Annotated in this window: 50 protein-coding genes and 1 other RNA gene (1 of these 51 running past the window's edge); 13 read left to right on the top strand and 38 right to left on the bottom strand. The window is 59.8% G+C overall.

All coding sequences use genetic code 11. From position 1 onward, the window contains the following. Both KF841_07850 and KF841_07845 read left to right on the top strand, forming a co-directional pair. Window positions 1–597, top strand: partial view of a nucleotidyltransferase family protein gene (locus KF841_07850; GenBank protein ID MBX3395267.1) — the 3' portion only. 15 nt of this gene lie to the left of the window's left edge; only the last 597 of its 612 coding nucleotides appear in the window; its start codon lies off the left edge, out of view; the stop codon is at window positions 595–597. A gap of 427 nt (window positions 598–1024) precedes the next feature. Then, a complete protein-coding gene (locus tag KF841_07845) occupies window positions 1025–1705 on the top strand; it encodes a hypothetical protein (GenBank protein MBX3395266.1) in 681 nt (226 codons plus the stop codon). A gap of 47 nt (window positions 1706–1752) precedes the next feature. Here KF841_07845 and KF841_07840 read toward each other — a convergent pair whose 3' ends face one another. The 6 genes from KF841_07840 to wecB form a co-directional block, all read right to left on the bottom strand. After that, window positions 1753–2025, bottom strand: a complete 273-nt coding sequence (locus KF841_07840; protein ID MBX3395265.1) for a hypothetical protein — start codon at window positions 2023–2025, stop codon at window positions 1753–1755. Window positions 2026–2071: 46 nt separating this feature from the next. Continuing rightward, window positions 2072–2293, bottom strand: coding sequence for a hypothetical protein (locus KF841_07835; protein MBX3395264.1), 222 nt, complete (start codon window positions 2291–2293; stop codon window positions 2072–2074). Window positions 2294–2319: 26 nt separating this feature from the next. After that, window positions 2320–2460, bottom strand: a complete 141-nt coding sequence (locus KF841_07830) for a hypothetical protein (GenBank protein MBX3395263.1) — start codon at window positions 2458–2460, stop codon at window positions 2320–2322. A 111-nt stretch (window positions 2461–2571) separates the two neighbouring features. Continuing rightward, window positions 2572–3435, bottom strand: coding sequence for a DNA methylase (locus KF841_07825; GenBank protein ID MBX3395262.1), 864 nt, complete (start codon window positions 3433–3435; stop codon window positions 2572–2574). A 9-nt stretch (window positions 3436–3444) separates the two neighbouring features. Beyond that, window positions 3445–4650: a site-specific DNA-methyltransferase gene (locus KF841_07820; GenBank protein ID MBX3395261.1), complete on the bottom strand. Its 1206-nt coding sequence runs from the start codon at window positions 4648–4650 to the stop codon at window positions 3445–3447. A gap of 294 nt (window positions 4651–4944) precedes the next feature. Beyond that, window positions 4945–6039: a UDP-N-acetylglucosamine 2-epimerase (non-hydrolyzing) gene (gene wecB / locus KF841_07815; GenBank protein MBX3395260.1), complete on the bottom strand. Its 1095-nt coding sequence runs from the start codon at window positions 6037–6039 to the stop codon at window positions 4945–4947. 195 nt (window positions 6040–6234) lie between these two features. Here wecB and KF841_07810 point away from each other — a divergent pair, with 195 nt between their 5' ends. After that, window positions 6235–6507 (top strand): hypothetical protein, encoded by a 273-nt coding sequence (locus KF841_07810; protein ID MBX3395259.1) that lies wholly within the window; start codon window positions 6235–6237, stop codon window positions 6505–6507. Between the two features lie 451 nt (window positions 6508–6958). Next, the gene (locus KF841_07805; protein MBX3395258.1) at window positions 6959–7420 is read left to right on the top strand and encodes a polymer-forming cytoskeletal protein; all 462 of its coding nucleotides are present in this window, start codon (window positions 6959–6961) and stop codon (window positions 7418–7420) included. A 104-nt stretch (window positions 7421–7524) separates the two neighbouring features. Here the strand turns inward: KF841_07805 and KF841_07800 are convergent, their stop codons facing one another. The 15 genes from KF841_07800 to KF841_07730 form a co-directional block, all read right to left on the bottom strand. Beyond that, window positions 7525–8496, bottom strand: a complete 972-nt coding sequence (locus KF841_07800; protein MBX3395257.1) for an HDOD domain-containing protein — start codon at window positions 8494–8496, stop codon at window positions 7525–7527. A 68-nt stretch (window positions 8497–8564) separates the two neighbouring features. Further along, the gene (locus KF841_07795; GenBank protein MBX3395256.1) at window positions 8565–9116 is read right to left on the bottom strand and encodes a tetratricopeptide repeat protein; all 552 of its coding nucleotides are present in this window, start codon (window positions 9114–9116) and stop codon (window positions 8565–8567) included. A 47-nt stretch (window positions 9117–9163) separates the two neighbouring features. Then, window positions 9164–11236, bottom strand: coding sequence for a hypothetical protein (locus tag KF841_07790; GenBank protein ID MBX3395255.1), 2073 nt, complete (start codon window positions 11234–11236; stop codon window positions 9164–9166). After that, window positions 11233–11775, bottom strand: coding sequence for a hypothetical protein (locus KF841_07785; protein MBX3395254.1), 543 nt, complete (start codon window positions 11773–11775; stop codon window positions 11233–11235). The genes KF841_07790 and KF841_07785 overlap by 4 nt, the downstream gene beginning before the upstream one ends. Continuing rightward, a complete protein-coding gene (locus KF841_07780; protein ID MBX3395253.1) occupies window positions 11772–12359 on the bottom strand; it encodes a hypothetical protein in 588 nt (195 codons plus the stop codon). The genes KF841_07785 and KF841_07780 overlap by 4 nt, the downstream gene beginning before the upstream one ends. After that, window positions 12359–14035: a pilus assembly protein PilM gene (gene pilM, locus KF841_07775; GenBank protein ID MBX3395252.1), complete on the bottom strand. Its 1677-nt coding sequence runs from the start codon at window positions 14033–14035 to the stop codon at window positions 12359–12361. The genes KF841_07780 and pilM overlap by 1 nt, the downstream gene beginning before the upstream one ends. A 549-nt stretch (window positions 14036–14584) precedes the next feature. Then, window positions 14585–15229, bottom strand: coding sequence for a hypothetical protein (locus KF841_07770; GenBank protein MBX3395251.1), 645 nt, complete (start codon window positions 15227–15229; stop codon window positions 14585–14587). Then, window positions 15229–15648, bottom strand: coding sequence for a hypothetical protein (locus KF841_07765; GenBank protein MBX3395250.1), 420 nt, complete (start codon window positions 15646–15648; stop codon window positions 15229–15231). Before KF841_07765 ends, KF841_07770 begins: the two co-directional genes overlap by 1 nt. Then, entirely contained in the window at window positions 15639–16154 is a 516-nt protein-coding gene (locus KF841_07760; protein MBX3395249.1) for a type II secretion system protein, read from the bottom strand. Before KF841_07760 ends, KF841_07765 begins: the two co-directional genes overlap by 10 nt. Window positions 16155–16344: 190 nt before the next feature. Next, on the bottom strand, window positions 16345–16785 hold the full coding sequence (locus tag KF841_07755; protein ID MBX3395248.1) for a prepilin-type N-terminal cleavage/methylation domain-containing protein: 441 nt from the start codon (window positions 16783–16785) through the stop codon (window positions 16345–16347). A gap of 84 nt (window positions 16786–16869) precedes the next feature. Further along, entirely contained in the window at window positions 16870–18105 is a 1236-nt protein-coding gene (locus KF841_07750) for a type II secretion system F family protein (protein MBX3395247.1), read from the bottom strand. Window positions 18106–18157: 52 nt separating this feature from the next. Beyond that, window positions 18158–19825 (bottom strand): type II/IV secretion system protein, encoded by a 1668-nt coding sequence (locus tag KF841_07745; protein ID MBX3395246.1) that lies wholly within the window; start codon window positions 19823–19825, stop codon window positions 18158–18160. Further along, entirely contained in the window at window positions 19815–20276 is a 462-nt protein-coding gene (locus tag KF841_07740; protein MBX3395245.1) for a PilZ domain-containing protein, read from the bottom strand. The genes KF841_07745 and KF841_07740 overlap by 11 nt, the downstream gene beginning before the upstream one ends. Before the next feature lie 145 nt (window positions 20277–20421). Then, window positions 20422–21264: a fumarylacetoacetate hydrolase family protein gene (locus tag KF841_07735; GenBank protein MBX3395244.1), complete on the bottom strand. Its 843-nt coding sequence runs from the start codon at window positions 21262–21264 to the stop codon at window positions 20422–20424. A gap of 133 nt (window positions 21265–21397) precedes the next feature. Next, window positions 21398–21985, bottom strand: a complete 588-nt coding sequence (locus KF841_07730) for a glutathione peroxidase (GenBank protein MBX3395243.1) — start codon at window positions 21983–21985, stop codon at window positions 21398–21400. A 427-nt stretch (window positions 21986–22412) separates the two neighbouring features. Here KF841_07730 and kdsB point away from each other — a divergent pair, with 427 nt between their 5' ends. Next, the gene (gene kdsB, locus KF841_07725) at window positions 22413–23165 is read left to right on the top strand and encodes a 3-deoxy-manno-octulosonate cytidylyltransferase (protein MBX3395242.1); all 753 of its coding nucleotides are present in this window, start codon (window positions 22413–22415) and stop codon (window positions 23163–23165) included. Window positions 23166–23167: 2 nt separating this feature from the next. Here the strand turns inward: kdsB and KF841_07720 are convergent, their stop codons facing one another. From KF841_07720 to KF841_07670, 11 genes are all read right to left on the bottom strand, one after another. Beyond that, on the bottom strand, window positions 23168–24670 hold the full coding sequence (locus tag KF841_07720) for an O-antigen ligase family protein (protein MBX3395241.1): 1503 nt from the start codon (window positions 24668–24670) through the stop codon (window positions 23168–23170). 27 nt (window positions 24671–24697) lie between these two features. Beyond that, window positions 24698–26029, bottom strand: coding sequence for a glycosyltransferase family 4 protein (locus tag KF841_07715; GenBank protein ID MBX3395240.1), 1332 nt, complete (start codon window positions 26027–26029; stop codon window positions 24698–24700). Further along, a complete protein-coding gene (locus KF841_07710; protein ID MBX3395239.1) occupies window positions 26026–27444 on the bottom strand; it encodes a glycosyltransferase in 1419 nt (472 codons plus the stop codon). Before KF841_07710 ends, KF841_07715 begins: the two co-directional genes overlap by 4 nt. Before the next feature lie 40 nt (window positions 27445–27484). Further along, window positions 27485–28465 (bottom strand): hypothetical protein, encoded by a 981-nt coding sequence (locus KF841_07705; protein ID MBX3395238.1) that lies wholly within the window; start codon window positions 28463–28465, stop codon window positions 27485–27487. Beyond that, window positions 28452–29474: a polysaccharide deacetylase family protein gene (locus KF841_07700; protein MBX3395237.1), complete on the bottom strand. Its 1023-nt coding sequence runs from the start codon at window positions 29472–29474 to the stop codon at window positions 28452–28454. Before KF841_07700 ends, KF841_07705 begins: the two co-directional genes overlap by 14 nt. After that, on the bottom strand, window positions 29471–31099 hold the full coding sequence (locus KF841_07695) for a glycosyltransferase (GenBank protein MBX3395236.1): 1629 nt from the start codon (window positions 31097–31099) through the stop codon (window positions 29471–29473). The genes KF841_07700 and KF841_07695 overlap by 4 nt, the downstream gene beginning before the upstream one ends. Window positions 31100–31275: 176 nt before the next feature. Then, window positions 31276–32541: a TIGR03087 family PEP-CTERM/XrtA system glycosyltransferase gene (locus KF841_07690; GenBank protein MBX3395235.1), complete on the bottom strand. Its 1266-nt coding sequence runs from the start codon at window positions 32539–32541 to the stop codon at window positions 31276–31278. A 79-nt stretch (window positions 32542–32620) separates the two neighbouring features. Continuing rightward, window positions 32621–33727: a FemAB family PEP-CTERM system-associated protein gene (locus KF841_07685; GenBank protein ID MBX3395234.1), complete on the bottom strand. Its 1107-nt coding sequence runs from the start codon at window positions 33725–33727 to the stop codon at window positions 32621–32623. After that, entirely contained in the window at window positions 33708–34622 is a 915-nt protein-coding gene (locus KF841_07680) for a CpsD/CapB family tyrosine-protein kinase (protein MBX3395233.1), read from the bottom strand. Before KF841_07680 ends, KF841_07685 begins: the two co-directional genes overlap by 20 nt. 78 nt (window positions 34623–34700) lie before the next feature. Further along, the gene (locus tag KF841_07675) at window positions 34701–36395 is read right to left on the bottom strand and encodes a hypothetical protein (protein ID MBX3395232.1); all 1695 of its coding nucleotides are present in this window, start codon (window positions 36393–36395) and stop codon (window positions 34701–34703) included. A 64-nt stretch (window positions 36396–36459) separates the two neighbouring features. After that, the gene (locus tag KF841_07670; GenBank protein MBX3395231.1) at window positions 36460–37248 is read right to left on the bottom strand and encodes a polysaccharide export protein; all 789 of its coding nucleotides are present in this window, start codon (window positions 37246–37248) and stop codon (window positions 36460–36462) included. Window positions 37249–37703: 455 nt separating this feature from the next. Here KF841_07670 and KF841_07665 point away from each other — a divergent pair, with 455 nt between their 5' ends. Further along, window positions 37704–42056, top strand: coding sequence for an AAA family ATPase (locus KF841_07665; protein MBX3395230.1), 4353 nt, complete (start codon window positions 37704–37706; stop codon window positions 42054–42056). Between the two features lie 83 nt (window positions 42057–42139). Here KF841_07665 and KF841_07660 read toward each other — a convergent pair whose 3' ends face one another. Next, window positions 42140–43975: a hypothetical protein gene (locus tag KF841_07660; protein ID MBX3395229.1), complete on the bottom strand. Its 1836-nt coding sequence runs from the start codon at window positions 43973–43975 to the stop codon at window positions 42140–42142. Between the two features lie 247 nt (window positions 43976–44222). On the opposite strand from KF841_07660, the gene KF841_07655 reads away from it, so the two are divergent. The 4 genes from KF841_07655 (at window position 44223) to KF841_07640 (ending at window position 48148) form a co-directional block, all read left to right on the top strand. Further along, entirely contained in the window at window positions 44223–45272 is a 1050-nt protein-coding gene (locus KF841_07655) for a segregation/condensation protein A (GenBank protein ID MBX3395228.1), read from the top strand. Between the two features lie 64 nt (window positions 45273–45336). Next, window positions 45337–45795: a RidA family protein gene (locus tag KF841_07650; protein ID MBX3395227.1), complete on the top strand. Its 459-nt coding sequence runs from the start codon at window positions 45337–45339 to the stop codon at window positions 45793–45795. A gap of 122 nt (window positions 45796–45917) precedes the next feature. Then, on the top strand, window positions 45918–46982 hold the full coding sequence (gene mtnA / locus KF841_07645) for an S-methyl-5-thioribose-1-phosphate isomerase (GenBank protein MBX3395226.1): 1065 nt from the start codon (window positions 45918–45920) through the stop codon (window positions 46980–46982). Window positions 46983–47428: 446 nt separating this feature from the next. Then, window positions 47429–48148, top strand: coding sequence for a PEP-CTERM sorting domain-containing protein (locus tag KF841_07640; protein ID MBX3395225.1), 720 nt, complete (start codon window positions 47429–47431; stop codon window positions 48146–48148). A 122-nt stretch (window positions 48149–48270) separates the two neighbouring features. On the opposite strand, the gene KF841_07635 is transcribed toward KF841_07640, so the two are convergent. The 4 genes from KF841_07635 to KF841_07620 all read right to left on the bottom strand — a co-directional run bounded on the left by KF841_07635 (window position 48271) and on the right by KF841_07620 (window position 52875). Further along, on the bottom strand, window positions 48271–49179 hold the full coding sequence (locus tag KF841_07635; protein MBX3395224.1) for a hydroxymethylglutaryl-CoA lyase: 909 nt from the start codon (window positions 49177–49179) through the stop codon (window positions 48271–48273). After that, window positions 49172–49705, bottom strand: a complete 534-nt coding sequence (locus KF841_07630; protein MBX3395223.1) for a hypothetical protein — start codon at window positions 49703–49705, stop codon at window positions 49172–49174. The genes KF841_07635 and KF841_07630 overlap by 8 nt, the downstream gene beginning before the upstream one ends. 174 nt (window positions 49706–49879) lie before the next feature. Further along, window positions 49880–50824, bottom strand: coding sequence for a cysteine synthase A (cysK, locus tag KF841_07625; protein ID MBX3395222.1), 945 nt, complete (start codon window positions 50822–50824; stop codon window positions 49880–49882). A 131-nt stretch (window positions 50825–50955) separates the two neighbouring features. Then, window positions 50956–52875: a DUF885 domain-containing protein gene (locus tag KF841_07620; GenBank protein ID MBX3395221.1), complete on the bottom strand. Its 1920-nt coding sequence runs from the start codon at window positions 52873–52875 to the stop codon at window positions 50956–50958. Window positions 52876–52938: 63 nt separating this feature from the next. Between KF841_07620 and ssrA the strand changes: the two genes are divergently transcribed. The 3 genes from ssrA (at window position 52939) to KF841_07605 (ending at window position 55597) form a co-directional block, all read left to right on the top strand. Beyond that, window positions 52939–53290: a transfer-messenger RNA gene (gene ssrA / locus KF841_07615) on the top strand. A gap of 534 nt (window positions 53291–53824) precedes the next feature. Next, window positions 53825–54415, top strand: coding sequence for a TetR/AcrR family transcriptional regulator (locus KF841_07610; GenBank protein MBX3395220.1), 591 nt, complete (start codon window positions 53825–53827; stop codon window positions 54413–54415). A 69-nt stretch (window positions 54416–54484) separates the two neighbouring features. Next, window positions 54485–55597, top strand: a complete 1113-nt coding sequence (locus KF841_07605) for a hypothetical protein (protein MBX3395219.1) — start codon at window positions 54485–54487, stop codon at window positions 55595–55597. A 233-nt stretch (window positions 55598–55830) separates the two neighbouring features. On the opposite strand, the gene KF841_07600 is transcribed toward KF841_07605, so the two are convergent. After that, a complete protein-coding gene (locus KF841_07600; protein MBX3395218.1) occupies window positions 55831–57405 on the bottom strand; it encodes a hypothetical protein in 1575 nt (524 codons plus the stop codon). Window positions 57406–57671: the final 266 nt, after the last annotated feature.

The raw sequence follows: 57671 nt of genomic DNA, 5'->3' as shown, positions 1-57671 counted from the left end.
TTCGCCATCATTGCCGCAGCGGGTCGAGGCCGTCGAATGGGACGGCTCAAGCAGCTGATGCCCTATCGCGATGGGACCATGATGGACGCCGTCATTGATGCCGTCATGGAGACACCTGTGGAAGGCCTTGTGCTCGTCACCAACGAGTTGATCGTCGGCCGATTCGTGGAAAACCCCGACGAAGACCTCCTCATCGCAGTCAATTCCGATCCAAGAAGCGAGATGATCGACTCCGTACGAATCGGCCTTCGCCGACTGCGCGAGGCGTTCAATCCGCGGGCGACTGACGGCGTCATGATCCTGCCCGGTGATCAACCTGAAATTCGGTCCGGCGTTCTGACCACCTGTGCGGAGGATTTTCGTCGTCCCCGAAACGCACCCGGCATCCTGATCGCGACCTATCGAGGTCGACGGGCGCATCCGGCTATCTTTCGGATGAACGTGATCGAGGAGATCGAATCGTGGGAAAGTGGGCACGGACTGAATGAATTGGCGAAGCTTCACCCGGAGTTGGTCCGCCAGTCACCGATCCACTCCGGCCCGATGCCGATCGATGTCAACACGCCCGAAGATTATGAGCGGCTCAGGGGCCGATGACCGGCCCGTCCCAGATGGTCCCGGCGTCAAGCCCGGGCGGCTCTCCATTTCCGCGCCGCCGGACGGCCCAACTTCCGACCCCGCCCGCGCAGGACCCGCGATTCCCCACGCGACGCGGGAAAGGCCCCGCACCCTTCGAGGATGACCGCACACCTTGCGCGGAGGGACCCGCATCGTTCGCGACCACCCGCATGAATTTCGCGGCCCGCCCCGTGCCAGCCGCGGAAAGCCCCGCGCCGCTTGCGGATCACCCCAGCGAAACCGGGGACACCCTGTTTTCGCTCGCGGGCGCGCCGGAATCACCTCGGACGCGCGCTGCGCCGCCCGCTTCCCATAATGGCCTCTCCGCCAGTGCTACGGCGGCGCCGCCGTGTGCGCCGTCGGGCGGGACCGAAAGTCCCCCGCGCGGCTGGCCGATGACCAGCCCATGAGCGCACCGCACGACTTCATCCCCCGCCGCGATGGCGACTTCGATGCCTGGCAGAAGAATTACGTCGCCTACGCCATCGCGAATTCCCCGGCGCTGGGCCTTTCCCACGCCGACGTGGACGCCCTCGAAGACTTGCAGACCGGCTGGCGCAAGAAGCTCGACCAGAACACCGAGGCCCTGGCGCTGGCCGAGGCCTCGACCGCCGCCAAGCGGGATGCCCGCGCCGCCTTCGAGCAGTTCATCCGCTCGCTCTCGGCCCGCATCCGGGCGACGCCCACGATCGACGATGCCGAGCGCGCGGCACTGGGCCTGTCGCTGGTCTCCGGCCCGCCCTCCGCTGCGACGGCGCCCTGCACCTTTCCGGTTCTTTCGCTGGCCGGGGCCGACCGGCTGATCCACCGCGTCCGTTTCGCCGACAGCGAGATGCCGCTGAGGAAGGCCCGCCCGCGCGGGACGGTCGGCGCGGAGCTTCGGCTGATACTGCTGCCACCCGGCGCCACGCCCCCCGCCGACCCGGCCGACTTCGACTTTTTGCAGCTCGCCACCCGCACGCCGGCGCTGGTCGAGTTCGCCGCCGCCCAAGGCGGCCTGACGGCCCACTACGTCGCCCGGTGGCTCAATGCGAAGGGCCAGCAGGGACCGTGGAGCGCGACGCTGAGCGCGACGGTCATGGGGTGAACCGGGGGAATGAAAAATGCAAAATGAAAAATGCAGAAAGGAGAGGGCTAACCGCGCGGCAGTTTCGCTTCGTTCACACTGATTCGAATGACGTGCGGATAAACGCAGAGATTCACCGCCGAACGCTTCCCATCTTTCGTCGCGCGGTTGTACGAATTCAGCTTCGCCAGCGTCTGACCGATGGCCAGGTGGAGCTTCAGCGCTTCCTCAAAGGTGATGACAATGTTCATCGCCCTCGGTACGTCCTCGCGGAACTGCGGGCTGACATGAGCGACATCGGCGCTGCCAAAGGTCTGTTTGGTTTTGATTTCAGTGGGCATGAGTACTCGAATCCCCTTGTTTCAAATGCCGACCGCGATACACGACTCAGAAACCAACGTGAACGGGATCGCCTTTCTCTTTCGCAAATTCGTCAATCTGTGTCCAACTAACGCGGTGGCCTTTCGACTTTCCAGTCGGGACCCACACAACCGCGCCTTTGCTGACCCGCAACCTGCCGAACTGCTTGCCGTTTCGCTGAACGGAAAAGACGATGTCGGCAACGCCGACCGGACACTTGGGAATCTCGAAGCTCACTTGATGGGCCATGACCAATCCTCTTTTATTAGGTCCAGTTACTCCGGCAAGCCTTTGACACCGTAGAGTGCGAATACCGCTTCGTCGATGCGTTTTTCGTGGTGTTCGACTTCGGATTCGAGTTGGTTGCGTTCGCGGTCGGAGAGTTTGAGGCTGCGGAGCTTTTTCTTGTCGGCCATGATGCGCACGACCGATTCGGTAGCAGCGACACCACTGGCAATTCAACCCAACCTATCGACCATCACACGATGTCCGGGCCTTGCCGGAAACGGAGCCGATTCCCCGAGCAATCACTTCATCGTCCGAAGAAACGCAATCGCGGCCTGCTTGTCATTGAACTGCCCCCGAATTTCGTCGCCGTTGCCATATCGCACGCCGACCTCGTATCGCGTGAAGGATTCGCACGGCTTGGATTCGTCAAACGACTCAATGAATGCAATCGCTTCGGCGACACCCCCAAGCACCCGCGCCGCACCGTGAAGCGGGAGGACATAAACCGTGTCGACCTTCCGCGTCAGAACGACGCGAAGCGATGAAGTAAACGTATTCACCTCGGCCTTGTGCCGTTCGCGCAACAGGGTTGCGATTCGCTCTCGCTGCGCCGGCTTCAGCCTTCCATAGGTCCTTACTTTGCGGAGAAGCGCCGAATCGGACGTGTCTTCGTCGAAGGCGGCGTCAATGCCGACCGATGCGAACGCCGCAATGACACTCTGATATGGAAAATAGAGCACCGCGAAGCCGTGCGAACGCAATTGGTTGAGGGAGCCCTCGGTGAACACGCCGCCGAGAACCACGCCGAGGAATGGATGGTGTTGGCTGTACCGCTCGGCCAGGGGCAGAATCGCCCCCTGGATTTCCTGTGCCTTGTTGCGGGAGTGCTTCGTGTAACGACGCCATGCGATTTCAATGAATGCACGAGGCGCGCCGATGACATCATCGCTGCCGTCCGCCTCAAAGACATAATCGAGGTCGTGTGCGTTGCCCTTGCCGTCCACCCAGGCGACTTTGCGCTTGGTGCCGCGCGCCTTGCGCTCGCCCTTGCCGTCGAGGTAAAAGTGGAGTTCATTGGCGACCGTTTCGAGGATAGGCCGGATGGCACGTTCGAGCGTGTCGCCGATGATCTGCCCGAAGCGATGCGCCGGTGATTGAGCCATATCGAACTGTCAGCCTTCCACCCAGAGTCGGCCTTCGCACAATGGTACGCGGTGCTTGCGGTTTTTCCACTTCACATTCCGGTCGCGCGTGCGCTCGAACCGATAGGACTTGAACCCGGCGGCGATGGCGAGCCGCCCGAGCCAATCGATCACCGGGACATACACGCCATACGGTGCGGAATCACCAATCACGAAGCAAGCCTGACTCGGAGAATCGCACACGCGCCGCAGGGCGATCCAGACGCGAGCCAGATCGTGGAAATAGCAGGCCACCATGAGGTGATAGGTCTTCTTGCCCCCCTTGGTCATTCGGACCTCGGCGAGTTGTTCGCAGATAGGCGTCATCTCGTCTCGTATCGGATCCAAAATCGGATCGGCTAGAACACTATGGAGATTGACGGCGCGTTCAGGAACATGTTGGGTGCATGAGCGGACCAAGTGCTGACGAACGGCCGAGTGGAGATCGCCCCAGCCGTTGATTTCCTGGAAGAAGGACATCTCGAGACGCGTTGCATCTGCATAGTCGTAGTTATTCGGGTAGGGAGGCGAAGTCAACACGAGTGTGGCGAACCGGTCGGGCACGCCCGCACAATCGCGTGCGTCGGCCTGAAGCAATGTCGCCGATGGTGCATCGATGCCGTTGGTTACAGCCATGTCCGACAAGATCGTCCGGCTCAGTTCATCAAAAGCAAACATCGGACGTGCCGGTGCTTTCTTAGATTTCTTGGGGAGCACGTATTGCCATTGAGCCGTTCCGGCATGGGAACAGCGGCGAAGGATGCCGACGAGCGCAAGCCAGGCGAGTCGAGCAGCGTCGGTGCCGTCGTCGGCCGATTCGACAGCAGCACGAATGCAGTCGAGTTCGCCCAGCGCTTCGTCGGTGTAACAGGACCGAATCAGTTTGGGATACTTGTCGATCGCGGGAGTTCGCCGCGTTGCATCGTCGCGGATTGACTCGCCGGCCTTACGGAATGCGCTTCTGTCCGAGTGCCTTGCGAGTTTCGCCCGCGCCATCCGGTAAACGAAGGGGTGTGCCTCCACACCGTAGGCCGTGACGCCGGCGTTTTCCGCCGCGATGAGCGTCGTGCCCGAACCTGCAAACGGATCAAGAACACGTATTTCGCCAGTCCCCTTGACGCTACGAATCAGATGCTGGGCCCAGGAGCCTGAGAAGCCGGCGCTGAATCGCACCCAGCGATGAACCGGCAGGCGCATGTTATCCACAAATGTTGAGGATGCCTTATCGCTAACCGGCTCCTCAAATTCAAGCAGTGGGAAGAGCGTCGCTTGTGCCGCTCCCGACATCCGTGCCTCCATTCATGCGAACCGACTCGCACGATATCGGGAAACCAAGCCGGGGTCAACACGCGTTTGGAAGTTGTTTGGGATCGATCGATAAAGATCAAAATGGCAACTTTCCGCGATTGAAATCGAAACTGTGATTTCCGCGGCCTTGGCAGAAGTGGAATCGGTGCCCAAGGTCGCCTCGCAGGAAGGTCGGTGAACCATTCAAGCCAGCCCAACAAACACTTCCGCAATCCTCTCCGCGGCCTTCCCATCCCAGAACCTGGGTGAGCGATTCATGTCCATTGGCCGATTCCTGATATCGGCGTAGGCGGCGAGGATCGAGTCTTTCGTCGGCTTCACGAGCCGGTTGGTGCCGTCCGTGATTGTGGCGGGCCGTTCCGTGTTTTCTCGCAGCGTCAGGCAGGGAACCTTGAGGATGGTGGTCTCCTCCTGAACGCCACCACTGTCGGTCAAAACGAGCGCCGCCTCGGAGGTCAGCCGCAGGAAATCGAGATACCCGAGCGGTTCGGGTGTCCTGAGGGCCGTCAGCTTCGACACGCGTTCGCCGAGCCCGAGATTTGAGATATTCTTGCGCGTGCGCGGGTGCATCGGAAAGACGAGCTGCATGTCACGGGCAATGACTTCAAAGGCATCGAGAATCTGCGAGAGCGTCTCGCGCTGGTCCACATTGCTCGGCCGGTGGAGCGTGATGACGGCGTACTTCCCCGCTGTCAGAGCCAACTCGTCGAGAATTCGCGATTGCGCCGCCCGTTCGCGGTGCTTGATCAGGGTGTCGATCATCACGTTGCCGACATAGTGAACGTGAGCGTCGTCGATGCCTTCGCGCTTCAGCGCGTCCAGTCCGCTTGGATCGCTCACGAGGAGCAGGTCGGAAATGGCATCAGTCAGAATTCGATTGATCTCCTCCGGCATCGCGCGGTCGTAGCTGCGCAGGCCCGCCTCAACGTGCGCCACCTTCACACCCAGCTTCACCGCGACCAGCGCACAGGCGATAGTGCTGTTCACATCGCCCACGACGACAACCCAGTCGGGACGATGCTCAATCACGACGGGCTCGAACGCCTTCATGATTTCTGCAGTCTGAACGGCATGGCTCCCGGAGCCGACCTCCAGATTGACATCCGGCGTCGGAATCCCGAGGTCATGGAAGAACAGCTTGCTCATTCGCTCGTCGTAGTGCTGCCCAGTGTGTACGAGGATTGCCTGAATCCTGCCGGTTCGGGCGAATGCCTCCATCAGCGGAGCGATCTTCATGAAGTTGGGGCGAGCCCCGCAAACGCAGATCAGTTTCAGCATGTCGATTTCCCAGGCTGTTCCCGGTCCGTTTTCCGCGTCCCAGCCATTTCCCGTCGATGCCGGCGGCCGGATTGACTCAGACCACGGCCACCCCGCAACTTACGATTCGTACACCGTTTCCCGACCTGTTTCAAGCCGAAGGGGCGATGGCGGCGATTCTTGACCGCTTTGCCTGAAACGTGTAGAAAATTGCGAATGGCAACCAACCCCGATATTCATGTTTCCGTGATCACGCCAGAGGCCCAGGTGATTGACGTCCGGGCTTTGGGCGTTGTGATTCCGGCGCACGACGGTCTCATCGGAATTCTACATAACCGCGCTCCGCTGCTCTGCGAACTAGGCAAAGGCACGCTTCGAATCGACGCGGTGGACGGCATGCAGCGATTCGTCAACATCGAGGGCGGCTTCGCCCAGGTGCTGAATAACGAAGTTGTTGTGCTAACCGACAAGGCGGCGGAAGCGGCCTAATTCTCGCTCAGCGGCCGGCAATTCCCTCAAACTCCATTATTCTTTCAGCAGCAACGGTTCTTCAGAAGCGCGAAAGTGGTGCGCCCCCCTGTGCTTCCCGGAGCTTCTCGCGACTCCGATACGGCCAAGGTGATTGATGTTCAAATTTGCGCTGTGAATTCCGGTTGAACCCGAACCCGCTGCGAGTCGTAAGAGAATACACGGCAGCAGCTAGCAAATGAATTCACAGTTTGCGTTGGTTTGACCCGGGCTTTTGAATGGAAATCCAAAGCAGCCGCCCATGTTGCGCTGAATTGAAAAACGAGATTCTGAAATTCAATCTCACCTGTCGTCGATTGTAATCAAGACTGATTTCGCTATACTTTCCCCTCTCCACGGAGGGGCTCAACGGACGGATCCACGAGATAAGTCATACGCACGGTCGAATCGACCGGCGGGAGGTTGTTCAGCGATGGCCGAGCACGGCGAATATCCGACGGTGATTGGGGCGGATGCAAAGTTCAAGGGTGAAATGTCGTTCGACAAGAGCGTCCGCATTGAAGGCAGCTTCGATGGACAAATCAAGTCGAAGGGTTCACTGCACATCGCCGAGGGCGCCATGGTCACCGCGAACATCGAAGCGGCCAATCTGACCATCGAAGGCGAGTGCAAAGGTAACCTGAATATCTCCGAGAAACTGCACCTGATGTCGACTGCCCGCATGGAAGGCGACATGAAGACAAACCGCCTCGAAATTGCCGACGGCGCCATTTTCGCGGGCAATGTCATCGTTGGAAATTCGAGCGGGGCCGCCCGATCGGCGACGGTCGGACAACCGGCTGTACGATCAATTCCGACACCCGATCCCTCGAAAGCCGGCATTCCCGGCGGCGCGCGGCCGATCCCGCAGGGCGCACAAGTCGCCGCAAGCTGAATTCTCTCGTACGGCTGGACAGTCGCACAGAAAGTCGAACCTGCGCCGTCGTGTTTCGGCGGGCGCCGATCTTCTTGCATTGAATCCGTGCGAAACCGGCCGGGTCAACGCTCGAACCGCGAACGATCCATCGGCGTTGAGGAGATGCTGACGCCGATTTCCAGAGCGCTTCTGGCCACATTCTCGAAGTTTGACTGCATGTCGGCGACGGATCCCAACTCGACTGCAAAGGCGTCGGCTGTCGCCTGAATGCGCGCAACGAGTCCGTCCAGAAGCTTTCCGACGAGGGCGTCAGCATCGGATGAGAGCGCGTCGATCTGCGCAAAAAGCGCAGCCACCTGGTCCATTTCCGATCCGTTGAGCGCGATCTCCGACAGAGTCACCGCGGCGGCGACCACGCGTGCGAACTTCTCGGGTTTTGCAGGCGCCAGCTCCCACATATCGTAGTGGTGATGCTTCACGGCATCGAGAATGTGCGCATCGAGGCGCCAGTCCGCCAATACCGCAGACGCGACTTCGGCATGGTTGATCTGAAGCATCCGCCGCTCGATGCGATGCAACGGCACAGTTGGCGGCGAGTACGCGGCGAGCACAGGCGCGTATTCAGCCGGAATGCCGAACGCCATCATGCCGATGCCGATGTCGCAAAGCAAACCGGCGGTCGTCGCATCCTCCGCCATGTTCGGGAGAACTCTGCGGCACAAGTCCTGGGCCGCGACGCTCGTCGCGAGCGTGGCCTGCCAATATCTGTTCGCATCGAAACCCTGCGGCTTCGCCTTTCCCAGTCCGTTGACGATGTGCTGGTTGATGACGGCGGAGCGAACCCGTGTCATCCCCAGCCGCATACACGCTTCCTGAGCCGAGGATGTCGGAGTTGAAAAGCCATATAGCGCGCTGTTGGCCTGCCGAAGCAGTTCGGCCGTGAGCCCGCCATCGCTCGCAATGAGATCGCCAACCTTTCTGGCCGGACATTCGGGGTCCTTCGTGTATTCAAGAATCTTGAAAACAACGTGGGACGGCGCGGGAATCCGGGGAGAACTGCAAATTCTCTCAATAATAGACGGCGTCGCGGACATCTGCATTGTTCCAAGGGACCGTCGTCAGCGCTGTGGGCATTTCGTGTGAAAGTCTCACTTATTTCATATCAGTCCGCTGTATCAGCCATCGCGAGAAACTTTCGCACACGAGGCTGCTCAGGATCGAGGGCCAGCGACCGCTCCCAAGCATCAATCGCCATTTTCCGCCAGATCGGACTGCGTTCGAGGTGGTACATTTTGATGTAGCTCGTGCCGAGATTGGCGTAGCACGCCGGATCGTTCGGTAGTCTCCGCAAAATCTGCCGGTAAATCTGGATGGCCTTTACGGGATCGCCAACCTGCTCATGGCATGCGCCAAGGTTGAACTGAGCCTCGATCGAGTCCGGGTTCATTCTGACCGCTTCCTCGAACGCGCCGATCGCAATGCCGTACTCCCCTCGTTCAACCCACTCCATTCCCTTGCCGAACGCGTATTCAAATCTCTCACTTCGCTCGGACGCAGACATCCGCGGAGATTCATCGACGACACGATCCCGCGTGACGATGGAACGCGATGCGTCGGGCGTCGATTGCGAACAACCCGCCGCCAGGAGCAGCAAGCCCAATTGCATGCCCCATATCCCACTTTTGTTCTTCAATGCCATTGAATACGGATTCATGATTACACCCCGAGGCACGCAGCGTCCGCCGTCTGTACTCGCCATCCTCATTCGTCGGAATCGTCGACATGCCTGGCCGCGACCGGACGGTCTGCCGAATCGTGAGATGGATTCTCCCGCCCCGATTTGTGCGGTTTTCGTCGCGGCGAGGATCGATCCGAAGCGGTTCGCGAGAAGGAATTTTCATCGCGCCGCTGATTCTCGGGACGCGCCTTTACGCCGGCCGCTTCCTGCGAAGCAAGCACGCGCTCCCGCGGCAGCGCGCCGGCCTTCACGATTCCGGTCTGCCGCGCCCGACGCTCGCGTACCTCCCGGCTTCGAGCCAGCGACGCCGGCGATTCGTCTACCTCCAGAGGAACGCCGTCATGGATGGATGAGACCGGCGTCCTCGACCCCGAAGTCGACCGCGCGTCGGCGGGAGTCTCCTGCGGCGGACTATTGAGTTCATCATAAGTTGTGTCGTCGTCAGGCGGATCGCCAAACATCGATCTAGGTGTTTCGTACTCCGACGGAACCTCGAAATGCAATTGAACGTCCTGCGACTTCTGAATCATCTTGAAATGGGGTTCGTATTGGGCAAAGACGGCCCGATCGCGATCAGACAAGACCTCGGCGCCTTCCACTCGAGCTGTGAGAAAGCAAATCAAGTCAACGCGTTCTGACCGCGGTCGTTCCTGACGGAAGATTGCGCTCAACCCCCACAAGTCACCTAATCCCGGCACTTTGCTGACGGCTCGCGTGTTCCTGTCCGAGATCAAACCACCCAGCGCAATCGTCTGTCCATCATTCATGACAACGCGGGTGCTCAGTTCGCGCGTGCGAATCCGCGCCACCGTCAAACCGGTTGTTCCGACGACGTTGTCGCCCAGCGCGCTTGTCTGCGGGTGAACCAGCAACGAAACGCGGCCATCGACCATGATCGTCGGAGTCACTTCCAACTGAACGCCAATGGGAATGTAAGTATCGAACGATTCGGTCACCGTGCCGAAGTCCGTGATATTGGCGGTTAGAATCGGATACCGTTCACCGACCAGGATGCTTGCACTGTGATTGTTGTATACGAGCAGTCGGGGGTTCGCGAGCAGGCGAATCGCGTTGTCGGTCTGATGGATCTGCAGGAGCGATGTCACCTGCGACAGGTCCACCGTACCGAGCGACATGCCGGCCGTCGTGCGGGCTGCACCCGACGACGTGCGGGGCACGGCCGAACCGGTTGCGAAACCCGCCTCCCATTCCAACGGCAGACTGTGATTCAAGATGGGGCCATTGGCCAGCGCGTTGATGTTCCAGTCGATTCCGACCTGCTTTTGAAGATCGGTGCTCATCTCGACGATCCGCGCCTCGATCAGCACCTGCGGCGGCATCTGATCCAGGTCGGCAATGAGATCAGCGATTCGCCGAAGGTTCTCGGGGACATCCGTGACAACCAATCGACGCGCGTTTCGCGGCGGACCCGTGACGCCTCCCTGTCCGCTCCCGTTCTGGAACACGTTCTGATTGTTTGCATTCGCCTGATTCCCGAACTGGTTCGTCGCTGAGTTCGTCCCCTCGAGATCACCGCCGAGTTGCCCAAGTCGCATCGTGTTGTAGTCGTTGAGGCTGTTCTCGTTCAACACCTTCATTCGCCCGTACTTCGACAATGCAAATTCCAGAGCGTCTCGAACGCGTTCCGCATCCTGACAGCGAAGGGTGAACACCTGGACGGCCAGCTGCGGCACAATTTCTCCGCCCTGGGATTCCGGCGATTTCGAGACCGAGATGATCCCGTTGTCCACCTTGTAGGAATAGCCGTTGTCGACGGCGATCGACTTGAGCGCGCCGTCCAGCGTTGCATCCGATAAAAAGACCGAGACTTCGCCTGTCACGCCCGGGCCGATGGAGATGTTCAATCCGCCCTGCTCGGCAACAAGCCGTAGTGCTTCGCGAATGTCACCCTTCGGGACATTCAGCGTGATCCGCCGATCCGCTCCAGCCACCGACGGCAACGTCGATGCGGCGGAACCGGCCGCCGCGACCGCCGACGATGCACCAGCCTGCGCCTCTCGCATGTCGCCCGCCGAGGCGACCGGCGCCGCGAACAACAGCCCTGCGGACAATAGAGTACTAAACTGCCGAATCATGGCTCCTCCGTCCTCGGACTCACGACCGCTGCCGTTTCGCCCGCCCGATAGGTGAATGTCCATCCCCCCGATTCCAGCGTCAACGTATGCCGAGTGATTCGAACGATCCTGAATTGATCCTGCACGACATCGCCCACTCGATGAATTCCGTTCTCCACCGCTGCCAACCACTGGTCACCGCTTTTCGAGGTTCCGACGAAACGAATCTGCGGCGCCTGCGGGGCTCCGCGCTGGGTATTCTCCTGCGATGTTTCCGATTTCTGGTTCTTCACGATCCAGGGTACGTCGGCAAACGGATTGCGCCCCCACGGATGCTGAGCGACCTCCGCCTGCATCGCCACCAGCTCCGCAAGTCGGGCATCCTTCGGAGTCTGCACGGATCGCTGAATCCGCGCCTCGAAATCCACCTGCGCTGGCACCACATCGACGGCCGCCGCCTCGCTCGGAGCGTATTTCTGAACGAGTACGACGATCCGCCATCCGAGGATCAGAACGCCGGCGACAAGCACCGTCAGTACTTTTTTCTGACGACTGTTCATGACGCTCCCGGGCCTCTGTCGTTTGAATTCGCGATCTGAACGTAAGGTTCCACGACGACATCGGCGCGAAGATCATCTCCTGAGCCATCCGATCGATCGTCGGAGAATCGGGAAATTTCGAAGCCGATGACGCGCACCGGCACCCGCTGGGTCCGACAGGACTGCAGATAGGTCGAAATGTCCTGGTAACCGCCGCGCACGAGTACCCGATAGCTCGGTCGTTGGACGCCACCGACGTTGCCAACGCCCGACTTCTGAGCCGTGAGCGGCTGAATTTCCAGAACCTGAAGCCGCGCGTGGCGAGCCGCCTCGCTGAGTTGTGACACGACGACGCTGGGCTTGTTTGAGTCCTCAATCCGAGATTCAAAGTCCGACCGATCCCGGGCGATCTGCTCCAGTTCTTCCGGGGTGCGGGTTTCGCGCTGCACGTCGCCGGCCTTCGCGGCGAGCACATCGCTCAGTTCGGTCATGTTGCGAATCTCGTCCGAGACCTCGAAGGTTCGATTGATCGCAAACGCGACCGCAACGATCAATGTGCAGACCGCCGCAGTTGCCGGAATCCAGTCCTTGAATCTGGCTCGCATCACTCTTTGCCCCCTTTCCGCGCAAGGGGCCTGGGATAGGCCAACTCGAGATCAACGGACATCGCCCCCGTTTCCAGCCGCGAGCCGTCCGCCGGGTATCGCGTTGAATTGATCAACTGAACCGCCGAGAGAAACGGGCTGCGATCAAGTGCCAGGAGCGTCTGCTCCACCACCTCATCGAAGTCCCTTCCGGTCGGGGTCGTGTAGATGTTGGCGTCGGCGCGAAGTCGCAGCGCGTCGAGTTCCCCCGAGACGCTGAGCCGTATGACACGCAGTTCGCTCGGCAGCAGCCGCGAAAGTTCCTTGAACAGTCCTTCCCACGCCGGCGCAGAATTCGCAAACGCCTCAAATGACGAGCGATATTCCGCCACCCGATGCGCCTCGACCTGCCATCGGGCATTTTCGTCGGCGAGCATCTGCATTTCGTTCAGCGCCTTTTGCGAGCCGAGCGTCGTCTGCGTGTAGCTGCGCATCTGGTTGAACAGGAACGCGAAGCCCAGGATCACCACCGCGACGATGGGACTGATGATCGCAGTCGAACGCCGGATACGCCTAGCTCGCCATTCGCTTCGTACTTCTTTCGGCACCAGGTCCGGCAGCGTCTTGCGATGGCAGACCGCGGCTGTCGCCGCCGCAAACGCATCACGCGACATGCCTCCAGCCCGGTCGCGAGTTGATGTCGTGCCGTCGAGCCAATCCCAGCCTTCGATTTGGAGTTTCAGCCTCAAGGCGAGCGCTGACGTGAGGCCCTTCATTGCAAGGCCCGGACCCGTCACATACAACCTGGAGACGGCCGCGCCTTCCTCGAGCGTCGATGCGAACGTAAGCCACTGAGTCAGTTGCTGAACCATCTTCTGAAGTGTGGGTTCGAGCACCGGAAACAGTTTCGCGCCAGGAATCCCGAGCGACTCGATCCTCTCATCGGCGGCCGGAATACCGACGGCGTCACGCAAGTCCATCGCGCGAACGACATCGAGCTGAATCACTTCCTCCCCGGAGATGATCGGACGCATGAGCGCCGTCGTGAAATCCTCCAGGCCGAACGGTAGCTCGCTCGTCACCGTGACGGCGGATTCGCGCAGCACGGTCAGCGTGCTCGATCGATCGCCAATGTGCAGAACCGCCTGCGCCTGAGTGCTCGCAGCGATTCGGCTGACGGCGTGAGCCGTGAGCGCCGCAGCGGCCGACGTGACGGCGGCGACGTTAAGTCCGCAGCGAATCGCTGCATTGATGACGGATTGCGCCGCGTCTTGATGGGCCGCGGTCACCGCTACGCGCTGCTGATTATGCTGAGCCGCGGCATGAGACGGAACGCTGCGGAAGTCAACGACCGCCTCAGCCACCGGGAAATGCAACTGCTGACTCAGCTTGAGTGTGACGGCCTGTAGAAGCGGCGCGCCCTTGAGACTCGGCATGTCGAAATACTGGCACGCCACGGTCCCGCCGCTGAGGAGGCAGATCACATCGCGGCCGACCCAGTTTCGCTCGGAAACCGCGACCGACAGGGCATCAACCAGATTCTGGTCCTGCGCAGCGTTCCGATCATCCCGCCGATCCTGAGTCACGAATGAGCAGGAGTCCGAGAGCTCGACCCGCTCGCCGTTGATGCGTGCGGAGCTTAGTCGAAGTTCGGCGGATGAAGCTTCGAGAATCAAAATGTCGCGTTTGTCTGACATCCTTGTCAAAACCACCGTGGCGCCTTGTCATCGGTCGCGCCGCCATGCGCGCCGACTTTGTGTTACTCGATCCGAGCCTCGATCACTCGACGGTAACTCGACCAGGGCGAACCCGTCGCACTCGGTCGTCCCGTCGATCGAAACAAAGGCGGCGACGCACCGATCTTTTCCGTCCTGAAGACCGCAGTCGAGATGGTCGGATCGTCCGCATCGTTTCCGTTGTCTGATATCGTCCCGATAGTGCCATCGCTGTCGAAATCAGTGGCGGGACTTGCATTCAATTCACGCATCGCCATCTCAATTCCACTTTCGGCCCCATAAAAGGCCCCCGTTGAGTACAAGTGACTCAAAAGGCTCCGTGATGTGGAGGCCGTCAGTTGCGAAACCCACAGCGCGAATGATCCGATAACAAGCAAGGCCGCGACGAATCCCACCACCGCCATTCCGCGTCGGTCCGGGATTCGGCCGCCCTGAGCCGCAGACCCGCTAGACCGACGTGCATCCAAGGTGCACGCCGCTGGCGAACCTGGGGTTTCCGACAAGCCAGAGTCAGGGTGCAAGTGTCACCTCATTCATGAAATTGCGCAGAAAGATCGACGTGCGAATACGGGCCGTTTCGGTTTTGTCCACGAGATCAATCTGTACCGAAACCCGACGAATCTTCGCGCGATCCCCCGCCGTGAGCGGAAGCGATGAGAGTACGACGCCGTTGCGATCGTAGTATGTAAACGTCAGTCCCGTGACACCCGCGCAAAGCGTCCACCAGGCCGAACCCGCATTGTTGGTCATCTCAATCCGGCCGGCAGACAGTCGAAACCCGATCGCATCAAAACGCAGATCGCTCTGCGCGGCGGTGGATATCTGCGCGTTGCCGTTCAGGCAGGGCGTCGCTGCAAGGGGGCATTCATCCTGGGAGACCTCACGAACATATCGAATGATGCACTCCAGCGCGGCAGAGCCCTGATCAATCAGTTCGCTTCTGGCCGAAACTTCCGCCCGCTGTCGCGCGGCTGACATGATGAGCATCGCTGCGGTTCCGCTTACGATGGCGCCGACCACAATCGCCGTCACAAGTTCGATGAGTGTGAAGCAACGGAGCTGACGGTGGGTAAACCGACGGCGCACGCCCGGGACTGATCCCTGGACAATCCGACCAGCCAGTGCCCGGCGCGATGTTGAGTCTCGTCTGATCATCAGAAATCCGCGAAAACACGCTCCACCATTACGGCATCGGCCCCACCGTTCCAGCTCACTGTCACCCGTACCCGCTTGTAACCTTGATCCGACCCCGCGGGCTGGAGCGCCGCCGTCACATTTGAGATGGTTACGGAGCGATTGAACTTTGAAAAACCGGATACCGGCGTCTCATCCGGAAAATTACCGGTTGTGACGGCTGAGTAGCCGTCGGTTGCTCGATAGCGCCGGGCGATGATCTCTTCCATGCGGTCTGTCGCCAGAAAACCCGCGACCGCGGCCAATGACGGGTGAATCGACTGAACGGCCGACTCCGCGAAGGCGTTCATCAGCGGCGGAATCGCCACCGAGAGAATCACAATGGACATCACGATCTCGACAATCGTGACGGAGCGTCGTCGTGAACGAATCACGGCCATGATCGGTGCTCCACAAATCCGCCAACGGGGTGAACGCGTACGGCAAGCTGGTTTGACAGGATGACGGCTCCAATCGACGCGAGCGCATTGCCGTTGGCATCCTTTGGCGTTCCGAAGTTTCCGAACTCCAACTCGGCAGTGGAATCGAATGAAACGGAAGTGATTGTGACGCCGTTGAAGGGACTGGCGTTGAACTGAATCGCCGACGTGGTCTGGTCCAAGGGATGAGGCAGGCCCACTCGACCCGCCTTGCCGGGACTGGCGGGATTCTCGATGTGCAGCGTGTATCGATGGCTCGCGGCGTCGACGACCAGCCACGTCCGCAGGCCCGATGCCATCGCCGTTCGTTGAAGATATCGGATATCAGCCGCCAGTCTCGACGCGGCCGATGACAAGCGCATGTCCTGAACGGTCGACAGGATCGGCCCGCCAACGGCAAGTGAGACGATTCCCAGCAACGCGATGACGCTAACCAGCTCAATCAACGTAAAAGCTGAACGCTTCATCGAACACGAGACCTCCGTCCGATCAAACATCGGTCCAAAACGGCTGCGGCACGAGCAAGATGCCCGTGCCGCGCGTGATCATTTAGATGTCTGCCGGCGTGCATAGTCGAAGGACGCTCGACGCGAACTTCACATCGAACAGACTTCACACACGAAGTCCGACCCAGCAAGCGGCGTTCAACCGATGCGATTAAAAGTCCTTCTCGCCGGCGGTGTTCGTATTAGGCCAGACTTCGCCGGTCGAGGCCTTGTAGGCCCAACCGCCCGCTCCGCCAGCCACAAGGGTGCCTTTGGTCACACCCACTTCGACGTTGTTTTTCGTCGCGTCCGTGTCATAAGGATTGTCCGGAATGGCGCCATTCATCACCGCATTGGCCGTCGTAAAGACGGCCAAGGTGGGATAGCTGGCGTTTCCGCCGCCCGTGTCGGTCGCGGAGTGCGCATAGTAGTTTGCAATCGCGGCGCGCATGGCGCCAAGCGCGCCTTTGCAGGCCGCCTTCCGCGCATCCGCGCGATAGTCCAGATACACCGGCAACGCCACCGCTGACAGAATTCCCAGGATGACAATCACGGTCACCAATTCAATCAGCGTGAAACCCCGAACACTTCGATTCTTCCTGATAGCCGTCATGTTGCACACACTCCTGTCTGATCAGCCTTCGAAAGGCCCCCCAATCCGGAAGGCAAACGCACAAATCCAAGTCCAGGTCGGCCATCAGGCCGTACCGACGATTTTCAACAGCTTCCACATCGGCAAAAAGATCGCGAGCGCAAAGAAAAGAACGACTGCGGCAAGCCCGGTAACCATGATCGGTTCAATAAGCGTCGATAATAGCTTGATTCCGCGCTGGGTTTGTTGCGAATAGTACTTGCGGAGATACTCGAAAATCTGATCCGTTCGCCCCGATTCCTCTCCAATCGCCAGCATGCGCTTCACCAGGGGCGTTACGCACGACGTTTCAGCGAATGCTTCCGTCAATGAGCGTCCGCCCTCGACGGATCGCAGCACATCCCGAACGTCCTGCTTCAACACCTCGTTGGTCATGCTGTCGGCGGTGACGCGCAGCGAGTGAGTGATCGGCAGCGCGGCCCGCATGAGCAGGTCGAGCAACTCGATGAATCGCACCATGTAGATACCCAGCAGCAGACTACCGAATACCGGCGACTTCAGGACGTACTTATCAAGCACGACTCGGACCTTTCGGAAGCTCAAAACGTATCGAGTCAGCATGACGAGTCCGATGATTCCGCCGAGCACCTCCACGTAGTGTTGCGTCAGCGCTCCACTGATCGCCAAGAGGATCACCGTCGGCAATGGTAGCTCGCTCTCGAACTGTGCGAACATCTCCGTGAACTGCGGCACCACGAAGATCAACAGCACGATCGTGGCCAGCACCAGCGACACGACGACCATCGCCGGGTACATCAGCGCCGAACGAATCTGCGTTCGCGTCTCCTCTTCCTGCTCCATGTAGCGTGCCAGCGCGTTGAGCACTTCGGGAACCTGGCCGGCGGATTCACCCGCTGCGACTGTCTTGGCGTAAAGCTCGGTGAAGGTGTCCGGCTCCTGACCGATCGCGTCGGCCAGCGTTCGACCGCCCTCGATGCGGCTCACCATTCGAGCAATCGCGCCACGCAATTGTTCATTCGAGGTTTGTTCGCCGACCGCCTTGAGCCCGGCGATGATCGGAATTCCGCTTTCGGACACCGCGGCCATCTGATGCGTGAAATCGAGCACCGCCCGGCGATTCGATTTACCGCCGCGCGTCTTATGAACACGGGTCGAAGCCACCCCGAGTTGAGCCGTCGCCGCGCCAACCAGTTGAACGCTGATCGGCGTTCGGCCGCTGGCTTCAATCTGCGCAAGTGCCGCGCGCTCCGACGCCACATCGAGCGTTTCGGTCCCGAGTTTTCCACTGGGCAGCGCGAAATGGACAGCGAACTTCGGCACAATCCTATCCTCGTCTAAACCGAGTCAAGTCCGGCACGACTGAACTCGTGCATCAACATCGGCCCGCGATCCGTACCACTTCTTCAATCGTCGTCGCACCAAGACGGATTTTCTCGATGCCATCATCGACGAGAAACTTCATGCCGTCCGCCTTCGCTGCCGACCGGATCGCCTCCGTCGGCTCGTTGCGCACGATCATGTTGGAATACCGATCGCTCAGTTCGAACAGTTCGTACACGCCGACTCGACCCAGATAGCCCGTGCCGATGCACCGACGACAGCCTGTACCCTTGAGCGGTTCGAAATCCAGCTTCGAGCGGTCGAGGCCCAGCGCGTCATACATGTGTGCCGGCGCGGAGTCCGGCGACTTGCAGTCGGGACAGACGCGACGACAAAGCCGCTGTGCAAGCACAGCCAGAAATGATGATGAAATGAGATACTCCGGCACGCCCAGATCCCGAAATCGGGCGATTGCGCTGACGGAATCGTTCGTATGCACCGTGCTGAGCATCAGGTGGCCGGTCAGCGCCGCCTGGACCGCGATCTGGGCCGTCTCCGCATCGCGAATTTCGCCGACCATGATGACGTCCGGGTCCTGCCGCAGCACGGACCGCAGGCCGGAGGCGAAAGTCAGATTCGCTTCCTTGTTGACCTGAACCTGCCGAATCACGCTGGTTCGATACTCCACCGGGTCTTCAATCGCGATGATGTTCTTCTGCGGGCTGGCAATGCACTTCATCGCCGCGTACAGGGTCGTGGACTTGCCGGAGCCGGTGGGTCCGGACACAAGTACCATGCCATGCGCATTCTGAATCACGCTCTGAAATCGCTTGAGCACCTTGCTGGACATGCCCAATTCGCTAAGCGTGATGGACTCCGACTCATTCCGAAGGATTCTGAGGACGACCGCCTCTCCCCAGATCGAAGGCAGAACGGACACGCGCAGGACAACTTCCCCATTTTCGGTCTTGTGATCAAACGCACCATCCTGCGGAGCGCGGGATTGCGATATATCCAGACGTGCCATGATTTTGACACGTGATACCAGTGCACGGTGCAGCGCCAGAGGCGGAGCCGCGATCTCGCGCAGAACACCGTCCACTCGAATGCGGATTCGAAGTTCGCTCTCACAGGGTTCGATGTGAATATCCGATGCGTTTTGCCGGACTGCCTCGTTGATCAGATCGCGCACGAGCCGAATGACCGGCTGCGAATCATCCGAATCCACCAGGTCATCGGCCCGGGCCATCGAATCGGTGACCGAGAACTCTTGAAGGTACTTGCTCGACCCATAGGCTCGCTCGATCAGGCCGAGAACGTCATTCTTCGCGCCGAGGCAGGCCTCGACTTCGCACTTCGTCAGTCGCCGCACCTGATCGATACCCGCCAGATCCGCCGGATTCTCCATCACCAGCGTGATCACGTTGTCGAGATTGAACAGGGGAAACATGACGTGGCGACGCGCAATCTCTTCGGAAAAAAGCTCCGAGTTCTGCATGCGTGGAATGAAATCGGCCAGATCAATGAATGGCAAACCCAGCCGCATTGCGTGAAGAGAGTGCACCTGCGATTCCGTCAGAAGCTTTTTCTTGCGGATGACGGTTTCGAAATCGATGGAGTTGTCGACGGCCTCCTGCTCGATCTTCGCGACCGTGGCTGCCGGCAGGATTCGCGCAGCGAGAAGTTGATCCCTGAGTTCATGTGACCGACTAGGTACCACGAGCACCCCCCGCCCCCACGGGCTCTCGCGATGCCTCCGGTTCCGTCGATTTCACCCTCGAGAGATTGCTGCTTGCCGCCTTGACCAGAGCCTGTTCATCGTTGCCTTTCGGATTGAGAAACTGCAACCCGACCTGGTACGTCGGTTTGTGATCGACCAGCAGGCAACGGCGCACGACGGCTCGAATGTTCAAGACTTGCGTCGCGACGTCATCGCCAGCCGACACATCGGAAATGTGCAGATTGATCCGCAGATTCCTGGGAATAAAGACGCTTGACTTCAGACCCAGGCCGCCGGAACTGACGTCGATCACCTCCAGACCACAGAACGCATCCGGAAAGCTCAGCCGGATCTGCGCGGCGTGATCGCCATGCGGCTCCACCCGTGCGCGAAAAGACGTATGATGTCTCTCGTGTTGCCGGGCTAATTGCTCGTTCTGAATATTCACCATGGCATCGACTTATCGGATAGCCGATCCATGCGGTTCAGCGCGGAATCACGCACTCAACGCCGGCTCGCCCGATAACCACGGCTTTCGCTCCGGTCGGATTGCGCCGATGGACCGGTCCCGCGGTCGGCCCGAGTCTCAGCCTGTTTTATTCAGAGCGGGTGCGGCCCTGGACCTCGCGTGCGACCCGATTGCTCAGCCGGCCGATGCCTTCCACCGCCACGTCAATCACGTCGCCTGCCTTGAGAAAGGTCGGAGGTGTTCGAGCGGAGCCGACGCCCGCTGGAGTGCCGGTGAGTATCACCGTCCCCGGCGGCAGTGTGAACTGATGAGAAAGAAAGTGAATCAACTTCGCCACGGAGAAAATCATCTCAGAAGTGTTGCCATCCTGCATTGGCGTGCCATTCAGAAACGACTGTACACGGAGTCGATCCGGTGACAGTTCATCGGCCGTCACGAGCACCGGTCCAATCGGACAAAAGGTATCGAAGCTCTTGCCGCGCGCCCACTGTTTGTCGCGGCGTTTCTGACAATCTCGTGCTGACACATCGTTGGCACATGAATAACCAAATACATGGTTCAGCACATCACGCTCCGAAACGCATTTGGCGACCCGGCCGATCACCACCGCCAACTCCGCTTCATAGTCCACCTCGTCGGGCGCGGAGATCGGCAACATGATTGCATCGGCCGGTCCGATCAGGCTCGTCGTCGCCTTCAGGAAAATGAGCGGCTCCTCCGAAGAAGCCTCACCTTTCATCTCTCTCGCGTGCTCCGCGTAGTTACGGCCGATCGCGATGATATTCGGCGGATCCACCGGCGCGAGCCGCCGACCAATGCGAACCTGACGGTCCTCGAACGGCAGTTCCGCGGGCGCGGTGGCGAACAAATGGGGGAACGCCGTCTCGCGAATCGGCAGCGCGGTGCCCTCATCCACTTCGCGCCCCCACCGGGCGCGACCATCTTCCCCTTCCCATCTCACAAGACGCATAAAAACAAAGCCCCGAACTGACGGACCGAGTCCGGAGGGTCGAATCACTCCGGCTGCGGATGAAACGCATGAATCACCAAAACCGCTGAGATAAACCGCTCGGCAAATTTACAGCAAATTGCGGTGGCGTCGCTCATTGCTTTTTTGCATCGGAAGAACGCTCACGGCTCTCGCGATCAGACTTTTCTTCCGCATCTTTCTTCTTCTCAGCAGCTTCCTTCATCTTCTTCGTCAGCGGCGAATCTTCTGGAACGGGCGCCGCGAGAGCCTTTTCAATCGCCTCGATCACCTTCTCGGCGTCCGGCTTTGTGCGTGGCGAAAAGCGATCGACGATTTGGCCGTTGCGTCCAATGAGAAACTTGCCGAAGTTCCACTCGATTTCACCGCCGTATTCGTGGCCCGCTTTCATTGCAGTGAGGTACTTGTACAAGTCGCAGATATCGTTCCCCTTCACGGAAACCTTCGCGAACATCGGAAACGTAACGGAATATTTCGACGTGCAGAACTGCTTGATCTTGTCGTTCGATTCCGGCTCCTGCCCCAAAAAGTTGTTGGCGGGAAACGCAAGAATCACGAAGCCGCGTTCGGCATACTTGCGATACACCGCCTCAAGCTGTTCATACTGGGGAGTCAGGCCGCAACGCGAGGCGACATTGACCATCAGCACCACGTTTCCGTAATACTGGACAAGATCCTGCTCCTTTCCATCAATGTCTTTCATCTTGAAGCGAAGCGCAGCGAGCTTGTCATCGACAGGAGCCGCTTCCTTATCGTCGGTCTTCTGCTCCTGGCTGACGACCTTCGGCCGCTTTGAATTCTTCGTCTGATCCGACTTCTCGGGCGGCTCGCCCTTCGCGGCAAGGCCCGTCGCAAGGACGAATACCAAACCAAACGCCGCCACACCAAACATAAGGTTCACAACTCCATTGCGAAGCATCATCTGAGAAATCTCCTTAACTGCCTTCCTGTGGGAAACCGGAATTCCGCGCGAGGCGATTCTGCTCTCCGAACCTCCGCTCCTCCATTCAAAACACCTCGCATTATAGCGGCGGCAACCCAGACGTTCCGAACGTCCGCCGCTCGGCGCGTCCGGACCTGGACCCAGCCGATTTTGACATGAAAACAACCGCATCATACGCTCCTGCAACATGAACGCCGTCGCTATCATCCCAGCCAGATATGCCTCCACACGATTCCCCGGAAAGCCCTTGGTACGGGAAACGGGCAAATTCCTGATTCAGCATGTCGTGGAACAGGTCGCGCGAGCAAAGCGGATTTCGGAAGCGATCGTCGCCACCGACGACCCGCGAATTCACGACGCAGTGCAGTCATTCGGCGGCCGTTCCATGATGACGCGCGCGGACCACCCCAGCGGAACCGACCGTGTCGCTGAAGTTGCACATCAAATTGATGCCGATCTGATTCTTAATGTGCAAGGTGACGAGCCAGAACTGGAGCCGGGCTACATCGACCAGTTGGTCGAGCGAATGACCGCCGATCCCGAAGTATCCGTCGGAACGCTCGCATGCCCCTTCAGTCGTGATTCCGATCCGCGCGATCCGAACGTGGTGAAAGTGGTCATCAACTCGCGCGGCCGCGCCTTGTACTTTTCTCGATCGCTGATTCCTTATCCGCGCGATGCAGCCGGCACACCTGCCGACCCAACGGACTGGCTATTGCACATCGGAATCTACGCCTACCGCCGCGATTTCCTCTTCGAACTTGCAGCCATGCCGCCTTCGCGATTGGAAATGATGGAAAAGCTTGAGCAACTCCGTGTGCTGGATAGCGGTCACTCGATCGCCGTAACGCAGGTCGAGCGGGCTTTCCCCGGCATAGACACACCTCAGGACTACGCCGAATTCGTGGCAAGATGCGCAGGCAGGCGCCTCCCCCGCTGAATTCACCCGGTGGACGGACGAAATCTCGCGCCAAACCGTGCCAGTTCGCCAAGCGATCGCGGTCGTCGGTGCGGACCCTCGCCAGAAACCTCCGGAGCCGTCGGCGGCTGTAGCTGGCCGGCGATCTCATCCGGCGGTGATGCCGCGACATGTTCCCGATCAGGCGTCGAAGAGACGACCGGTCCCGGAGCCGAAGCCCATTCGGCGTGCAGTCTCATTTCGTGCCACTGTCGCTCGGCAACCAGCCTCAAGGAGATCGTAAGCGCCACGAGCACAAACATCAGTTCAATGTACGACTCGTTGTGGAAGAAGCCGTGAATACAGAAGGCGAGCAGTCCAAGGAGCAATCCGCGTGCACAGTTGTACACCCAGCGCATGTCCGTCGGCAGCCGCCGGGACCACCGCATGAGTTGTTGCAGACTATACATTGATCCGAATACAACGGCGCACCAGATCAGCGAACCGATCGCGCCAAGTTCCGCGAGATTCTGAAGGAAGATGTTGTGCGCCGATTTATTACCACCACCCAGCGCAATCTTCGCTATCTCATAGTTCCCGAATCCCACGCCGAAAAGCGGGTTATCAAGGAAAAGCTGCCAGGCGAATAACCAGGTGAAGAATCGGGACCGCGCCGATTGATCTTCGGAGTATGCGAATATTGAATCGAGTCGATCGAGAATCTCAGTTCCCGACATGAAAGTTGTCACCGTCGCAACAAGCAATACGGCGATGAGGGCGCGTAGCCGGTATTTGCTGCTCCATGCCATGCACATGAGCACGACACCGAAGGCGACGAACCCCGCTCGGGAACGCGATCCAATGATTCCCAGACAAATAAGCGCGGCACAGATCAGAAGAAACGCTCGCCATCGTACGCTCTTCACCGTAAGTCCAAAGTAGAAAACCATCGGCAAGGTCATCACGCTCGTCAACGCAAATAGGTTGTTGTCGTAGGTCCTTCCATACACCTGATGTGGGCCAATCATCATGACCTTGAGTCCGCCCTTGATTGCCCAAAAACTTGTCGCCATCGCTATAACAAGAAACAGTGCGCGAAACTGTCTCGGCGTTGTCACCAATCCGGTTATCATCGCCGCAACCAGCAAAACCTTGCACAATCCGCTGAATTGATAGGATGTGTGTGAAAGTGGAAAGGGCGCCATCGTTCGGGTCACCGCGACGTAAGCAATCAGGAGGCCCAGCAACAGAATGCCCCACCGAGGCTGAATCAGCGCGCTGGACACAATGCGGGTTCTTAACGACAGCAACCGTCCGGAGTACAGATCCCACTCCGGAACCAGCTCACGCCGCCTCGCGCCGATTGCGACCGCGCCGACCACCAGCGGAACACCCACCAACAGCGCATCCTGCAGATCCGGCCGCCAGCAAAGGTACTTCGGCTGCAAAAGAGAAACAACGTAATAGACGCACAAGCCAAAGAACGGCCGCGAAAACACCAGCGGCATCAGGGCAATCAGAATGGCAAGGTACAGCGCAAAACGCATCCGAGATTCCTTAAAAGCACTCACGACTCAGGCACAATACGGCGAACTCCCACGGGTGGTTCCCACCACCGATGTCGGAACAGCCGTCGAACGCCCGGCGCCGAGAGACTCAAACAGCTTTGGAGCGGATTTGGACCCGCCTTTCGCGCCGGAGATCTTCGAAATCAACCCTGCCAAGGTCGCTCCCCCGGACCGCCAATTGAACAACGATTTTGCACGACGCTCCGCCGCACTTGCGAACTGCATTCGAAGCGGTTCGTTCCCGGCCAGTTCATCAATCGCACGAGCAAAGGCTTCGGCACTGGGTTCGTTCACGAGTCTCCCCGCCCGCCCATCGTCGAGCAGTTCACGCGAGGCGTTGCGGACCAGACGCCCATCGGCTCGAATCGCCACGCAAGGCAGAGCACAGGCCATCGCCTCCGCCAGCGAGTTCCCGAAGGACTCGCTCACCGAAGGAAACGCAAACAGATCCGCGGCCCAAAGCAGGGGGCGAACGTCAGGGTTCGCGCCGACCCACCACACCCGGCTGTTGATTTTCAATTCATTCGCAAGCGTGGTGAGCATTTCCTTCATCAGGCCATCGCCCGCAATCACGAGGCGCGGAGCGGTTCGGCTGATCGCGATAGCACGCAAAAGCAGCGGCAGATTCTTTTCGGGCGACAAACGGCCGGTCCACGCGATGACGAATTGATCCGCATCCAGACCAAGCTTCAGTCGCGCGGAGTTTCGTTCGCTTTCGTCAGGACGTCGCATCCGTTCGAGATCAACCCCGCCGTACGCAACATGCAACGAATGCGGCACCAGTCCGTAGGATTCAGCGGCCGCATCGCGCGACATCTGACTGTTGAACACCACCGCATCGGCGAGCATGAACGCACGACGCTCGTTGCGGCGCTTCAGGACGCGGTCGATACAGAATGAAATTCGGCTAAGGCCCTGCGACGGACCATGTCGCGCGGCGTCTGCCGCGTCGTGCAGGATCGTCGTTCCACCACAAACCAGGAGCGCGGCGCGGTTCGGCCAGCGCTCCTTGTACGCGACAACCGCCTCCGGCTGGCATGAGATGAATAAGTCATGGGTTTGGCGCAGTTCGCGGACGACTCGCCTTGCTATCGCATAGCGCGCACGCGATTGCAGCGACCAATGCACAGGGCGCGACGTGCGAACATCGATTAACGACAGCTTCAGTCCCTTGTCGAACATCGCGAGCGATTCAGCCGTCACATCGGTTCGATGGGTTCGGACCGTGAATTCAACGTGGTGCCCTGCTTGAATCAACTCGCGTCCGAAGTGCATGGCGCGCCTGGAGATTCCGCAGGTGTGCTGACGAAATGTCGGCATGTGCCAGAGGATGTTCATTGTACGCCTCCGGCTGCGTGAAGCACCGTTCGATACTGCTCAGTGGCCGCCCCGGGATCTGAAGAGCCACAATCGCGCGATCGCGCTCGAATCGCTTGCGTCAGGATTCCAGCGAACTGTCCTGCCAGAAAATCGCGCCGGTACTTTGCGATTTCCGTCGCCCCGCAGCCCGCTTGCACGAATCGTTCAGCGCCGGTTATCCACGCATCAAATCTCGCTTCGATTGCCCGCGATAATCCATCGGCATCGCCGTGCCGTACAATCGTCGTCTCGGACGACTCCGCAAGTATCCGTTCCACCGACGTGCAAGCATGCACGAGTCCAATCACATGCCTGCCAAACGCGAGATACTCGAACAGCTTCGCAGGCACGCAGAGTCGGCCGCCCGCGTTCGTGGGAGTCATCAGGAAAAGCGCGTCCGCCCGCAATAATTCCCGGATCGCCGATTTGTGCGGCACATATCCCAGCTCGCGTACAAAGGTGCGATCCGAATCTCTGATCAGCGACCGAAGGCGGGCTGCGATCGTGCCGACAACCCGCAACTCGAATCGACCGTTCGCATCGCAGCGCCGCAACAGAAACGACCGGACAGCCGCCAGCAGCGGTTCGATCGTCTGCGCGCGATAGAATGCACCCACATACGAAAGGACGAATCGGTCTTGCCGAGTCGGAACGTCGCACGGCGACGAATCGTCCGGCGCATCGGCTGCGTCAAATCCATTGAAGACGGTTTCCAGCCGCGCACGCAGCGATGGACCATGGCGATCGACCAGACGGTCACCCAGATCGGGGCACGTCACGACCACGCGGTCCGCGTTCATGCATACGTCGCTCTCGATCCGCCGCCGCCATCGAGCGGCCTTGGCCGATTCGCTTTCGATCGCAAAATTATCGACGATGGGATCCCGCAGGTCCGCGATCCACGGCACGTTGTGCCTCCTGCTCAGCGTCGCTCCGATCTGGTGCATCGAGTGCGGCGGAGATGTCGTGACAACGCATTCGATCCCCTGCGATTCGATCAGCCGCGATCCCGCGCGAATTGCCGCCGCCTTCCACATCGATTCAATCTCAATCAAAGGCAGCCGTGCACCCCAGGATTCCAAACGCCAGTAGATTCGATCCTCAAGTAAATTCACGCGGGAGGACCGCGCGCCGGCGGTCGAAATCAACCGGCCGATGCGAGCGGCGACCCCACCCGGCTCCCATCCGAGGATCCGATGAACACAAAACGGAACGGCGGAGTCATCAATCAGGCTTTCGTCGTTGACGGCATGATGCGAATGTCCGGCGGTCAGTACATGAACGTCCCAGCCGTGGCGTGGAAGATAAGTCGCGAGCTTCAAGGCACGCTGCACCCCGCTTCCGCCACGCGGCGGAAAATGGTACGCGACCAGCAGAAGTGAACGACGGCACATGGGGTCTTCCCTGACCTCGAGTGGTTCCCGGAGTTACCCGTCAAACGAGGTGATTTCGTACAAATTCCCGGACACGCCACGGCACGACGTTTCGCCCGGCGCCGGGTTCCAGTACCCGCGCCAATCCGCGACGAACGCGCCATCTCGCGCCCATCGATCGCCGAGCTTCGCCATACCTCGAAGCTCCGATCTTCTGAATCGCCCGCAATATGCCGGCCGTCGCATGTTCCAGCGAAGGTCGCCAGCCCACCTCGTCATAAATGCAGGGCGTGCCCAGCGGATTCCATACCGTTTCATATCGCTGACGATTCGTCATCCGGATCGCGGTCCAGCGCTCTTCGGCGCCGGCGCCCCACACATAATGAGGACAGCCGCACAGGCTCGCGAGATGCAGTCCGCCGGTCGACGCCCCGGCCGCAAGTCGCGCACCGGAAAGCTGAAGAATCGCTCGATCCATGCGACCGGCATACATCGCCACGCTCAGACCTCGCTTTCGAAGCCGCTCCGCCAGTTCCTGCCACCAGGTCTCCGGCTGATTGCGCTCGCTCGCCAGCGCTCGCCCCCGCGGGACCAGCACAACATCGGTCCGCGTGTCCGGCTGTTTACGGAGCGACACGAAATCCTGTTCCGCGCAAGTTGCCGGACAAAGTTCCGATCGAAATCCCGGCATGTACCACGTCGCGCCTTCGGTGTGAACGCCGAGAATCGCCAGATGCCCCGCCGTCGCCTGTCTCAACTCCGACTCGAGCGTCGACGGCGGAATCGCTGAGCCGGAACCGTCGATCCGATGATCGTCATTCGCATCGCCCGTCCACTCATGACGCGGCATCGGGCAGAAACGCACGACACGCCCATCAATGAGGTCGCTATAGAGCGCACGCCGATCAGGTGGCGCGACGACATAGACGCGGGCCGAATCGCTCTCGCGGATCACGCGGCGAACTCGACCCTGCCAGTTCATCAATTCCCAGCCGAATTCGCCAGGATACGGCGGAATTATCAGCGTGTTACCGCGCGACATCCTTTGACTCCTCAACGGGCAGCGAAGCGGCGTTGGCCGGACGCGACTCGATCATTCGTTCGAATTCCGCCTGCGATCCACACGGCCCCGGCCTGCGGCTCAAATCGTGGGGATTGACGAGGCCGACGTTCAGTCGCCGACGCATGTCAACGATGGCCCTATGACCCAGATCAATTGCCAGACTTCTTGTTGTGTCGTTGTAATGACGCTTAAGCCCGAACGGATAGGCGAACGCAAACGGCTGACGGCCCGTCAACTCCGTCAGTTTTCGTCGGGCGGCCCCGATCTCCGCCATCTGCTGCTGGGCCGTCAGTGCCGACAGGACCGGATGGGTGTCCGTATGATTGCCGAACTCGACATACTCCGGATCGGATTCGGCGATCTCCTGTTCCGTCAGATACGGTCGAAAGTGTCGCGCCAACTCCGAGCCGCTCGTGCCGACATCCTTCAATACGCATTCCAGCGCGTCGCACAAGTCGTTTCGAAAGTACAATCGGACATAGTCGTGCAGCGTCTCACGCGAGTTTGTCGGCGGCCAGCCTCGCGCCGACAACGCCGTCCACACGCGGTCTTCGTGTCCGTTCACGCTCAGCCACGCCAGCTTATGCTGCCACATCAGATCGCGATTGCCGATAACCGACGTCACCGGAAAAATCGTCATCGGCATGCGGCGGCGATACAGAATCGGCAGCGCCTGTCGAACCGAGTCCGCGAACCCATCGTCAAACGTTATCACAATGGCTCGACGCGGCTCCTCGCCACGCTCCAACTGCCCCGTCAGCTCACGCAGGCTGATCACGTTGTAATGCTCAGCGAGATAGTCCAACTCCCGCTCGAAGTCGCTTGGCAGATGCCGCATTCCCGGCCCCGTCGTAAAGATGCTCTCCTCGCGCGAGATGCTGTGATACGTCAGAATCGTCGTGCACATGTCATTCTGCCGACGGCGCAGACTCCGCATGAACTTCCCGGGCCATTGTTCGAATGTGCTATTGAACGAAATCAGCGTCATCGGTGAAAACCCCCAAGTGGAACACGTTGACTCACAATCGCGTCAAGCTCCCTCGCAAGTCGTTGCGCCTGATACCGCCGCGTCAGTGGTTTCAGTGATTCGACGGTCCGCGTGACCAGCAGGCGTCCCGTGAGCCAGCGGTCGTACAAAACGCGAATCGCCGATGCAATCCCGTCCGCATCCTGCGGATCGCAGAACCAGACGCCGTCCACGCGCCGAAGCACGTCGGCCGCTGACCCGCTTGCCGGCACCACGGCCAGAATCGGCCTTTGACTGCCGATGCACTCGTACACTTTCGCCGTCGTGTCGCCATCTCCCCCGATCACATTGGGCAGAAGTACGATGTTCACATCCGCCTCAGCCATCAGTTGCACAGCTTTCGGATGGGAAACTTCGCCCAGATATCGCACGCATCCGTCGATTGGAAACTGATTGATCTGCGCCAGATTCGGTCCGACGCGCCCAAGAAAATCGAGCCGGGCAAATCGCCTGCTGTCTGCCGTGCTTTCGAGAAATTTACGAAACCCCTTCAGAAGTTCATCGGGTCGGCGTGCACCATACAGCGATCCGGCATGGAGCAGCCGAAATTCATCGCCAGCCGAGCGATCGATCGACGAGGCCGGAAAATCGCTCGGATCAAATCCGTTCTCAATCGTGACAAACTTCCGTCCACGCTGATCGGGATATCGCTCCCGAAAGCGCCGGCCCATGTGGTCATTGACCACTACGACGCGCGATGCACCGCAGACGACGCGACGTTCAAGAAACTGCGTCGCAAGTTGACCCCATCTCGATCGCCACTGCGCAAAGTGTGCATACTCTACCCAAGGGTCTCGAAAATCGGCGATCCAGGGCCGGCCGATCAACCGTCGAACGACCAGCGCAGCGAGATGATCGCTGAAAGGCATGCCTGATGAGAAAACCGCGTCAAAACGCAATCGGCGGTGCAGCCGCAACGCCAAGGCCGCCGCGCACCGCAGCCGCCAGATTCCTTTGTCCGGAAGGGTCAGCCGCCCCACCAGCGATTCGATACGCCAGCTCGAGCAATCACGCCACCACGCACGGTCCAACCCCGCGGGGCGCGTCGCCCACGACAACACGTCTGCGACCCGATATGCCAGCGCTCCGGCATCTTCCAGAAGCCCGAACGTCGATCGCGCCACGATGGGACACTTCACACCCTTGAGTTCCACACCGTCCACGCCGCCGACAATTTCGCGAAGCGGACCATTACACGAATCAGTCGCAAACCAGCCGCGATCAACGTTGCCGGTCTGCTCGCCTTGCGAACGCCCTGCCACCGGGCCCGTCAGCACCGTCACATGCCAGCTGAAGTCGCCAAGGTACTTCACGAATTTACGAACGCGCGTGACGCCAGCTGACTGCGCCGGCGGAAAACGGCTTGAAATAAATAGAACGCGGCGCGTCCGTGTAGCGCCCGTCCGATGGCTCGAATCGCGAACGGCGCCTCCACACTGTCTGTCGGAGATGTCCTCGGAGGCGCACGGCATGATCCGCGTCGGAGCCACAACCGCCCCGAACGGGCTGATGCCCGCCTCATCCTGGTTGTCGAAAAAAACCGCCATCGGCTGATCTCGTGGCACGGAATTCGCGCGGCCGATCATGACCGGCTTTCCGTCTCATAAGATGTATCGAGCCGAGCGGAAGTAAACTGAAGTGCAAAGACGGACGTGATTTACGTCCGCAAAACACGAGCAGGCTGCTGAAACTTTCGAGGTAATCACCGCCCCATTCGGTCCCCATCAAAATTTCAGCCTGTCCACGGCCGATCCGTCATGCCTCAGACAGTTTGACGCTGTCTGGAGCGGCCGACCGGCAAGATTCGCGCGTCCAGTGGCAGAGTTCGCCGCTCTCCAGCCGGACAACCTGTGACGATCCGCTCAAAAAGCAACATCGCATCCGGCCAATGATGCCGCATTCTCACGAACTCACGGCCGGCCATTCCGATTCGCCTGCACCTCGTGTCGTCCGTGCAAAGGCCGATGACCTGCTCCGCCATCTGCTCCGGCTCGTCGGCGATGACAATCTCCTGTCCTGCCGTGGCATCAAGCGTCAAACCAACGGCACGAGTTGACACGACCGGCCGCCCTGCCGCCATCGCCTCCAGCACCTTGTTCGGAATGCCCCGTGCCAGCCTAAGCGGCGCGACAATCACACGGCAACGGGCGAGATACTCAGTCGCGTCCACAACCGCACCCGTGACTTCAATTCCCGGCAGCCGCCCCAATCGCCGCACCGCGCGCGTCGGCCGTCGACCAACGACGAGAAATCGAGCATCAGCCATCTTCATTTGAACGAGCGGCCAGACCCGCTCCGCGAACCAGCGGACCGCCTGCACATTCGGCGGATAGCTCATCGTGCCCAGGAAGCCGATAACCGGGCCACATTCATCGGCGGAACAAATGGCTGATTCGCTGATCCGCCGCACGCCGTTCGGAACCACATGCACCGCGCCCGCTTCGCCAGCCCCTATCATCCGCCTTTCATTTTCCGTAATCACGATGGACGCATCGAACTCCCGAAGGCAGCGTGTCTCAAGACACCGCAGTCTCTCGGCCTCCATTCGGCATCCGGCCGCAAGCAGGCCTCTGGATGCCCGCGAATAATCGATCCATTTTTCGCTGTCCACATCGCACAGATCGATGACGCGCCGGCAATCCGGAATCGTCAGCGCATAGTCTGCCATCATCGATGAGAACGCGACGACCACATCAAACCCGATCGACAAAGACCAAAGTCGCAAGCGGCGATACATCTCGGTCGAGCGATACGCCGATTCCGTCAGCGGCCTCCCGTGAACAGCGCCCCACGCCGCGTGGAGACACGCCAGCGGCACCCCGCGGCGCAACACCGTCACATCGCGGCACCATTGCCGCAGCCGCTCCGCCTGACGCATTTCGCTCTCGTCCGATGCGAAGCACGCGCAGTAAACGTCGTGGGCCGCGGCCAGATGTTCGATTGCATGAAACGTGCGAATCCGATCACCCTTATCCGGCGGATAAGGGACACGGTTCGAAAGATAAAGGATTTTCAATCGTTCCTGCACGAGGCTGTCTCATTGACAAACGATGAACATGTGGTGTATCACGGGCGGGTCGCGCCATTGCACAATCAATCAAAACAAGCTATCCCGGAATCGATCGTGCCAGCCATCCGCCCAGCGGTCGCGTCACCGACAACGGCAACGTCTTCCAAACGCGTCTCGCGGCGGACCACCGACTCGATGTGGGTGACAGATCCGGCGCGCTCCGTCCCGGCGCGAGGTACGTCTGATACTGCAACACGCTCGGCTCAAATCCGCAGAGTCGCTTGAACTCGAACGGTCCCTTGTTGTCGATTCGCGATCGACCGAAATCGTATCGCCGGTAACCGTTCGCGACGCCCCATTTCATCGATTCGGAGTACAGATATTGGCTCAGGCCATAGACGTCCGCGCGCTCATCAATACCCACGAAATACGGCATCACCGTGTCGCGATGAAGGAAGATGAGAAGTCCGGCAATCGGCCGGGTGTCGAGTCGAACGATCTGGATCGCGATCCGACCGCGGTGAGCGGACACGATCTCCTCAAAAAAGTGCAGAGGATAATTAGGAGACGACAGTCGCCGCATGGATCGCGAGTAAAGCGACCACATTGTCTCAAGTTCATCCTCGCCGAATGTGCAACTGAGCACGTGCTGTTCGGCCGCGCGACGCGCCGCGGCGCGTGCCTTTCGCGGAAGCATCTGATCCACGTCATCGCGTGCAGCCGGCAATTCACGAATGAATGTCGCGTGCGAATCGCGAGACGGCAGATCCGCAATCATCGAATGAACCGAACGCAGTTCAAGAGAACGCGCGCCGAGTTCGTTGCAGAATGCGACGGCCGAATCAAACAGCGCCTTTGCGACGCTCGGCTCGTCGGCGACGATCCCGCCATAGGTCGCATAGGGCATGCTGACGAGCAATCGGCCGGCCAGGATGCTGCGAACCTCATGCATCGGAAGCACGCCGGCCAGGCGATCGCCGTCATAAGCCATGAATCCGTGGAAGCGATGCCCGAAGGCGCGCTCGACCGCACGCTTCCACCCTAGACCGTGAAAAAAGGATGCGGAGCCATGATCGCCAACGAAGGATTCCCAGACCGGCGCAAGCGATGGATCAAACCGGATGACGCGAATATGGCTTGGTGCGGCAGGCGCGGTGTTGGATGCGGACGGCCTGGATGGAGTATCAATTGTGATCTTTTCCATCGTATTCGTAGCGGGCGCCCTTCACGCTGCAATCCGCGGCGATGCAGCCCAGAACCGGAAGATTGTTCGCCTGCAGCCGGTGAAGCGATTGACGCACGACGTGCGATGCCGTCTTGTTCATCCGGACCACCATCACAATGCCCGAGCATAGCGCGCCGATGACGCCGACGTCCGAAAGGCATTGCACAGGAGGTGTATCGACCAACGTATAATGAAACCTCTCGCGGATCTCATCAAACACCTTCGCCGCGGACCGCGATGCCAGCAGCTCGGTCGAATTGACGTCACGGCTCCCGCCACCGGTCAGAATGTAGAGATTGCCCAAGGGCGTACGCTGAATCGCATCGTTGAGCGTGGCCCGGCCGGACAGCACGTCCGACAAGCCCGGCGAATTGGGCATCTTGAACAATTTCGCCATGCTGCACTGCCTGAAATCGCAGTCCATCGCCAGCACGTTCATATGTCGCACTTCAGCCATCACGGCGGCAAGATTTGCCGTCGTCACGCTCTTGCCCTCTCGCGGAAGGCTGCTGGTGATCGCGACGCAGTTCATTTTGCTCGGTGAATAGCGACGCAACAGCCACGTCCTCGCCGCGCGATATTGTTCAGTGATGATCGACGATCGTTCCATCACCGCGACCACCGTCGGATGAACGTCCCAGACCGCGGAGGATCCGATTGCGAACCTCTCCGCCTCGGTTGCGCCCGGAATCGGAGTGCTCCCCGAATTCGGCGCCGAGCCGGAAAGTGGCGGCTCATTCGCTGCATCGCTGTTGGATGTGAGCGACTCCATCGCAGGAGCCGCGCCAGGCATGTTCACGATCGCGTCGGCTGTCCGCTGCCTCCGCTCGCGCTCGTCCTTCGCCTTCTTGATTGCGTCCGCGATACGACCCATCTGAATCCGTCCATTCGGAATACAAGTGCCACTATCTGTCTCGGCCGATCCGGCCGACCGACTCGATCCCGCCTGTTGTTATTGGCCCAGCGCACGCCCCAGCGGCTGCAAACGGGCGAAGTCGTCTGGTCGTTCAAGACTGTAATACGCCATCGTCCCGGCCAATGACACGGTGACAAGCATGACCACGGCCAACGCCGGCATCACCACAAGACTCCGGATCAATCGCCGGCGCCGCACACCGGCCGGAAGGATCTCATCGACACTTTCGATAACGGGAACGCCCAGTGATGCGGTAAGCTGTTTCACGCTTCGATACGATCGATCGCACACTTCAACCGCGATCACCGCTAGAACACCGGCCGCTCCGCCCAGACCAAAACAAATGAGCAGCACAAGCATCGAATCAGGGGAAACCGGCTTCGTCGCCGACGTCGGCTCCTGAATCGTCGCAAAATGGACGCTCCGTCCCTGGCCTTCAAGGTACAGCACGTTCTCGATCGGTGCGATTTCCTTGCGCCAGTTCACCAGGTCCACTTCCAGTTGCTGGTGCCGGTCCCGAAGCGCCGCATAGGCGGGCCGGTGCTCGACTGCCAGTTGCCGCTTTCCATCGATTTCCTTCAAGCGCCGGTCGATGACCTCCATCCTCGATACGATCACGTTCGTGGTCGCCGTGGTGTCGCCCAACTGACGCTCGATCTCGTCGATAGCACTGACCGAATTCGCCCGCAGTGCGCCGCCGGATTCCGCGGACACGACCGTGCGAGGCGTGTTCGCCAGCTCGGCGGTGCGCTCTTCGAGAAGCGCGCGCGTACTGCGAACCTCGGGATGGGCCTCGGTCATGCCGCGGCGCGTGCGACAAACGATGATTTTCTCTTCGAGGTTCTTGATCTCGGTGAGAAGTTCCGAATACCGCGGATTCGCCTTCTCAAACATCGGCGGTTCACCGGACTCCGGATTGACTTGCGTACCTTTGGCTCGCGCCAGCCGGGCTTCAAGTTGCTCCCTGCGAAATGTGGCGTCGTCAAGCCGACGCTGGGCATCGACGCGCTCCATGATGAGCGCGCTTCGCTCCGCCGACAGTGGGTCGCCTTTCTCTGTGCTGATGCCCGGATACTGCATCTCCATATCCGAAATTCTGGCGGCCAGGCCGCTCACCTCGTCGGCGCATCGCGTGACCTCGTCCTGCAGAAACCGGCGTACGTTCTCCAGAACGGTTGCCGATTTCTTGCGCGAATATTCCATGTAGCTCTCTCTCAGCAGCTGCAGGATGTCGGCGATTCGTGAGGGTTCACGCATTGTCAGGCTGATCTGGAGGATGTCTCGGTGCTCAGATGCCTCGAGCGTCTTGACCGTCAGCCCGGCCGAAATCTCCTTCGCAAGGCGCGCTCGAACCATGTCGGTCGACTCGAACTCGCCGTCCTTGGAAGTCCGATCGATGATCACCGGCAGGTTCGAACGACGAAGCACTTCCTCGATGAACCGCGGATCGGCAATGTCGGCGGCCACCCGCTTTCGGAGGTCTTCGTACGGCTGGATCCAACTCTTCGTCTTAAGGCTCGCGAAGACCGGATCGTGTTCACGCTTGATGATCGTGGACGCCATGTATTTGCGCGGCGCATAGAGCGAGCACAAACAGGCGATCGATGTGACAAGGCAGAACGGAAAAAGAAAATACCAGCGGCGCACGACCAGTACGCGCCACAGTTCGTGCAGCGTGTGCCGAACGTCGGTCACGGAAAACTCGTCAACATGGTGATGATGCGGCTGCATGGTTCCTCGTCCCTGATGAACCTCGACGAACAGGCGTCGTCGTCAATCGTTCAATGCACGTGAATCAGTTCCGTCGGTCCTCATAGAGAACGTCGTACGACACCTTGGTCTGGCCCGGCGTGATGATCGTCTGTGCAATCGGCTGAATCGGGAACAGCACCTCCTGCACACGCAGACCAATCCACGCCAGCACGGTCGGTGGCACATAAATGACATCGCCCTCTTCGAGAATCATGTTCAACGACGTGTCACCCTGCTCCATCAGCTTGTAGCCGTCGATCGTGATCGTGTGGCGCTTCGTGCCCTCGTGACTTGGCCGGATCAGTTTGATCTGCTCCTTCGCAGCCAGGTAGGTCGGCTGGGCACGCGATAACACATCCAGCACGGTGTCACGGCCGCTGTACGGGAAGGGGCCGCCTCGCGCGACCTGACCAAATACGAAAATTCGCTTGCTCGATGTTCGAATGACGCGCACGCTCACGGTGGGTGAGTGATAGTAGGTCGCCAGCAGATTCTCAATTTTTCGAGAGATGTCCACCGGTGTCAGACCGGCGACCTTCACCTGCCCGACGAGCCTCAACGAGATCTTCCCATCCGCGCCGACGACATGTCGCTCCCCGTCAATTTCTCCGGCGGTCGGCGAAGTAATCTCAAGTTCATCCGGCGGCTGAACCACATACTCGGTTCCCGACGTCGATGCCTCCCAGTCATGGATAAAGGCATTGATTTTGTGCTCGTCAGAGCCGCAGCCCACAAACCAGGTGAGCGGCAGGAGCAACGAGGCCGAAAACCATACCGATCGACCGAATCGAGTGTCCCGCCGCGCCGAGTTGTTGAATTGCACGTTTGTCATGGATTCCGTTCCAAACGACGCTTCGAAAAACCTTGCCAACAGAGCCGCCGATCTGACAAACCGCCCATCTTTCGACTCTTTGCCGCAGCCCTTATCGGGTCGAGGCAAAGCGGACTGAACTTTGAGTTATGCGACCGTCGGAAATTAAGCTTGCTCAGGAAGGGTTGACGTGAGTCCCCCGCCCGCGACGGAACGCGAACGCCGTCATCAGGCGGGTCGGCAAATCTTGCCGGTGCGGCAACCGCCGGCGCCGATCAGCTCGCCAATCCGACATCTGTTGACCGAGCCGATCCGCTTGCAGCCCGCCGCCAAAGCGAACCATCAAGCATCGAATCCGCCACTTCCGATAACTGGTGAGACACGTTGCACTTTGTCACGCATGCATTCCGTCCGCCCGCAGCCGACGACGTCGATTCGACCGCCGGGGCCGCCGCCGGACATGCGAGGAGCACGGCATGTATTTTGAGTACTTCGGGCTGACGACGTCCCCGTTCAACAACACGCCCGACCCGCGATTCTTCTACAACACGCCGGATCACGAGGAAGCGCTGGCATCGCTTCTTTATGCGGTTGAGGAACGCAAGGGTTTCGTCCTGGTCTCCGGCGAAGTCGGCGCGGGAAAAACGCTGTTGAGTCGAATGGTGCTCAATCGCGTCGATGCGAACGTAAAGACGGCTTTGATCACCCACACGCGACTCAACGGTCCCGAACTCCTAGACGCAATTTGCCGGGAGTTCGAGATTGACGTGCAGCACTCCGCCACTTCCGCGCAATATATGCGGGCGCTCGAGGACTTCCTCCTCGAACAATACGCAAGAAACCGACTCGCAGTGGTCATCATTGACGAAGCGCAGAATCTGCCGATTGAGGCTCTGGAAGAGCTGCGCATGCTCGGCAATCTCGAAGCCGATGACGCCAAGCTGCTCCAGGTACTTCTGCTCGGCCAGCCCGAATTGCAGGAAACATTTCGGCGCCCTGAGCTTCGTCAGACCTATCAGCGGATCTTCCGTACCTTTCATCTTCGCGCGCTGAATCGCGATCAAACGCGACAATACGTCGAACATCGGCTTCGCGTCGCCGGCCTCAACGAAAAGCAGACCATCTTCGAGCCGGCCGCTTACGAAGCGATCTACCTGCACTCAGACGGCGTGCCACGTCTGATCAACCAGCTTTGCGACAACGCTTTACTTGCCGCCTATTCAGAATCCGCGAAGGTGGTGACTTCGAAACTGGTACAGGATGTGATCGACCAGATGATGTCGCTCACGACCAGCCGCTCATCAGCCGCAGGACTTCAGCATACAGAACATGCCGCATCCGCCGCGATGAAAACCGTCATTCCGGGTATCGGGCAATCCGGAATGAAGGAACAACTGATCCGCCAGGCCGAACACGTACGATCGCTCGACGAAAAACTCGCCGCAATCGAAGGCAAAATCCGCGCGAGTTCCCGACGCGGCGGTTCTGGTATTGAATCATCGGAAGGCGCAGCAAACTCTCCGGAACGCATGGAAGCGACGCGAATTCGCAACGAAGCCGTCGAACTGCTCAAGAATGTCACTCGCTCCATTCGCGAAGCCGACGATCGAATGCGACAGGCGCTCACCCGCGCCGAGAGCGCAGCCGAATCCGCTGACGGCCACGTCAAATCAATCCGCACGTCGGAGGAAACGGCGGCCCATGACCACAAGTCCGCAATTGCCCGCTTTCAAAGCGAGATTCAAACCGCGATGGAGACCGCCCAGGGGCTCCGCGCCGAAGCCGATGCGATCCCCCGAAGAATCGCCCAGTCCCAGGCGGCGTTTGAACAGCAGCTTCAAGAAACGCTCGACAAGGCCGCCGGCACGACCGCTCAGTTCGTGGAAGAGGCGAGGTCGTTGGTCGCCACGACTCGCGACGAGACGGCCGACATGCAAAATCGGCTTGCAGCCCTGATCCGGAACTTCGAAAACAAAATCACGGCGGCCGATGAGCGAGCCGTTGAAATGGAACAGCGGCATCAATCGGAGATCAGCACGCTGCGGTCCGCGTTTGAAGAAGCAATTGCGGCCGCACGCGAACGAAACTCAAAACTGGATGCCGAACAGGAAGAGATTCGAACGCTGCTCAAGAAGCAGGCATGGGAGGTGGTCGAGCAGATTCAGGCGGCTCGCGATCGCACCACTGCCCGTGCCGAATCGGCGGCCGCCGAAGCCGAGCAATTCTCCAACGAACTGCGCACGCGCGTCGATACGGTTCAAAATCGAATCGCCGATCTGTCGATCGCCGCGGAAGAACGAATCAAGAGTGCCGCGACCGGCTTGACAGTCGTTCGAGATCAACTCGTCGCCGAGGCGGAGGGCAATCGCGTGCGTGCCACGCAGTTGCTCAAACAGGCCGACGAATTGCTCACATCCACTCGACAGCAGTGCATCAGCCTCCTTGGTGAAATGCGAGCCCGTGCCGATGCACAAACCAAAAAAGCGGAAGAAATTCTCCAATCCCGCGTGGCGGACGGCATCGCCACGCTCGGAGAAATCACCACGAAGCTGGCCGACGCCCGACAGGCCGCCGATCAGTCTCGCGAACAGCTTCAATCCATACTGCAACATGCCACAGGCGAACTGGCCTCGGTGCAGGAATCGCTCGACTCCACTCTGGTCCGAAATCGCTCGGAGATCGCGCGACTCTCCAGCGATGCCGCGGCCATCAAGGTCGATTTCCAGACGCGCTTCGAGGACGCGCGGGCGGCACTGGATTCAGCAATTGCCGAACACCGGAAGACCGCCGTGCAGCGGGCCGATGAACTGGTCAATGCGATTGACCTTCGCATTGACAATGCACACACCGACGCCGAAGCGCGCGTCCGCGCCCTGCAAGCCGAACTCAACATCGCAAGCCAGTCAGCCGCTCGCATTTCCAGCGAGCTGGAAAACGCCGTCACTCTCGCCGATGCCCGTGTGCGCGAGTGCCAGGCCCGTTTCGCCCAGGAAGTCGGCGCCGCACAGAAGGAAGTCGCGTCGCTGGTCGAGCGTAATCGAGCCGCGGTCGAAGGGACTCGCGCACAGGTCGCGTCCCTCAGCCGGCAGGCTGACGAAACAACTTCCACGATGCGCAACGAGATCGGCCTGCTCAAGGAAGCCGCGAGATCCAGATTGGACACCGCCGCCCGCGACTTTGAGACACTGCTTGCTGATTCGTCGCAGAAGCTCCTCGACATCCATCAACAGGCGGATTCCGCTGCGGTGGAAATCGCCGAACGCCTGCTTGTTTCACGCGATGAGGCGGAAAGATCCGTCACAGATTCGGAACGCGCGACCTCGGCACTGCGCCAGCAAACCAGGGATGGACTGGCGGAAGTACGTGAATGCCTCCTGCAGATGACCGAAAGAGCGGATCGTTTGCGGCGCGAAATGCTCGTCGTCAGTGACGACATCGCGGCATCGGCGAAATCGCAGGCCGAGTTGATCCAGCGAACCGGAGAGCACGTCACAGGCCAGATCAGCGGCCTCCGCGAACAGGTGCAGCATGACGCAGACGCGAACTTCAAGCGGCTCGCTCTGATCCGACAGCAGGTCGAGGAAAGCGGCGAGAGGATGCGACACAATGCCGCCAAGCTGCTCGACCAGGTGCAGTGCGGCGCAGCCGCCCTCCGCGGACACGCCGATGAGCTGCTCGCCAGGGCGCACTCCGGCGCCGAAACGCTGAATGAATCCGCGTCCCGGTTGCTGCTTCAGGCACAGACCGCCGCCGAGGGCTTTCGCACGCAGGCCGAGTCCCTGCTTCACAAGGCAGAATCAACCACCGCCGCAGTTCGAGACGAAGTGCAATCACTCCGCACGCGAATCACATCCGAGACCGATCAGATGCGCCAGCAGCTCGCGGCCGCACGGATTGATCTCGCTGAAGCCAGGGAATCGGTCGAACAGCTCTCCTCGAAGTCGGTCGCATCACATCAGAACGCGCAGACACAGGCCGAGGAACTCATCCGGCAGGCTCAGGCCGCACAAGCCAGGTCTGAGACATTGCTCTCCATGCCCCGGGAACTGGTGGACGAGGCACGCCGACAGGCCGAGGCACTGACCTCCATGTCACGCAAGATTTCAACCATTGTCAAACAACTCGCCACCACCGAGGCTCGAGCCGAACAGAACAAGTCCGCGTTGGATGAAGCCGCATCCAGGGCCGACGACAAGGTCGATCTGCTGAAGCGGCATACCGAGCGTCTCGGCCAACTCGTTGGCATCATTCGTCAGCTCTACGGCACGATGGATGCCCGGATTGAACGCCTTCGCGGCCGACTCGGTCAGGTCGATGACATAGTCCGAACCGTACCCCATGAAATTGAATCGCTTCGCGCCGCGCTCGATGCAAGCGACGGAACCTTCGATCGCGAGACGCCCGGCGCCCGAATGCGGCAGGCTCCGGCCGCGAATGTAAACAGCCCCAGGAACCGGCCGCCCCGCCCGAATTCACGATCCGAAAGCGGTGCAGCGACCAGCGCCGTCGTCGATCGCGGCACCAGGACGCAGGCCGACCGCATCAGCGTGCGCGCAGCCGACAAGGTAGGATCGCGGTCGATTGGCAATCGGAATTCATCAATCCTCGATGTGGTCGACGAGCCGGCCGATGAATTGAGAACCGAGCCGGCGGCCGACCATGCCGGGCAACCGGGAGCAGCCCCGTCGGCATCGATGCACTCGAAACTGACTGCGACGGCAGGCTCGCTCGGACAACTCGTTCAGAATAGCCAGAAGATCAACAACTGGTTGAAGGAAATGATCGGCGAAGAGGCGCTGATCAAGCACATTCCGAAAGCGGGTTCATAGTCCCGCGACAGCGCTGCCATCGCTGCAAGCCTCGACGGCGCGGGCGCGGACCAGCGCATCGCATTCCCGCGACGCTTGTCATCTCATCCCTTGACGAGCGCCCATGCGAACGACGGTAGATCAGCGAGATTGACCACGCCGTCCGCGTTGAAATCCCCCTCGCTGATGGCGCAGCCTTCATAGGTCGTGCCGAACGACGCAGGATCGGTCACGGCATCCAGAAATGCCTCGACATCCAGCCCGTCGTGCGATCCATCGCAGTTCATATCGCCCGATGCGCAGAGATACGGCACCATTCGAAGGTGCGCAATCGGACTCTTGGCGAACCCGCCGATTGCCGCCGGATCGACGATCTGCCACTGCACGTAGGCGCTGCACATCTCGATGATGGTTTCGTCGATCGGCTGCTTCCATGTCGCGAAGCCGGCTCCCGGTCCGTCGCCCGGCAGGCTGATCGGTCCGTGTAACGTCGCGCCAACCAGTTGACCATTGACCGGCGGCGATTCCGACCACGCGACATACGCCTGGGCCCCGCCCAGCGCATTGGCGACGCCCACCTTGAAATCGAGATTCATGACGTTGGGCGGACTCACCGCAATCATCTGCGGAACCCGTCCCCCGCTCCCGGCGACCGCCCCGCCGATCAACCGCGGATTGGGCACGGTGTTGTCACCTTGAAGTCGCGGCCGGTCAAATGGAAATTGCTCGTCACGGACTCGCGGATCGGTCAGACCGTTGGACAGGAAATCAATGACGGCCCCAACCGCCTGAGGCGGCAGTCCAATGGGCAGGAGCGGCGACTTGTTATCGGGAAACTGTGCCGCAGGATTGGCATAGAAGCCGATGACCTGCTGAAGCGTACTGAACACGCCGTTGTGCATGAAAGTCGGCTTCAATCCGACATTTCGGAGTGTCGGAACCTTGAAGCGGCCACGGTCCACCGCAAGCCCCGTGACATTCTGCCGGCCGCGGTCCTCGGCAACCGGGCGAATTCCGATGTTCTGGAACGAGTTGTTCGTGAACTGCGGCGCCGTATGGCAGGCGACGCAGGGCGATCCCTGAAGCACGTTGAATCCTTGAATCTGTTGCTGTGTCATCGCGCCTGCCTGACCCGCGTTGAAACGATCCCAGGGCGTCTCATTGGGTATCAGCGTCCGCTCGTAGGTCGCGATCGCGAACGCGATCCGCTCCGCCGTTATGGCCGAGTCACCGAAGGCGGATTGGAACAGGCCAGGATAGGTCGGATGGGCCAGCAACGCCGAACTGATGTCGGAAGGAAGCGCCTCTGCCAGCACCATCGGCCTGGCGATGGCGAGTTTCGCCGCAATCTGGGCCCAGTCGCGGCCTTCATGGCCCATCTCCACCTCGCTGAGGATCGGCCCGACAGCCTGACTCTCCAGAGCGCCGCCCGTCGGGATGCTGACCGAACCGGTCTCGGGATTGACAAACGTCGAACGGGCACGACCGTCCCAGAAAATCTCGGGCGCGAACATGGCCATGATCGCCGGATTGGCCGCCCTTGGCGTGATCTGACGCTGGAAGCCAAAGATGTCGTCGGCTTTGAAGTCCTGATCCTGGTCGCAAAGTACGACGCCCGGCGATGCGAAGATGTCGTCCGGCGTGTTCAGATTGCCGTCGAGACCGGGATTCCGCGCGACACGCGGATCGGTCCCGCCGAAGCCGGGCTTGTGGCAGGTGCCGCATGCGATCGAGTTGTCGCTTGAGAGTTGCTCATCCCAGAAGAGGATTTTTCCAAGAACGCGCTTCGGCTCCGTAATCGGATTCTGCGCCGGCACCGGCACCGGGGGGAGAGGCGGCAACGGTGGCGGAGGAGGTTGCCCGATCACGGAGGAGGCCGGCGAAGCCGCACTCACAAACGCGGTTACGATCAGAAATCGGCGACACGCAGCGCGATACATCACTGGATTCTCCTGTTGAAACAGTCTATCACGACTCGATTCTGAATGAACGATCCTGAGGCATGGATACCGGACGAACCGAGACGCTTAACGCACACGCAACCGAAATATTTCCGGCGACGGACTTTCCACCTTCAAATTCTCCCCCGTGAATTCCGTCCCGTGAATTCCGTCCCGTGAATTCCGTGTCCTCGGACGCGATTACACGCTCGCCGCCGATGCCGGAGGTGAGTAGAATCCCGACATCATGGATGAGTACCGCATTCAGACCGAAACCTATTCAGGACCGATGGAGCTGCTGCTCTATCTCATCAAACGTGACGAGATCGACCTGCACAATCTCCCCGTGGCGCACATCACCCGCCAGTATTGCGACTACGTCAGCATGCTTAAGGTGATCGACCCGAACGTGGCCGGCGAATTCCTCGTGATGGCCACGATTCTGATGGAATTGAAATCACGTCTCCTCCTGCCCCGGCCGCCGGCCGACGACATGACCGACGACGACGACCTGACGGACCCGCGACTCGAACTCGTGAAGCAGTTGCTCGAATACAAGAAGTTCAAGGACGCCTCCTTCGAATTGCAGGAAGCGGCCGACCGGCAGGCCATGCGATGGCCCCGGGTTCCCGCGAAGCTCCGAGCAAAGGATCCGTCCGAAGTCGATCTGGACGACGTGCAGATCTGGGATCTCGTCGCCGCTTTCAACCGCGTGATGACCGCGATCGGAGCAGCCAACGTCACACACGACGTCATCTTCGACGACACCCCCATCTCCCTCCATGCTGCCGACATCGTGGACCAGATCGACCGCGAAGGAGGCGAATTGACCTTTGATCGAATATTCGCGGGCCGGAGAAAGCCCGAGATGATCGGCCTTTTCCTCGCCCTGCTCGAGCTCATGCGACAATCGCGAGTTCGCGTGACTCAGGAGCATCCGGCCTCGCCGATTGTCGTCAAGCTCCTCTCAGCCGAGCCGATCTCGGTGGGTGCCGAATGGGGCGAAGCCTTCGAGACCGCCGTCCTCGGTCATGAAATTGAATCCGTCGCGCCGGCCGGGCCGATTGGCGGGAATGACGGCGCGGACGAGGCTTTGGAAGTCGAATCCGCGACCATGAGCCGTTCCGCCGTCCCTGCCGCTAATGCGGAAATGCCGCTCATTACCGGGCTCGAATTCGACGAAGAGATCGACCCGCAGGCCGCGGCAGAGCTGGATGCGATCAGGACCGAAATCGATGTGGACGCCATACTCAAGGCCGCCGAAATGCCTGGCACGTCGGACGAGTCATCCGCTTGACACAGCCGCCCACGGATCTGCCGGACAGCAGCCGGCCGAAAAGCTTGCGAGCGAGTGCACGATCATGAAGCCTTCACAGAAACTCGCACAACTCGGGATCACGCTTCCAAAGCCGACTCCGCCGGTCGCGTCGTATATCCCCGGCATCAGAGTTGGAAACACAGTCATGGTCAGCGGGCAGATACCGATCAAGGACGGCGTGATCACACTGGCCGGCAAGGTCGGACGCGACGTGACAATCGAGCAGGCTCAGGCCGCCGCAAGACAGTGCGCGCTCGCGGGGCTCGCCATTGCTGCGGAGGTTGCCGGAGGCGTCGATCGAATCAAACGAATCGTCCGTCTCGGAGTCTGGGTCAATAGCGCGCCGGGCTTCACCGCTCAGCCGAAGGTTGCAAACGGCGCAAGCGACTTGATGATCGAGCTGTTCGGCGAATCCGGAAGACACGTCCGGGCAGCCGTCGGCGCCAATGAATTGCCGCTCGATGCGGCCGTCGAGGTCGAAATGATGGTCGAGATCGAATAGCCCTTGGTCGATCGCTCCGCCAAACCCGGTTCGTGCCCGACGACCGCCATGACATCCGCTTCCTGTCAGTGAATGAGGGGATCGCCTTGAATTCAACTGCCTGCAAATCACAGTCTGTACATTTGCCCGCTCAACCTCTCCGGCCGCTCTGGTGGAATGAGACCATCCAGCCGGCGGGCGCGCTCGAACTCATCGATCAAACTCGGCTTCCCGGCGAATTGGCCCATGTCACATGCCGCACCGCCGAAGATGTGTGGCATGCGATAAAGTCCCTTCAGGTCCGCGGCGCGCCGGCCATCGGCGTCGCGGCGGCGTACGGCCTGATCGTCGCGTTGGATGCGGCCAGGCCGACCGATGTGAATTGGCACGACGCCTTCAACAAGGCGGCCGACTACCTCGCCACCAGCCGCCCCACCGCGGTCAATCTCTTCTGGGCGATCGATCGAATGCGCCGCTGCGCGTCGGAACTGCGCGGCAGGCCCGCGAATGCCGCACGAATGGCACTCCTTGCGGAGGCCCATCGCGTTCGCGACGAGGATGCGGCAATGTGCAGAGCCATCGGCCGGCACGGCGAACACCTGATTCCCGAAGGAGGCGGCGTGCTGACGCATTGCAATGCGGGCGCGCTCGCGACGAGCGAATACGGCACTGCGCTGGCCGTCATGTATGCCGCGCACGAGAAGGGCCGGAAATTTCGAGTCTACGCCGATGAAACGCGGCCGCTGCTTCAGGGCGCCCGGCTGACCGCGTGGGAATTGCATCGGGCGGGAATCGACGTGACACTCATCTGCGACAACACCGCGGCGATTGTGATGCGTGACCGGCTTGTCGATCTGGTGATCGTCGGAGCTGACCGCATCGCGGCGAACGGCGATGTGGCAAACAAGATCGGAACATACGGTGTCGCCATCATGGCACAGGCTCACGACATTCCCGTATATGTCGCGGCGCCGAGCTCAACATTCGATCTTTCGCTCCAGGCCGGCACGCAAATCCCGATCGAAAATCGCGATGCCTCGGAAATTCGTCAACTCGGCGGAGTCCAAATCGCCCCCGCCGATGTGCCATGCCACACGCCCGCTTTCGACGTGACACCCGCCAAATTAATCGCCGGAATCATCACGGAACGCGGAATTATCAGCCCGGTTGGGAGGGAGCAGGTGCGGGACGTGCTGACTGGAAGGTGAGGTGGGTGGAGGCTTGTATTGGCTGGCGACGTGCCAGATTTGTTCGAAACGTCGTTATTATTGGTCGTGTCTCGGTCTTGTGGCGCCGGTGGGTCGATCGGAATCGCAATTTTCGCCGCCTGCGCGACGAGTTGGGCGGTATTCTGGTCATCAAATTCGCGATCAAAAACACCAAAAATCGCATCAACTGGAGTGTGCAAAATTGCGCGGTCCGAGCGCATGGGGCCGCACCCCTGTGTGCGTGTAAGCACATTATTTGCAATACATTAAGAATCGCGATTCCGGGTAAAAGCCTTGATTTTACGGGGCGACCGCGATAATCTTTACGTCTGGTAAGGGAAAGAAGCGATTCGGCTCGGGCCAGTCGCTTCAGGCAGAAAAGACGGAAAGGGATGCCCAGGATGATGTCAGGACTGTGGCACCAGGTAGTGGAGAGGAACGAAACCATGTCGTATAGAAAGCTACTCGCAGTCGCCGCGATTGCCCTCGTATCGATCGGATCGGTCGCGCGAGCCGATGAGTCCAATGCATTCCAAGGCGCGACCATCACCTTGAGCTGGGGTTCGGGGAACAGTTGGACGCTTCCGATACCCGGTTCGACCGATGGTTCGCCTGAGTATTCGGTACCGGATGGAAGCCAATCCACCAGCGGGTGGACGCTTACCTGGTCAAACGTTTACTTCAACGCGGATCCGGTGGTTGCCGGCGTATTTGCGGTGACCAACAACACGGGCGTGACGCAAACCTACTCGCTGAACGTCCTGATGCCGACCGCGTTTGCGACGGGCGGAAGCACCACCATTTCTGGTGGCTCTGCAATTTCAGTCGTTGATGCGAACGCTTCCGGCGGCATGACCATGTCGGCCACTTCCGGTTCGTCGATTTACACGGCGAAGGTCAACGGCGTCGGCGTCCGGACGCTGTTCGATGATCCCTACACCCTGTCCAATCCTCCGCCGTTCGCGACCAGCGATAACCTGAACTATGGTCCTGAGGCAGGCCCAAACGTCGCCTTCCTCAATAACATCGGCATTGATCATAGCTTCACGCTTTCGCCGGGCGACCAAGCGACCGTTAACAGCGTGTTCGTGATCGTTCCGGAGCCGACGACGATGTCTCTTCTGGTTCTCGGCAGCGTGTTCGTACTTCGACGCAAGACGCGCTAATTCGCGAGCAACCAATACTCACTCATCATGCAAAGGCCGCCGCGACTGGATCGCGGCGGCCTTTTTCGTTGGACTAATTCGCCACTGACCGTTCGAATCCCGGATCCCGGCGCGGCACCAGCTTAGTTTGCGGCTGTGAGCCGCTGCCATTGTTTACTTGGCAATCTCCGGCCCAGAACTTCGGCGATCAGCGACGAAGCACTTGCCAGAACTTCCAGATTAACTCCGCAGTCGATTCCCATTCGATCGAGGAAATACACCAGGTCTTCCGTCGCCAGATTGCCCGAGGCTCCCCTGGCGTAAGGGCAGCCACCCAGTCCGCCGGCCGACGAATCGAAAGTCGAGACACCACGACGCAGACCGGCGTAGACATTCGCCAACGCGGTGCCATAGGTATCATGCAAATGGAGCGCGATCCGCCGGGGTGAAACCGAACTCAGCAGATGATCGATCGTGCGATCGATATCTCGCGGTACGGCCGCGCCGATGGTGTCGCTGACAGCCACTTCATCACAGCCCATTTCGAGCAGACGCGTCGTCACCTGAAGCACACGTTCCTTCGCGATCTCTCCGGCGTAAGGACATACGAAAGCTGTCGAGACGTAGCCGCGTACGGTCATCCCGGCGGTCCGCGCCGCCACCACGACCGGCTCAAACACGACCAGTGATTCATCGACGGACATGTTGATGTTTCTGCGAGTGAATTCATCCGACGCAGCAGTGAACACCGCGATGCGGCTGACGCCGCACTGGATCGCGCGCTCGAGCCCCTTCTGGTTCGGCACGAGCGCCGAGAAACGGACCGATGTTGAAATTGACGGCAGCGCGGACGCCACGTCCACCGCGTCGGACAACTGCGGAATGGCCCGGGGATTCACAAAGGACGTCGCCTCGATCTCCGACAATCCTGAAGCGGCCAGCGCCCGAATGAAGGCCAGCTTCCGCTCTGTCGGAATCTGCTCCGGCTCGTTCTGAAGCCCGTCCCGTGGCCCCACTTCCACTATTCGGACGCTTGCGGGCAGATCAGCCATCGGATGGCGGCTCCAGTTTCATCAGCACCTTTCCCATTTCCACCAACTCGCCGACGGAGCAAAGCACGTCCTTCACGCGTCCGGCAGACGGGGCGGAAAGCGTCATTTCCATCTTCATGGATTCCATGACCACGAGCGCCTGATGTGCCTCCACGGCATCACCTGCCGTGGCAAGAATTTTGAGAATTGTCCCGGGCATCGGTGCTGAAATGGCGTTGGCACCTGTCCCGGCTGCCGCCTCGCCAGAGGCCGCCCTGCGCGCCGCGACTTCCATCGATTCGAAGGAATATACGCGGCCGTCCAGCCATACATCGATTCGGTTGTCTTTTCGCGAGGCATAAAATCGCCTTGAGCAACCAGCGGACCGGATGATACCCACCCCGCCGCCGCCCTCGACGATCTCCAACTCGGTTGCTTTCGCGTCCACGTGCAGGACGTATCGACTGCCGTGTTCGGACGATTGCGATTCGAGACGGACTTCGTAGGTTTGATCCCCGCCAATCCGTTTTAAAAGTGACTTTTTCATCTGTCGAGTCAGTCCCGGTGAGACGAAGCACATTCCGTCTCGAGTTTCAAGCCAGTTAACCTAATGTGTATTGTCAGAAGTGCAGGCAGTTTGATGGGGACCCGGCATCGTTCGGCCTGCCGCCGCCCTGCCGGCATGAAGGCATCCCCTTGGCCTCATTATTGACGTCGCGATTCATGCCTCCGCGAACAAAGGTGTACTGAGATATCGTTCGCCACTGGACGCAAGTATCACGACGATCATTTTGCCCTGATTCTCGGGGCGGCGCGCGACGCGGTCGGCCGCACACAAGGCTGCGCCCGAGGAAATGCCGCAGAGGATTCCCTCCTCCTTCGCGGCTCGGCGTGCCCAGTTCATGGCATCCGCCGAATTGACTCGTTCGATTTCGTCATAAATTTCCTTGTTCAGGATCGCCGGGGCGAAGCCTGCACCAATGCCCTGAATCTTGTGCGGTCCGGGCTTTGGCATCACACCCTCCCGCATCTGAGTCAGCACGGGTGATTCCTCGGGCTCAACAGCAACAACTCGGAACGAGGGCTTTTCGGCCTTGATGACTTCGCCTACTCCAGTGATCGTGCCGCCGGTACCGATGCCGGAGACGAGGATGTCCACCTGTCCATCCGTGTCTTTCCAGATTTCGACGGCCGTGGTGCGCCGATGAATTTCGGGATTGGCGGGGTTCTCGAATTGCTGCGGCATGAACGAGTTCTTGGACTCGGCAGCCAATTCTCTCGCCCGCTTGATTGCGCCGGGCATTCCCTCGGTGGCCGGAGTGAGTACGAGTTTTGCTCCGAGTGCCTTGAGCAGCGCCCGCCTCTCGAGGCTCATCGATTCAGGCATGGTCAGTGTCAGCTTGTAGCCCTTCGCCGCGCAGACAAAGGCAAGCCCGATACCGGTATTGCCGCTTGTCGGTTCGATGATTTCGGTGTCGGGCTTTATTTTTCCGGCTGCTTCGCCGGCCTCGATCATGGCGCGGCCGATGCGGTCCTTCACACTGGCAAGCGGGTTCAGATACTCGAGCTTGGCATAGACACTCGCGCTGGACTGGATGATTCGATTCACCCGCACGAGCGGCGTGTTACCGACGACTTCGACGATGTTCGCGTACAGCCTCGCCATGGATTCAGTCTCCTACCGAAAGGAATACCGCAACGGAATCGAACGCCAAGAAAGCGTGTGAATCAACCGGGGGCATTATACCCCACGGCCCAACTGCGACCAGCAATCCAGTGCAAAGCGTTCAGCACAGTTTATTCGCGGGCCGCGATCCACTCCTGCATCCGGCGATGTAAAGTAGACAGCGGTATGGATCCCTCCGCGAGCAGGTGGTCGTGGAATGCCCTGATATCAAATTTCGAGCCGAGCCGCTGCTGGGCCTCCTTTCGGAGCTTCAGAATTTCCAACTGCCCGATCTTGTATGCGAGGGCCTGCCCCGGCCATGCGATGTAGCGATCAATTTCTGAGACGATGTCCTGCTCCGACAGCGCCGTGTTTTCCTTCATGAAGTCGATTGCCCTGCTGCGCGACCAGCCGAAATAGTGCATTCCCGTATCCACGACCAGCCGCGACGATCGCCATGTGTCGAAGGTCAGTTGGCCGAACCGGGACAAGGGATCGCGATAGCCGCCCAGATCGTAACCGAGGATTTCGGAATAGAGTGCCCATCCTTCTATGAAGGCATTGATGTGCTCGAACCGTCGAAATGCCGGCAGGCCCTTTTTTTCCTGCGCGATTGAGATTTGCAGGTGATGGCCCGGCATGGCTTCATGATAGGCGAGCACTTCCATGGTGTAGATCGGACGGGTCTGGGGCTTGTAGGTGTTGACATAGAAATAGGCCGGGCGCGACCCATCATCCGGGGCGTTGTAGTAGTATGCGGCGGGCGCGCCGGGCGCGCGGAACGGCTCGATCTCCTTGAAATCGTACGGCGTGGCGGGAAGCACGCCGAAGAGCTTCGGCAAGTTTGCATCGCTCCGGGTGAGTATCTCGCGATGCCGCCTCATCATGTCGGCGGCGGAGCTGTTGTGCCGGGCCGGGTCCTCGCGGAGCTTCCGAATAAACGAATCGAGACTGCCTTCGTGTCCGACTTCCGTGGCGATCTGCTGCATTTCCTCGCGGATGCGTTTCAATTCATCCAATCCGAGTTGATGAATCCGCTCCGGCGTCATGTCGGTGGTGGTATGGAGCTTCGCCGCACGGCGGTACCATGATTTCCCGTCGGGCAATTCACCATATCCGACGTTTTCGCGGCACCGGGGCAGGTATTCGTTACGGAGATAGTCGCGGAGCTTTTCCAATGCCCTGTTGGCGATACGCGTCGCGCCCTTCATCCGATCCTGTGCATCGTCCCTCCAACCGATGTCGGGCAGCGCTTTTCCGGGCGCGTAAAGCACGCTGTCTTCGGCATCCTGCACAATCATCGCTTCGATCTGGCGCAGCGCCTCCTCGATGGTGACCTTCGGGCGAACAACTCCGCGGTCGATTCCCTCGTTCATCAGGGCAATCATGTCATTCACCTGCCCGGCAAATGCCACAAGTCTGGCATTGTATCGATCGCATGCCTTCAAGGTGTCGAAGGGCTGGGTAGCCTGAAGCGTGCCGAGCGTAATGTGCGGACTGTCCTGTTGCTTGATCGGCATGAGATGCTCAGGGAACTCGGCCATTTCGATGCGATCGGTGAGCGTCAAGCGGAGCAGCTCGGCCGAGAGGCGATCCGCGTCGTTCAGATCGGCCGGATCGATCGCCTTCACGCGATCGAGCAATTCGCGTACGAAGCTCAGCTCGGCCTCCCGCGCATCGATGCCATAATCGGTCAGGCGGTCGTCGTAGCGATGATCACCAAGATAGGTCGCCCGTTCCGGACTGATGCGCATCTGCATTTCCCAATAGGCGTTGCAGTAATCCTTCAGTCGCTCGGTGGCGGATCCGGCGGCCCCGGCGTTCGCCCGGGCACCGAGGTTCGGCTCCTGGGCACAGAGCAGGTCGGGCATCGTTAGCAAGGTCAGCAGTATTGCGGCGGTCAGTGCAGAGCAGGTACCGAACATGGAGCAAGCCTCACCCAGCGTCGTGTTTTGATGGACCAGTGTGCCATGGTACGCGATCATGCCTTCCGCGAAAACGCGGCGCAACAAGTCGTCGATCAGGGACGTGGCGGCTCGGGGCGATGGCAAACGGCAATGACTCGGAAGGCGTGATCGGCTATAATTCGCGGCAACAGATTCGTCGCAAATGCCGGGGGCGAAATGGTTTCGACCGGGCAAGTTGACGGATAGGTGGCGTGCCGAGGTTGCTAGGAGGCCTCGTAAAACACCTGGCACATTTTTACATGCCAACCCTCAGTTGCGCATGGCGGCCTAAGTAGCCGCCCGTCAAACCGCCAACGCCTGCTAGGCGGGGCGACGGTATGCAGCAGGCTGGTCGCAACGTGCTGCTCGGCCACCACGCGATGAGAACTTAGTCGAGCTGGTCCCTCGGACAGCCTGTCGATCGGCGGCCCCGGGGATGACGATAAACGACCGACTACGCACGTAGAGGCCTATCCTGAAGTGCTCCGGGACGCGGGTTCGATTCCCGCCGCCTCCATTTGGTGCCGCTTGCGCGTCACTATCCACCGACGCGCTAAGTCGCGTGCCGGCAACGGATTGACGCAAAGTCGGGTTTACGCCGCTCGCGCACTGACTCCTCCCGAAATGCGCCGTTACGCGGGGTTCCAGTACAACGGAATTCGGGTGTGACTTCTTCCCGGCCGTACCCGTCGCCTGAGCTTCAGCCGCGACCTGCTCGCCCCTCAAGGCTGGCAACGCCTCGACGGCGGATCGCCCACCCAACAGCCGCGGATCGGTGTAGCTTTTCATCGTGAGCCGGATGTCGGTATGCCCGGCAAGCATTTGAGCGGTCCGGGGTGACGCCTTGCTCATTGACAGCCACGATATGAACGTGGATCGCAAAGCAGGCCGGTCAACCCGTTGAAATTCGGAAAAATGCACGATCCGGCGCGGATTTCCGATCGGAAACGAGCGGCTCAGAGACCACTTGACCCCGTTCATTTTCCGCCCTATATTGTAAGTGTCTACATACATTTTGTATGAAGTCGAAGAGATTATTTACGAGGATCGCCGAGTGGCTCGAACCAGTCAGATTCGCGAGAAGCGCAGAGAATTGCTTCCGGTGGTCGCGCGTGCGTTCACCGATCTTGGTTATCGTCGTGCGACGACGGCTCAGCTTGCGCGGCGCTGCGGCGTGCAGCAGAATATTCTGTATCGGCTTTGGCCTGACAAGAAGGCCATGTTCCTCGCCGCGATTGAGTATGTGTATGACTTCGCGGAACAGCGCTGGTTGAAGTTGCTCGCGGGCGATGGCAGAGACAATGGGGCGACACGGCTATTGCGGTTTGAGTCGATCCATCATGGAGAATTCGGGCAATACCGCATTCTGTTTGCAGGACTGGCCGAGACGGACGATCCGGAGATTCGCGACTGCCTTCGACGGGTCTATCGCCGGTTTCATCGATTCATCGAAGCACAGATCGCGTCACACCGGAATCGACGAGGTCGTCGCGGGACGTTGGCGGCTGATCTGACTTCGTGGGGAGTAATCGGTCTTGGGACGGCCATCAATATTGCGAAAGAACTGGATCTGATGGACCAGCCTGAACGATCCCGCGCATTGAGAGATGTCGGGACCGCACTGATCAACCTTCAAGGAAAGTAAACGGACCGAAGTCCGTTGTTTTCTATGTCAATTGTAAGCATATAATTACATTAAGGAAAGGATAAGGCCATGAAGACACTTTTGCGTCTGCTGACTCTTTGTGCCATCACCACTGGTCCGCTGGACGTATTCGGCTGTGTCGCGCCGCAGAGCGCATCACCTGGTGCCGATGAAGGCAATTCCTCGGAGTTCATCGAGGCAGGACTCGGGGTTCCGATGTCCATTTACCCGGTTCGCCTGCTCGACCGTCCCAATCGCGATGTCGGGGACGCGCTGGGGTTGATACTCGAGAATCACGGGATGACGGGACTTCAACCAGTCCGCGATGCCTTTGAGCCGGACAATGAATCGAAATGGGAGGATGTTCCCGGCCAGTTCGCGGCATTTCTGAAAATCCATGCGCCTGCGACCAAGTACGCACTGTACGCCGAGATTTTGGGTTCTCCAAAAGACGGCGTCGACGAGCTTCGTTGGTTGATTGTCGACGTCAATGGCCAATTGATCCTGTCCGATCAACTGGTTCGAGGCGATCGAGCGCTAAAAAAGCTGATCGGTCGTCATCCGGAGCCCATGACATGCTGCGTGGCAGTTTGTGATCGTCTTTTTGCCCGTACGGGGTGGCACAAAGGCCGGGCCCCGAAGGAAGGCGCTGGGACATTCGCGCAGCTGTGGGCGGAGAAATCCGGTACGCCAAGCGAGGCCGAGCGGCAGGCAATGAACCAGCGGCTCGTCCATCTGAAGGAAAGGCTCAAGGATTCGCGGATTGTCGTGTTGCCGACACGCATTGCCGATCGGGACGACGTGGGAAGCGCATCGCGGCTTGCACATGGTATCAGCGAGGCGCTCGGCATCAGCGCTACCGCACTCACTGAGCCGGTCCACCTCAAGATACCCGGTTCACCCAATGAGCAGCGGGTGCTCTGGGATTTCGCAAGACAGCTCCGCGAGCATCTTCGAAGCCATCCCTGCGACGCCGATTACATTCTTATGGCCGACTACCTTGCGGAATTCGACAAGGGCAGGATCGGCGCGGTGCATATTATCATTTGCGACAAGGCCGGCGACTGGGTCAGCGTCGATTTCCAGAACAGCCACCACCCCGATTTTCGCCGCATCGGCCCCAAGTCAATCGAAGATTGCGATAAGCTGGCGACGGAACGAATCGAAAAGCAGCTTAAGTAGCCGAACGATCAACGCGGCCGCAATGGGGCGTGCCGCGTCGTGGGCAGAGTGTCGGCCCGTCGCCTTTTGACCCACTGAAGCGGGATGCAGGTTCGCTTCACTGGATTGAGATCGAACAGTCGATTACTGTGGCCCGGCAGTGCATTTCGCATCGAGAGTCGCGCCGACTCCAGCCCTGCCGTCGGCAGCCGCTTCGATGGCGATCATCTTCTGCTCTTGCGACGCCAATGGGGCTATTCTCCGGCCTTGGGGCCTCTCGTATTCTGCGGGTCGTTCTTCTGCTGCGTCGTCGTCAGAAGTCCATAAAGACGCGTCTTCAGCAGTTCAAATATCCCGCCCAGCTCTCGATCGTACCGGCCCAGCGGCTGTGATGCCACAGGCCCGGCATTATCAGAGCCGGATGGGCCGTACGGTCCGGCATCGTTCACAGTCTCTTGTGATGTCGATTGGCGTTCTTTCAGTGTTGCAGTGTTGCCGGACTGCGCTGCATTGGGGCTGCCCTGCTCGATTCCAGCCGACCCCGCAGCGCCGGCCGAGTCTTCTTCACTCCTTCGGCGGACAATCGGCTCGGCTCGCTTGCGACAATCCTTGAGAATCGCCCACGCCGTCTCAACCTGCGAGTCGGAGAGACGAGCCGGTTGGATGCCATCGATACCAACTGTGTCATATGAATGGCGTATGATCCAGCGTCGGACATAAGCCTCCCAGAGGTCGGGCTTCCATTGGACATTCTCCAAACCAAGTGTATCTCCGCGAGCATTCCACCACGCTGGATATGCTCGCGTTCCAATGGCTTGAGCCTTTGAAAGAAATGCATCAAGGGCCGCGGTACCAATCTTTTCGCTATAAGTCTCGTTCCACTCCTGGACGGATACGACCCGGCCGTTGCCGATATATCGCCCTGTCTTCAAGGGCCCGAGGTCAGAATTCCAGTTGATTCGATCGACGACCGTCAGCCCCGGCGGAATTCCAAGGATGTCGGGACTCAGTTTTTCAGGATGGTCTTTCCGGTCGAATTCGACCCTGGTAAAGGTAAATGTCTCGCCGCCGCCCTTCGCGAACGTCGTGACGCACTCCATCGGCCACCAGCGTCCATTGACGTTCTCGTGCCTCGCCTCCATCCGAGCAACTACCTCCCGAGACCCATTCGGTTGAACTCGATAGCGGCGAATCTCCACAACGGCGTAATCCTTCGAAGGATCGATTCGCCAGACAAGAAGTGAAGATCTCGATCCGGCATGCTTTCTCGAAGCCGAAGTCACTTCGATCATTCCATCCGCAATTTTCTCAGACCAGTCATAGTCACGCCCTTGCAGGTCCTGAAGCCAATCGTCGGGCGAGGTTTCCGAGCATGCGAGCAGATCAAGTCCGCAGGATCGTGGATCGAGGAAACGATCCGTCGCACGTCCGCCAAGCCTGAGGCGCTTCGGCGTCGGGTATGCATTTGCCATGGCCGCGCCGTCTCTGATCGACCACTCGTCTTTGCCCTCATTGCAGCGAACAAATCGCGCGGGCGCGCAGGCGTGTGCCACTCCGAACGTCGGGCGACCGGACAACGGGTCACGAATCACGATCCCGTCGGCATCCCCAAAATCCGTCCAGTAGACCTCTCTGCCCGCGAATCCAGCGGCGTAACCGTGCTTCGGCGTCAGCCAGATTCCTGGATTGTGTGCCTCATAGGAATATTCAAAATAGGCTGTCTTAAATGCCATCCGACGGGAGACTGCCTTGGACAACGACTCGGGGACAGCCCGCTCCACGCCCTCACAACCCAAGCACACCAGAATGGCAACTAATGCAGTATTCATGTGTTTGCTCTCCAGCCTGGTTATGGTTTCGATGCGCCCGGCGGGTCAGTCTAATGCCGCCGCGAGCAGAAGACAGAGCAGCATACGGGACAGTACTGCGGGCATACTTGACCGGAAAAACCCTTCATTCTTGCCTGTTACGCCATCGTCAGTATGCCCAATAGCAACACACTTTCCCGGTAGGAACGAGTGCGAGAATATAGAAAGTGCTCGTCAACCGGATTTGGCAATCCTCCTCGCGATCACAATCCAATCCCAACTCGCTA

It is taken from the genome of Phycisphaerae bacterium (assembly GCA_019636475.1).
GTDB lineage: Bacteria > Planctomycetota > Phycisphaerae > UBA1845 > UTPLA1 > JADJRI01.
The sequence above is the reverse complement of the archived record's forward strand: the minus strand, read 5'-3'. Positions and strand labels throughout refer to the sequence as shown.

Coding starts and splice junctions, on each gene's coding strand:
- KF841_07795 (MBX3395256.1), bottom strand. CDS start 9,116: ATGAATCCGTATTCAATGGCATTGAAGAACAAAAGTGGGATATGGGGC.
- KF841_07810 (MBX3395259.1), top strand. CDS start 6,235: ATGGCAACCAACCCCGATATTCATGTTTCCGTGATCACGCCAGAGGCC.
- KF841_07705 (MBX3395238.1), bottom strand. CDS start 28,465: ATGTCGCGCGGTAACACGCTGATAATTCCGCCGTATCCTGGCGAATTC.
- KF841_07830 (MBX3395263.1), bottom strand. CDS start 2,460: ATGGCCGACAAGAAAAAGCTCCGCAGCCTCAAACTCTCCGACCGCGAA.
- KF841_07845 (MBX3395266.1), top strand. CDS start 1,025: ATGAGCGCACCGCACGACTTCATCCCCCGCCGCGATGGCGACTTCGAT.
- KF841_07680 (MBX3395233.1), bottom strand. CDS start 34,622: ATGGGTCGTATCGCGGACGCAATCAAGAAGGCGAAGGACGAGCGCGAG.
- KF841_07760 (MBX3395249.1), bottom strand. CDS start 16,154: ATGAAGCGTTCAGCTTTTACGTTGATTGAGCTGGTTAGCGTCATCGCG.
- KF841_07770 (MBX3395251.1), bottom strand. CDS start 15,229: ATGATCAGACGAGACTCAACATCGCGCCGGGCACTGGCTGGTCGGATT.
- KF841_07835 (MBX3395264.1), bottom strand. CDS start 2,293: ATGGCCCATCAAGTGAGCTTCGAGATTCCCAAGTGTCCGGTCGGCGTT.
- KF841_07685 (MBX3395234.1), bottom strand. CDS start 33,727: ATGGAAAAGATCACAATTGATACTCCATCCAGGCCGTCCGCATCCAAC.
- KF841_07605 (MBX3395219.1), top strand. CDS start 54,485: ATGAAGACACTTTTGCGTCTGCTGACTCTTTGTGCCATCACCACTGGT.
- KF841_07710 (MBX3395239.1), bottom strand. CDS start 27,444: ATGTGCCGTCGTTCACTTCTGCTGGTCGCGTACCATTTTCCGCCGCGT.
- kdsB (MBX3395242.1), top strand. CDS start 22,413: ATGAACGCCGTCGCTATCATCCCAGCCAGATATGCCTCCACACGATTC.
- KF841_07665 (MBX3395230.1), top strand. CDS start 37,704: ATGTATTTTGAGTACTTCGGGCTGACGACGTCCCCGTTCAACAACACG.
- KF841_07720 (MBX3395241.1), bottom strand. CDS start 24,670: ATGCGTTTTGCGCTGTACCTTGCCATTCTGATTGCCCTGATGCCGCTG.
- KF841_07825 (MBX3395262.1), bottom strand. CDS start 3,435: ATGGCTCAATCACCGGCGCATCGCTTCGGGCAGATCATCGGCGACACG.
- KF841_07630 (MBX3395223.1), bottom strand. CDS start 49,705: ATGAAAAAGTCACTTTTAAAACGGATTGGCGGGGATCAAACCTACGAA.
- KF841_07600 (MBX3395218.1), bottom strand. CDS start 57,405: ATGAATACTGCATTAGTTGCCATTCTGGTGTGCTTGGGTTGTGAGGGC.
- KF841_07790 (MBX3395255.1), bottom strand. CDS start 11,236: ATGATTCGGCAGTTTAGTACTCTATTGTCCGCAGGGCTGTTGTTCGCG.
- KF841_07675 (MBX3395232.1), bottom strand. CDS start 36,395: ATGCAGCCGCATCATCACCATGTTGACGAGTTTTCCGTGACCGACGTT.
- KF841_07660 (MBX3395229.1), bottom strand. CDS start 43,975: ATGTATCGCGCTGCGTGTCGCCGATTTCTGATCGTAACCGCGTTTGTG.
- KF841_07735 (MBX3395244.1), bottom strand. CDS start 21,264: ATGCGTCTTGTGAGATGGGAAGGGGAAGATGGTCGCGCCCGGTGGGGG.
- KF841_07755 (MBX3395248.1), bottom strand. CDS start 16,785: ATGACGGCTATCAGGAAGAATCGAAGTGTTCGGGGTTTCACGCTGATT.
- KF841_07730 (MBX3395243.1), bottom strand. CDS start 21,985: ATGAAAGACATTGATGGAAAGGAGCAGGATCTTGTCCAGTATTACGGA.
- KF841_07765 (MBX3395250.1), bottom strand. CDS start 15,648: ATGGCCGTGATTCGTTCACGACGACGCTCCGTCACGATTGTCGAGATC.
- KF841_07640 (MBX3395225.1), top strand. CDS start 47,429: ATGTCGTATAGAAAGCTACTCGCAGTCGCCGCGATTGCCCTCGTATCG.
- KF841_07670 (MBX3395231.1), bottom strand. CDS start 37,248: ATGACAAACGTGCAATTCAACAACTCGGCGCGGCGGGACACTCGATTC.
- pilM (MBX3395252.1), bottom strand. CDS start 14,035: ATGTCAGACAAACGCGACATTTTGATTCTCGAAGCTTCATCCGCCGAA.
- KF841_07650 (MBX3395227.1), top strand. CDS start 45,337: ATGAAGCCTTCACAGAAACTCGCACAACTCGGGATCACGCTTCCAAAG.
- KF841_07695 (MBX3395236.1), bottom strand. CDS start 31,099: ATGATCGGCCGCGCGAATTCCGTGCCACGAGATCAGCCGATGGCGGTT.
- KF841_07805 (MBX3395258.1), top strand. CDS start 6,959: ATGGCCGAGCACGGCGAATATCCGACGGTGATTGGGGCGGATGCAAAG.
- cysK (MBX3395222.1), bottom strand. CDS start 50,824: ATGGCGAGGCTGTACGCGAACATCGTCGAAGTCGTCGGTAACACGCCG.
- KF841_07785 (MBX3395254.1), bottom strand. CDS start 11,775: ATGAACAGTCGTCAGAAAAAAGTACTGACGGTGCTTGTCGCCGGCGTT.
- KF841_07700 (MBX3395237.1), bottom strand. CDS start 29,474: ATGACGCTGATTTCGTTCAATAGCACATTCGAACAATGGCCCGGGAAG.
- KF841_07840 (MBX3395265.1), bottom strand. CDS start 2,025: ATGCCCACTGAAATCAAAACCAAACAGACCTTTGGCAGCGCCGATGTC.
- KF841_07780 (MBX3395253.1), bottom strand. CDS start 12,359: ATGCGAGCCAGATTCAAGGACTGGATTCCGGCAACTGCGGCGGTCTGC.
- KF841_07635 (MBX3395224.1), bottom strand. CDS start 49,179: ATGGCTGATCTGCCCGCAAGCGTCCGAATAGTGGAAGTGGGGCCACGG.
- KF841_07715 (MBX3395240.1), bottom strand. CDS start 26,029: ATGAACATCCTCTGGCACATGCCGACATTTCGTCAGCACACCTGCGGA.
- KF841_07820 (MBX3395261.1), bottom strand. CDS start 4,650: ATGCGCCTGCCGGTTCATCGCTGGGTGCGATTCAGCGCCGGCTTCTCA.
- KF841_07740 (MBX3395245.1), bottom strand. CDS start 20,276: ATGGTGAATATTCAGAACGAGCAATTAGCCCGGCAACACGAGAGACAT.
- KF841_07655 (MBX3395228.1), top strand. CDS start 44,223: ATGGATGAGTACCGCATTCAGACCGAAACCTATTCAGGACCGATGGAG.
- wecB (MBX3395260.1), bottom strand. CDS start 6,039: ATGCTGAAACTGATCTGCGTTTGCGGGGCTCGCCCCAACTTCATGAAG.
- KF841_07800 (MBX3395257.1), bottom strand. CDS start 8,496: ATGTCCGCGACGCCGTCTATTATTGAGAGAATTTGCAGTTCTCCCCGG.